Here is a 55,855-nt window from a genome sequence, read left to right as displayed (position 1 = left end):
TGACCTGACCGAAACCCGCCATCTGCAGGATCAACTGGCCCGTCATGAGCGTCTGTCGTCGCTGGGGCGCATGGTCGCTTCGTTGGCTCATCAGATACGCACACCGTTGTCCGCCGCGCTGCTGTATGCCAGTCACTTGACCGAGCAAGAGCTGCCGGTCGCTACCCGGCAGCGCTTTGCCGGGCGTCTCAAGGAGCGCCTGCACGAACTGGAACACCAGGTGCGCGACATGTTGGTCTTCGCCCGTGGCGAGTTGCCGCTGACCGACCGCGTGACCCCCGGTCAACTGATGCAATCGTTGCAAGCGGCGGCGCTGACCCACGTGCAGGATCTGCCGATCCGCTGGCAGTGCGACAGTCACTCGGGGGAGTTGCTGTGCAATCGCGACACCCTGGTCGGTGCGATCCTCAATCTGATCGAGAACGCCATCCAGGCCAGTGCCGGTCAATTGCGCCTCAAGATTCACCTCTACACCCGCGGCAACAACCTGCGCCTGTGCGTCAGTGACAGTGGCAGCGGTATCGACGCCGCCGTTCTGGCGCGATTGGGCGAACCCTTTTTTACCACCAAGAGCACCGGTACAGGTCTTGGCCTGACCGTGGTCAAGGCCGTGGCGCGTGCTCATCGGGGCGAATTGCAGCTGCGCTCGCGGCTCGGTCGCGGCACCTGCGCGCAGGTCATCCTGCCGTTGTTCAGCAGCGCTCAAGGCGCGGAGTGACGCCGATGGGTATCAAGGTTCTGCTGGTCGAGGACGACCGCGCTTTGCGCGAGGCACTGGCTGATACGCTGCTGCTCGCGGGGCATGATTACAAGGCGGTGGGGTCGGCAGAGGAGGCGTTGCTTGCCGTCGGCGGCGAGGTCTTCAGCCTGGTGATCAGTGACGTCAATATGCCGGGCATGGACGGCCACCAGTTGCTTGGCATGCTGCGAGCGCGGCAGCCGCAGTTGCCGGTGTTGCTGATGACGGCTCACGGTGCGGTCGAGCGCGCGGTCGATGCGATGCGCCAGGGGGCGGCGGACTATCTGGTCAAGCCATTCGAGCCCAAGGCGTTGCTCGATCTGGTGGGGCGTCATGCCCTGGGCAGTCTCGGCCTGACCGAGGGCGAAGGGCCGGTAGCGTTCGAGCCGGCGAGCGCGCAGTTACTCGAGTTGGCGGCGCGGGTCGCACGCAGCGATTCCACGGTGTTGATCTCGGGCGAGTCGGGTACGGGCAAGGAAGTGCTGGCGCGTTATATTCATCAGCATTCTCATCGAGCCAATCAGCCGTTCATCGCGATCAACTGCGCAGCGATTCCGGACAACATGCTCGAAGCGACGTTGTTCGGTCACGAGAAGGGTTCCTTCACCGGCGCCATTGCCGCGCAAGCCGGCAAGTTCGAGCAGGCCGACGGCGGCACCATTTTGCTCGATGAAATTTCCGAAATGCCCCTGGGGCTCCAGGCCAAATTACTGCGTGTGCTGCAAGAGCGCGAGGTCGAAAGGGTTGGTGCGCGCAAACCGATCACGCTGGATATTCGCGTGGTCGCCACCACCAATCGCGACCTGGCGGGTGAAGTGGCGGCGGGGCGTTTCCGCGAGGACCTCTATTATCGCCTGTCGGTGTTTCCCCTGGCCTGGCGCCCGTTGCGCGAGCGTACCGCCGACATCCTGCCGCTGGCCGGGCGTCTGCTGGCCAGGCACGTCAATAAAATGAAGCATTCGCCTGCCAGGTTGTCGCCCGAAGCTCAGGCGTGCCTGATCGGTTATCCATGGCCGGGTAACGTTCGTGAGCTGGACAACGCGATTCAGCGTGCGCTGATTCTGCAGCAGGGTGGCTTGATCCAGCCGCAGGATTTCTGCCTCGCCGGGCCGGTGGCTTGCGCGCCACTGCGTGCGTTGGCGCAGGCGCCGGTACGCCCCGTGGAAGTCGAGTCCGAGTCGGTCGGTGCGCTGGGCGATGACCTGCGTCGCCGTGAATTCCAGATGATCATCGATACCTTGCGCGCCGAGCGCGGTCGTCGCAAAGAGGCGGCCGAGCGCCTGGGTATCAGCCCGCGAACCCTGCGCTACAAGCTGGCGCAGATGCGCGATGCCGGCATGGATGTGGAAGCGTATTTGTTCGCCACCTGATGCGTCATGCCGCAACGCAATCCCTGTAGGAGCTGGCTTGCCAGCGAATCGATGGTTGTAGTGACGCAGCCTTCGCTGGCAAGCCAGCTCCTACAGAGAATTGCGTGGAGTCCGGGAAGAGCTGGCACCCTTGTTGCTAACACCTCATTACCCGCCGAGTGAGTGTCAAAAAATTGCGGGTCGTCAAAGAGAGAGACCATGAGCCAAGGTATTGAATTCAATCGGTTGATGCTCGACATGCGCGCCATGCAAATGGATGCCATGTCTGCGCCGAAATCGACGGCCGTCCCTGAAGTGGCGGGCAGCAGCTTTTCCGACATGCTCGGCCAGGCCGTCAATAAAGTGAACGACACGCAACAGGCTTCCACTCAGTTGGCCAGCGCCTTCGAAATCGGCAAAAGCGGCGTCGACCTCACAGACGTGATGATTTCCTCGCAGAAGGCCAGTGTGTCATTCCAGGCATTGACCCAGGTGCGCAACAAGCTGGTTCAGGCTTACCAAGACATCATGCAGATGCCTGTTTAAAGGACGAGATTGAGTCATGGCAGAAGCAGTCGCCGATAACGTTCCGGCCAAGGCCACTCCAATAGACGGCAAGCCGCCGCTGTTCGGGTTGTCCTTCCTGGAAAACCTCTCCGAGATGACCATGTTGCGTCAGGTGGGCCTGTTGGTCGGCCTGGCGGCGAGCGTGGCGATTGGTTTTGCCGTGGTGTTGTGGTCCCAGCAACCGGACTACCGGCCTCTGTACGGCAGCCTTGCCGGCATGGACGCCAAGCAGGTCATGGAAACCCTGGCCTCCGCCGATATCCCGTACACCGTCGAACCCAATTCCGGTGCCTTGCTGGTCAAGGCCGATGACCTGTCCCGCGCGCGGCTCAAGCTTGCGGCCGCTGGTGTCACTCCCAGCGATGGCAATATCGGTTTTGAAATCCTCGACAAGGAGCAGGGACTGGGCACCAGCCAGTTCATGGAAGCGACCCGCTATCGTCGCGGCCTCGAAGGCGAACTGGCCCGGACCATTTCCAGCCTGAACAACGTCAAGGGTGCCCGCGTGCACCTGGCGATCCCGAAAAGTTCGGTGTTCGTACGCGACGAGCGCAAGCCGAGCGCTTCGGTTCTGGTTGAGCTCTATTCCGGTCGCTCCCTCGAACCCGGCCAGGTCGTGGCCATCATCAACCTGGTGGCGACCAGCGTTCCCGAACTCAGCAAGTCGCAGATCACCGTCGTCGACCAAAAGGGCACCCTGCTCTCGGATCAGGCGGAAAACTCCGAACTGACCATGGCCGGCAAGCAATTCGACTACAGCCGTCGCATGGAAAGCATGCTCACCCAGCGCGTGCACAATATCCTGCAGCCGGTGCTGGGCAACGACCGTTACAAGGCCGAAGTCTCGGCCGACGTGGATTTCAGTGCGGTCGAGTCGACTTCCGAGCAATTCAACCCGGATCAACCGGCGTTGCGCAGCGAGCAGTCGGTCAACGAGCAGCGTACCGCCAGCAACGGCCCGCAAGGTGTGCCGGGTGCCTTGAGCAACCAGCCGCCGTCGCCGGCCTCCGCTCCGCAAACCACCGGTGGTGCCACCGCGTCGGCCGGCATGGTGCAGCCAGGCCAGCCGCTGATCGACGCCAACGGCCAGCAAATCATGGACCCGGCCACCGGTCAGCCAATGCTCGCACCGTACCCGGCGGACAAGCGTTCACAATCGACCAGGAACTTCGAACTCGACCGTTCCATCAGCCACACCAAGCAGCAGCAGGGCCGATTGAATCGCCTGTCGGTGTCGGTGGTGGTCGATGATCAGGTCAAGATCAATCCGGCCAACGGCGAAACCACCCGTGCGCCCTGGAGCGCCGATGAATTGGCGCGCTTCACTCGCCTGGTGCAGGACGCGGTCGGCTTCGATGCCAGCCGTGGTGACAGCGTCAGCGTGATCAACATGCCGTTCTCCGCCGAGCGCGGTGAAGTGATTGCCGATATTGCGTTCTATTCCCAGCCGTGGTTCTGGGACATCGTCAAGCAAGTGCTGGGTGTGCTGTTCATTCTGGTGCTGGTGTTCGGTGTGCTGCGTCCGGTGCTCAACAACATCACCGGGGGCGGCAAGGGCAAGCAGCTGGCCGATATCGGCAGCGACGTCGAGTTGGGCGGCATGGGCGGTCTGGATGGCGAGTTGGCCAACGACCGTGTCAGCCTCGGCGGTCCGCAAAGCATCCTGCTGCCGAGCCCGAGCGAAGGCTATGACGCTCAGTTGAACGCAATCAAGAGTCTGGTGGCAGAAGATCCGGGTCGTGTGGCCCAGGTCGTGAAAGAGTGGATTAACGCAGATGAGTGATAACCGAGCCGTTGCCGCCAAACTGTCCAAGGTCGACAAGGCCGCAATCCTGTTGTTGTCCCTGGGCTCCACCGACGCTGCCCAGGTGCTGCGCCACATGGGCCCCAAAGAGGTTCAGCGCGTGGGCGTGGCCATGGCCCAGATGGGTAATGTGCACCGCGAGCAGGTCGAGCAGGTGATGAGCGAGTTCGTCGATATCGTCGGCGACCAGACCAGCCTGGGCGTCGGCTCCGACGACTATGTGCGCAAGATGCTCACCCAGGCCCTGGGCGAAGACAAGGCCAACGGCCTGATCGATCGCATCCTGCTCGGTGGCAACACCAGCGGCCTCGACAGCCTGAAGTGGATGGAGCCGCGCGCCGTCGCCGACGTGATCCGTTATGAGCACCCGCAGATCCAGGCAATCGTGGTGGCGTACCTCGATCCGGACCAGGCCGGTGAAGTGCTCGGCAACTTCGACCACAAGGTGCGACTGGACATCATTCTGCGGGTTTCCTCGCTGAACACCGTACAGCCAGCGGCCCTGAAGGAACTCAACCAGATTCTCGAGAAGCAGTTCTCCGGCAACTCGAACGCCTCGCGCACCACCCTGGGTGGCATCAAGCGCGCAGCGGACATCATGAACTTCCTCGACAGCTCCATTGAAGGCCAGCTCATGGACTCGATCCGCGAAGTCGACGAAGACCTGTCCGGCCAGATCGAAGACCTCATGTTCGTCTTCAACAACCTGGCCGATGTCGACGACCGCGGGATCCAGGCGCTGCTCCGCGAGGTGTCCTCCGACGTGCTGGTGCTGGCCCTCAAGGGGTCGGACGAAGGCGTCAAGGAGAAGATCTTCAAGAACATGTCCAAGCGTGCGGCCGAACTGTTGCGCGACGATCTGGAAGCCAAGGGCCCGGTGCGCGTCAGCGACGTGGAAACCGCGCAGAAGGAAATCCTCACCATCGCCCGCCGTATGGCCGAAGCCGGAGAAATCGTTCTCGGCGGCAAGGGCGGCGAGGAAATGATCTAACACCATGGTCAAGAATGATGATGCACCCACTGACCTGATCCGGGCCAGGGATGTCGGTGGCTTCGAGTCCTGGGCGCTGCCCAGTTTCGACCCGCCGGAACCCGAGCCGGAACCAACGCCGGAACCCGAACCGCCGGAAATGGAGGAAGTGCCGCTGGAGGAAGTCCAGCCGCTGACCCTCGAAGAGCTCGAAAGCATTCGCCAGGAAGCCTACAACGAAGGCTTTGCGGTGGGTGAGAAGGAAGGTTTCCACAGCACCACGCTCAAGGTCCGCCAGGAAGCCGAGGTGGTCCTGGCCGCCAAGATTGCAGCGCTGGAGCAATTGATGAGCCATCTGTTCGAGCCCATCGCCGAGCAGGACACCCAGATCGAAAAGTCCCTGGTCGACCTCGTGCAACACATCACCAGACAGGTGATCCAGCGCGAACTGGCCATCGACTCGACACAGATCGAACACGTGATGCGCGAGGCGCTCAAGCTGTTGCCGCTGGGCGTGGGCAATGTGCGGCTGTACATCAATCCGCAGGATTTCGAACAGGTCAAAGCCCTTCGCGAACGCCATGAAGAAACCTGGCGCATCGTCGAGGACGAGTCGTTGTTGCCCGGCGGTTGCCGGGTCGAGACAGAACACAGCCGCATCGACGCCACAGTCGAAACCCGTGTCGCGCAGGTGATGGACAAGCTGTTCGACCAGTTGCACGAACAGTCCTTGCACCCGGCCGCACCGGACTTGAGCCTGGAACTGCCGGTCGACAGCAAGCCCGCTGCCGCGCCAGAAGCGGATGTGCCTGATGCGCCTTGAGCGCACCAGCTTCGCCAGGCGCCTGGGCAGTTACGCCGAGGCGACTACGCTTGCCGGCGCGCCGATCCTTGAGGGCCGCTTGCTGCGCATGGTCGGCCTGACCCTCGAAGCCGAAGGTCTGCGCGCCGCCATGGGCAGTCGCTGCATGGTCATCAACGACGACAGCTATCACCCCGTGCAGGTCGAAGCCGAAGTGATGGGTTTCTCCGGCAGTAAAGTCTTTCTGATGCCGGTCGGCAGCGTCGCTGGCATCGCACCCGGTGCCCGCGTAGTTCCCTTGTCCGATACCGGGCGTTTGCCGATGGGCATGAGCATGCTCGGGCGGGTGCTGGATGGCGCCGGCCGTGCACTGGACGGCAAGGGCGGGATGAAGGCCGAAGACTGGGTGCCAATGGATGGCCCGACCATCAACCCGCTCAAGCGCGAACCGATCAGTGAACCGCTGGACGTGGGCATCCGTTGCATCAACGGCATGTTGACGGTCGGGCGCGGCCAGCGGCTGGGCCTGTTTGCCGGTACCGGTGTCGGTAAATCGGTGTTGCTGGGGATGATGACGCGCTTCACCGAGGCCGACATCATCGTCGTCGGGCTGATCGGTGAGCGAGGCCGTGAAGTTAAAGAGTTCATCGAGCACATCCTCGGTGAAGAGGGGCTCAAGCGTTCAGTGGTGGTGGCGTCCCCGGCGGACGATGCGCCGCTGATGCGTCTGCGCGCGGCGATGTATTGCACGCGCATCGCCGAGTATTTCCGCGACAAGGGCAAGAATGTCCTGTTGCTGATGGACTCCCTGACCCGTTTTGCCCAGGCCCAACGGGAAATCGCCCTGGCCATCGGCGAGCCGCCAGCGACCAAGGGCTATCCGCCGTCGGTATTCGCCAAGCTGCCGAAACTGGTGGAGCGGGCCGGTAATGCGGAGAAGGGCGGTGGTTCGATCACCGCGTTCTACACCGTGCTGTCCGAAGGCGATGACCAACAGGACCCGATTGCCGACTCGGCACGGGGCGTGCTCGACGGGCACATCGTGCTGTCCCGGCGCCTGGCCGAGGAAGGGCATTACCCGGCCATTGATATCGAGGCGTCCATCAGCCGGGTGATGCCGGCGGTGGTGTCGCCGGAACACATGGCCCGTGCGCAGTATTTCAAGCAGTTGTGGTCGCGTTATCAGCAGAGCCGCGACCTGATCAGCGTCGGTGCCTACGTCGCTGGCGGTGACCGCGAGACCGATCTGGCGATTTCCTTGCAGCCGCAATTGGTCAAATACCTGCGTCAGGGTCTCAACGACAGCATCAGCCTGGGTGAAAGCGAAGCGTATCTCGCCTCGATCTTCGCGCCCGCGGCGGGCGGTTAAGCGATCATGGCCCTGAGTCGGGCAGGAAGGCTGGCGCCGGTGGTGGAAATGGCCGAAAAGGCCGAGAAAACCGCGGTCCAGCGCCTGGGGCACTTTCAGGGGCAAGTGCGTTTGGCACAAAGCAAACTCGCCGACCTTGAAGCCTTCCGTCTCGACTATCAGGAACAATGGATCGTACGCGGCAGCGGCGGCGTCTCGGGCCAATGGCTGCTGGGCTATCAGGGCTTTCTCGCGCAATTGGGCACGGCCATCGACCAGCAGCGGCAAAGCCTGGCCTGGCATCAGAACAACCTGAACAAGGCTCGGGAAACCTGGCAGCAGGCGTTTGCCCGGGTCGAAGGTTTGCGCAAATTGGTCGAACGCTATGCCGATGAGGCGCGACGGCTGGAGGACAAGCGCGAGCAGAAGCTGCTGGATGAGTTGTCCCAGCGCTTGCCGCGTCAGGATCCGTATTAGAAGATCGCATCCTGCGGCAGCTCCTACAGGGGATTGCATTCTCATGTAGGAGCTGCCGCAGGCTGCGATCTTTTGATCTTGCTCCTATTCCCACCAAGTGCTAAACCTTCTACACGTACGTTCTCCAAAGACAAGGAAGCCATTGAATGCCAGTCGTTGCCGAAGTGTCCCCTGATGGGCAAAAGTTGACGATATCAGTCAAAGGACGATTCGATTTCGCCAAGCATCAGGAATTTCGTGAGTCCTACGAAGATAAACAGCTATCGGCGGTTGTGGTCGACCTGAAAGAGGCCACTTACCTCGACAGCTCTGCGTTGGGCATGCTGCTGTTGCTGCGCGATCACGCCGGCGGCGACGACTCCGATGTGCGCGTCGTCAACAGCAATACCGACGTGCGCAAAATCCTCGCCATCTCCAACTTCGACAAGCTGTTCGACATCAGTTGATTGCCATGCAGCCGCTGAAGATCCTGATTGCCGAGGACAGCGCCGCCGATCGCCTGTTGCTGTCGAGCATCCTGCGCCGCCTGGGGCACGACGTGCTGACTGCGGCCAACGGTGCCGAAGCGGTCGACACGTTTCGCCAGCAGCAACCACACCTGGTATTGATGGACGCGATGATGCCGGTGATGGACGGCTTCGAGGCGGCCCGGCAAATCAAGGCCCTGGCCGGGGAAACCCTGGTGCCGATCATCTTCCTCACCTCGTTGTCCGAAAGCGAAGCCCTGGCCCGTTGCCTGGAAGTCGGCGGTGACGACTTTCTGGCGAAGCCGTACAACCAGGTGATTCTCGCCGCCAAGATCAAGGCGATGGATCGCTTGCGGCGCTTGCAGGACACCGTGCTGCAACAGCGTGACCAGATTGCCCGGCACCACGACTACCTGCTCAACGAACAGCGCGTGGCCAAGGCCGTTTTCGACAAGGTGGCGCACTCCGGCTGCCTGAATGCCGCTGCGAATATCCGTTATCTGCAATCGCCCTATGCGCTGTTCAACGGCGATCTGTTGCTGGCCGCGTTCACCCCGGCCGGCGACATGCACGTGCTGCTGGGCGACTTTACCGGCCACGGTCTGCCGGCGGCGGTGGGCGCCATGCCCCTGGCCGAAGTCTTCTACGGAATGACCGCCAAGGGCTATGGCCTGGCGGAAACCCTGCGCGAGATGAATGCCAAGCTCAAGCGCATTCTGCCGGTGGACATGTTCTGCTGTGCCACGTTGCTGTGCCTGAGTTTTCAGCGTCGTTCAGTGGAGGTCTGGAACGGCGGCATGCCCGACGGTTATCTGCATTGCATTGCCAGTGGCGAGCGAACGCCTCTGCCGGCGCGGCACCTGCCTTTGGGGGTGCTGAGTCCGGAGTCCTTCGATGAGCGTACCGAGGTGTTTCCCATGGTGCTCGGGGATCGCGTGTTTCTCCTGTCTGATGGGGTGATCGACACCTGCGACGCCAATGATCAGTTGTTTGGCGTGCAGCGATTGCAGCAGGTGTTCGCCGCCAATCGCCAGCCGGATGTGCTGTTCGAAGAGATCGAGCATGCGCTGCGACAGTTTGGCGGTGAAGCGCGCGACGATGTCAGCATGGTCGAAATCAGCCTGCTGGAGCCGGCGCAGATCACGCCGCCGGCGTTGGTCTACTCCGACAGCGGCCAGTCGTGCCCGCTGGACTGGTCGGTGAGTTTCGAGTTTCGCGCCGCCACACTGAAGCGTTTCAACCCCTTGCCCTATCTGTTGCAATTGCTGCTTGAGGTGCATGGTCTGCGGGGCCAGAGCGGTGCGCTCTACAGTGTGCTGGCGGAACTCTATTCCAATGCGCTGGAGCATGGCGTGCTGGGGCTGGACTCGAGCCTCAAGCGCGATGCATCGGGTTTTGCGCGTTATTATCAGCAGCGTAATACCCGTCTGGACGAACTCCAGGAAGGCTATGTACGGTTGCATTTGCAGGTGACGCCAACAGACGACGGCGGTTGCCTGACCATTCACATCGAAGACAGCGGCAAGGGTTTCGATGTCGAGCGGGTGATGAAAAGACCTGTGGATGACATCCGCCTGTCGGGACGTGGAGTCAGTCTGATCCGCCAGTTGGGGCGTAATGCCCGCTGGACCGACGATGGTCGAAGTGCACGTGTGGAGTTTATCTGGAAGGCTGCGCAGTAATCCGCGCATTCTTGATCAAGGAGTGAGCAAATGAACGACAAAAACGACAAACATGTGGATCGCGGCGTGCTGAGTGCATTGCAGGAAGTGATGGAAGAGGGCTATGCGGATTTGCTGGATATCTTTCTTGCGGACTCCGAAGAGCGCATTAACGTCTTGCGAACGACTGACAGTACTGCACTGCTCGTTGCAACCGCCCATAGCTTCAAGGGCAGCAGCAGCAATATGGGTGCAGTCAGGCTGACCGAGCTCTGCCATCAACTTGAACAGCGGGCCAAAGATTTGCCATGTGCCGCCGTTCAGGAACTGGTCGGCGAAATCGACCGCGAATTCGCCGCTATCCGGCCTCTGTACGAAGCTGAACGACAGCGTTGCCCAGCGAAAATCTGAGCATGCGCTGCATTTTGTCTCCTTCGAGTGAAACTGGCTCGACCTTTGCACTTAACTCGTCCAACTGTACTTACGAGCCCCGTGCAGCGGAGACTGTTTCATGCCCGTTACCCCCAATATTCTGCTTCAGGCCTCCAGGCAGGCCAAGATTCAAGCGGCCTGCGCCAATCCTCCGGCGCTGACCGCTGAGCCTGGGGACAAGGCCGCAAGCTTCGCTCATGTCTATGCCAATCAGGCCCAGAACAAGCCCAATGCGTCGGCGGATGCCTCGGTCAAGCCGAGTCGCGAAAAAAGCTCCGATGTCGCAGGAGAAAAAGACGCTGGCGACGACAAGTCTGCCGCCGGGGAGCTGGTGGTTGCCGATGGCGGCAAATCCTTGCCTTCCGATACGCCGGTGCAGGCTGACGACAAGACCGCCGACAATGAGGCGTCAGATGTCGACCGTGCTCCGGTCGTCGATACCGCACCGCTCGATCCGGCGCTTGATCCCTCACTGCTGCAAGCCATACAGCCAGTAGCGCCTGCGTCGGCACCGACAACGCCTGCCGTGGCCGATGCGGCGCAGCCAGCGGCTGAAGCGCCGGTTGCGGCGGCGATCATGGCGACAAACGCTCCAGCGCCGACCGGCACTGACGGCGATTTCGATCCCGAGACCGATCCGCTCGACGCCTTGCCAGCGGTGCGCCTGGCAATGGAGCAGAGCGGTCACGTATCGGCTTCCAGCCAGGCGCAGCCCAAGACTGCACCGACACAGACTCAAGCCCAGGCTGACGGTGAGCTGACATCGGCGCAAAACTTTGCCGCCGGCATGGCGACCCTGCTGGATGTTCAGGCCGACAAGAACAGCACCGATCAAGGCGACGACAAGGCTTTCAGCGGGTTGCTCGATGACGGCCTGAAGGATCTCAAGTCCGCCAGCAGCGACACCCGTGTCGATGATTTCGCCAACCGTCTGGCCGCGCTGACCCAGGCGGCCACACCGAAGACCGCCAATGCCTTGCCGGTGAACCAGCCGATCGCCATGCATCAGAGCGGGTGGACCGAAGAGGTGGTGAACCGGGTCATGTACCTGTCCAGCGCTAATCTCAAGGCGGCGGACATCCAGTTGCAGCCCGCTGAACTCGGGCGTCTGGACATTCGGGTGAATATGGTTCCCGATCAACAGACCCAGGTTACGTTCATGAGTGCGCATCCGGGTGTCCGTGAGGCGCTGGATGGCCAGGTCCATCGCTTGCGCGATATGTTCGCGCAACAGGGCATGGGGCAGGTCGATGTCAACGTTTCGGACCAGTCCCGTGGTTCGCAGCAAGGGCAGGAACAGGCCCGGCAAAGCCAGAGCGGGCGGACCAATGCCAGCGGCGGTCGCCTCGATTCAATGGATGACGACGTGGCCCCGGGCGTCGCTGAAGTGGCTGCCAATACCACCCGCGTGATCGGCTCCAGTGTGGTCGATTACTACGCCTGATCAAAGCCATCACTCCAATCGTTCCCATGGCATGGGAACGAACCCTCTGTAGGAGCGAGCCTGCTCGCGATGGAGTTAAACGATGACGAGGGCCATCTGAATAAACGCGGCGCTCTCACGTCTTTCGCGAGCAGGCTCGCTCCTACATGGCATAACACTTGCTCTTGCCTTGCCGTGCGACTGTGAAAACCCGAATAGTGACGGATTATTGGCATGGCGAAGAGCGACGCAGCAGTAAAAGACCCCGCAACCAAAGGCAAACTCAAGCTGATTATCGTGATCGTGGTGGCCCTGCTGCTGGCGATCGGTGTGTCCGTGGGGGCGACCTGGTACTTCATGCACAGCGCTCAGAGCAAGCCTGCCGCCGTGGTGGAAACCGTTGCCATCGGCAAACAGCCAGCGATTTTCGAGTCGATGGCGCCGGCTTTCGTCGCCAACTTCAACCTGAACGGTCGCCAGCGCTACATGCAAGTGAGCATCACCATGCTCGCGCGCAACCAGGCAGACCTGGATGCGCTCAAGGTCCACATGCCGGTGATCCGCAATAACCTGGTCATGCTGTTTTCCGGGCAGGACTTCGCGACCCTCGCCTCGCCGGTCGGACAGGAAATGCTGCGGCAGAAAGCCACCGCCAGCGTCCAGGAAGTGGCGCAGAAAGAGCTCGGCAAAGTGGTGATCGAACAGTTGCTTTTCACTAATTTCGTACTGCAGTAGGAACACGACATGGCCGTGCAGGACCTGCTGTCCCAGGATGAGATCGACGCGCTGTTGCATGGCGTCGACGATGGTCTGGTACAGACCGAAAACGCTGCCGAACCCGGCACCGTCAAAAGCTATGACCTGACCAGCCAGGATCGCATCGTCCGTGGACGCATGCCGACCCTGGAAATGATCAACGAGCGTTTTGCCCGCTATACCCGCATCAGCATGTTCAACATGCTGCGTCGCTCGGCGGACGTGGCGGTCGGCGGCGTGCAGGTGATGAAGTTCGGCGAATACGTGCACTCGCTGTATGTGCCGACCAGTCTCAACCTGGTCAAGATCAAACCCCTGCGCGGCACCGCGCTGTTCATCCTCGACGCCAAGCTGGTGTTCAAGCTGGTGGACAACTTCTTCGGCGGTGACGGCCGGCACGCCAAGATCGAAGGGCGTGAATTCACCCCGACCGAACTGCGTGTGGTGCGCATGGTGCTGGAGCAGGCGTTCGTCGATTTGAAGGAAGCCTGGCAGGCGATCATGGAAGTCAACTTCGAGTACATCAACTCGGAAGTGAACCCGGCCATGGCCAACATCGTCGGCCCGAGCGAGGCCATTGTGGTGTCGACCTTCCACATCGAACTCGATGGCGGTGGCGGCGACCTGCACGTGACCATGCCGTACTCGATGATCGAGCCGGTGCGCGAAATGCTCGACGCCGGCTTCCAGTCGGACCTCGACGACCAGGACGAGCGCTGGGTCAACGCCCTGCGCCAGGACGTGCTGGACGTCGACGTGCCGATCGGTGCCACGGTGGCCCGTCGTCAGTTGCGCCTGCGCGACATCCTGCACATGCAACCGGGGGATGTGATCCCGGTCGAGATGCCGGAAGAAATGATCATGCGCGCCAACGGCGTGCCGGCCTTCAAGGTCAAGATGGGCTCGCACAAGGGCAACCTGGCGTTGCAAGTGATCGAGCCGATCGAGCGCCGTTGACCGGCGCTCGTACCCATTCGCGATTAACCGAATTCTGAATTTTTGCTCGCCGAGGACACTGACAATATGAACATGCAGGACGATCAGGCACTGGCCGATGAATGGGCTGCGGCCCTGGAAGAAACCGGCGATGCCGGGCAGGCCGACATCGACGCTTTGCTGGCCGCTGACTCCGGCAGCTCCGCGTCCAACCGCCTGCCAATGGAAGAGTTCGGCAGCGTGCCGAAAAACAACGACCCGGTCAGCCTCGAAGGCCCGAACCTGGACGTGATCCTCGATATCCCGGTGTCGATTTCCATGGAAGTGGGCAGCACCGACATCAACATCCGCAACCTGCTGCAACTGAACCAGGGTTCGGTGATCGAGCTCGATCGCCTGGCTGGCGAGCCGCTGGACGTGCTGGTCAACGGCACGCTCATCGCCCACGGCGAAGTGGTGGTGGTCAACGAGAAGTTCGGCATCCGCCTGACGGACGTGATCAGCCCAAGCGAACGCATCAAGAAGCTGCGCTGAGTGAAAAAGGTTCTGGGAGCTTTGCTGGGATCGCTGCTGGTGATGCCGTTCAGCGTGCTGGCGGCCGAACCGGTCGCAACGGCGACCACGGCTGCTGCGCCGGCGGTGAGCAGTGGTGTGGCTGGGCAACTGACGCAACTGGTGTTCGGCTTGCTGCTGGTGCTGGGGCTGATCTTTCTCCTCGCCTGGTTGCTGCGTCGGGTCCAGCAGGCCGGTCCGGCCGGCAAGGGGCAGGTGATCGAGATTGTCGGCTCCCGCGCGCTGGGGCCGCGCGACCGGCTGATGCTGGTGCAGGTCGGCAACGAGCAGATTCTGCTCGGCCTGAGCCCAGGCAACATTGCTGCGCTGCATGTGCTCAAGGAGCCGGTGCAAGTGCCGAGTACCGAGAAGCCGACGCCGGAATTTGCCCAGCGCCTGTTGGAGATGCTGGGTAAAGATCAGAAGGATAAGAAGTAATGGGTGCGCTACGCATCGTCTTGACGCTGGCCCTGATGCTGGCCGCGCCACTGGCATTCGGCGCCGATCCGCTGTCGATCCCGGCCATCACCCTGGGCACCAATGCGCAGGGGGCGCAGGAGTACTCGGTCAGCCTGCAAATCCTGCTGATCATGACCGCGCTGAGCTTTATCCCGGCGTTTGTCATGCTGATGACCAGTTTCACCCGGATCATCATTGTCTTCTCGATCCTGCGCCAGGCCCTGGGCTTGCAGCAGACACCGTCGAATCAGATCCTTACCGGCATGGCGCTGTTCCTGACCCTGTTCATCATGGCGCCAGTATTCGACCGGGTGAACCAGGACGCCTTGCAGCCGTATCTGGCGGAAAAACTGACGGCCCAGGATGCGGTCGCCAAGGCGCAGGTGCCGATCAAGAACTTCATGCTCGCCCAGACCCGCACCAGCGATCTGGAGCTGTTCATGCGCCTGTCCAAGCGCACTGACATCGCGACGCCGGATCAGGCGCCGCTGACCATCCTGGTACCGGCCTTCGTGACCTCCGAGCTGAAAACGGCGTTCCAGATCGGCTTCATGATCTTCATTCCGTTCCTGATCATCGACCTGGTCGTGGCCAGTGTGTTGATGGCCATGGGGATGATGATGCTCTCGCCGCTGATCATTTCCCTGCCGTTCAAGATCATGTTGTTCGTGCTGGTGGATGGCTGGGCGCTGATCATCGGCACGCTGGCCAGCAGCTTCGGCGGTGTCTCGCCATGACGCCAGAAGTCGCAGTCGACATCTTTCGCGAAGCACTGTGGCTGACCACCATGATGGTGGCGATCCTGGTGATTCCAAGTTTGCTGGTGGGCTTGCTGGTGGCGATGTTCCAGGCAGCCACCCAGATCAACGAACAGACCCTGAGCTTCCTGCCGCGCCTGCTGGTGATGCTGGTGACGCTGATCGTCGGCGGTCCATGGATGGTGCAGACCTTCATGGATTACATCCTGCAGTTGTACGGCAGCATTCCTCAGGTCATCGGCTAAACCATGTCACTGCTTGCGCTGACCGATACGCAGATCAGCACTTGGGTGGCGACGTTCATGTTGCCGCTGTTTCGCGTCGGCTCCTTGCTGATGGTCATGCCGGTGTTCGGCACGACCTTGCTGCCGCGGCGCATTCGCCTGTATTTCGCCTTGGCCATTACCGTGGTCATCGCGCCGGGCCTGCCGCCGATGCCGCCGGTGAATGCCCTGGATCTGAGCGGGCTGTTGCTGATTGCCGAGCAGATTCTCATCGGTGCGGTGATGGGCTTCTCCTTGCAGCTGTTCTTTCAGGCCTTTGTGGTGGCCGGGCAGATCGTCGCCATCCAGATGGGCATGGGCTTCGCCTCCATGATCGACCCGGCCAACGGCGTATCGACGGCGGTGATCGGGCAGTTTTTCACCATGCTGGTGACGCTGCTGTTCCTGTCCATGAACGGTCATCTGGTGGTGTTCGAGATCCTCACCGAGAGTTTCACCACGTTGCCGGTGGGTGGCGGCTTGATGGTCAATCACTACTGGGAACTGGCCGGCAAGCTCGGCTGGGTGCTCGGTTCGGCGTTGTTGCTGGTGCTGCCGGCGATCACCGCGCTGCTGGTGGTCAACATCGCGTTTGGCGTCATGACCCGGGCGGCGCCGCAACTCAATATTTTCTCGGTCGGCTTCCCGCTGATCCTGGTGCTTGGGCTGTTCATCGTCTGGGTCGGGCTGGCGGACATTCTCAACCAGTATCAACCGCTGGCCTCCGAGGCCTTGCAGTTATTACGCGAAATGGCGCGGGCGAGCTGAGTCATGGCTGAGAGCGAAAGCGGTCAGGACAAAACAGAAGACCCCACGGAGAAGCGCAAGCAGGACTCCCGTGAAAAGGGTGAGGTAGCCCGGTCCAAGGAACTCAACACCCTGGCGATCATGCTGGTCGGTGCCTCGGCGCTGCTGATTTTTGGCGGCGCCATGGCGCAGGACATGATGGAGCTGATGCGCATCAATTTCTCGCTGCCGCGGGAAGTGATTCTGGATCAGCGCTCCATGGCCACCTACCTGATGCGCTCGGGGCAAATTGCCCTGTGGTCGATCCAGCCCGTGATGATCACCTTGGTGCTGGCCGCCATCATCGGTCCGATTTCCCTGGGTGGCTGGCTGTTCGCGGCGAGTTCCATGGCGCCCAAATTCAGCCGCTTGAACCCCGGTCCCGGCCTCAAGCGCATGTTCTCGACCAAGTCGCTGATCGAACTGCTCAAGGCTTTGGCCAAGTTCATCATCATCCTGTTCGTGGCGCTGGCGGTGTTGTCATCGGACATCGATGACCTGCTGCGCATCGCCCATGAGCCCTTGGACAGGGCGATCATTCACAGCCTGCAAGTGGTGGGCTGGAGCACCTTGTGGATGGCGTGCGGGCTGATCCTGATCGCTGTGGTGGATGTGCCGGTGCAGCTCTGGGAAAGCCACAAGAAACTGCTGATGACCAAGCAGGAAGTGCGTGACGAGCACAAGGATCAAGAGGGGCGGCCGGAGGTCAAGCAGCGGATTCGACAGCTGCAGCGCGAGATGTCCCAGCGCCGGATGATGGCCGCCATTCCCGAGGCTGACGTGGTCATCACCAACCCGACGCACTACGCCGTGGCCCTCAAGTACGACCCGGAAAAGGGTAATGCGCCGGTACTGCTGGCCAAGGGCAGCGACTTCCTGGCCCTGAAGATCCGTGAGATCGCGGCGGCCAACGAGATCCTGCTGCTGGAGTCGCCGGCGCTGGCGCGCTCGATCTACTACTCCACCGAGCTTGAGCAGGAAATTCCCGGCGGGCTGTACCTGGCGGTCGCGCAGGTGCTGGCTTACGTTTATCAGATTCGACAGTACCGGGCGGGCAAGGGCAAGCGACCGGATCCGCTCAAGGATGACCTGCCGATTCCGCCGGATCTGCGCCGCGACTCCTGATTTCGCGTTGTCTCTGCCGACCTCTTCGCTGGCAAGCCAGCTCCTACAGGTTTGGCGATAACCCTGTAGGAGCTGGCTTGCCAGCGAAGAGGCCCGTCCAGGCAATCGAATTGCGCAATGAAACTCTCTATCCCAATCCCTTGCAAAAGTTGGAAAGCTTCTTGCAGTAGCCGCTCTGCGCCTGCTTCGGGCGTCAAAAGTTTGCTTTAAAGGAACGGGGAAAATCGGTGGATCGCTCTCAGTTAATCAACAGTGCCCGCAGCAACATTGCCGACCTCAGTCGAGGCAATCTGGGCGTGCCGCTGTTGTTGCTGGTCATGCTGGCGATGATGATGTTGCCGGTGCCGCCGTTCCTGCTGGACGTGTTCTTCACCTTCAACATTGCCCTGTCCATCGTCGTGCTGCTGGTGTGCGTCTACGCCTTGCGGCCGCTGGATTTCGCGGTGTTCCCGACCATTCTGCTGGTGGCGACGCTGTTGCGCCTGGCGTTGAACGTGGCCTCCACGCGGGTGGTGATGCTCCACGGTCAGGACGGTCATGCGGCGGCCGGCAAGGTGATCCAGGCGTTCGGCGAGGTGGTGATCGGCGGTAACTACGTGGTCGGTATCGTGGTCTTCGCGATCTTGATGATCATCAACTTCGTCGTGGTGACCAAGGGCGCGGGGCGGATTTCCGAGGTGAGCGCGCGTTTCACCCTCGATGCGATGCCCGGCAAGCAAATGGCGATCGACGCCGACCTCAACGCCGGCCTGATCGATCAGGCCCAGGCCAAAGCCCGCCGTTCGGAAGTGGCCCAGGAAGCCGAGTTCTACGGCTCCATGGACGGTGCCAGCAAATTCGTCCGTGGTGACGCCATCGCCGGCCTGTTGATCCTGTTCATCAACCTGATCGGCGGCATGGCGGTCGGTATCTTCCAGCACAACATGAACTTCGCCGACGCCGGCAAGGTGTATGCGCTGTTGACCATCGGTGACGGTTTGGTGGCGCAATTGCCATCACTGCTGTTATCGACAGCCGCCGCGATCATGGTGACCCGTGCTTCCGGTTCGGAAGACATGGGCAAGCAAATCAATCGCCAGATGTTCGCCTCGCCCAAGGCGCTGGCGGTGGCGGCAGGCTTGATGGCGGTCATGGGCCTGGTGCCCGGCATGCCGCACTTCTCGTTCCTGAGCATGGCGGCCCTGGCGGCCGGTGGCGCTTACCTGTTCTGGAAAAAGCAGAACGTCGCCAAGGTGCAGGCCCTGCAAGAGGTCAAGCGCCAGCAGGAGTTGCTGCCGTCGCCTGCCCGCGCCCAGGAAACCAAGGAGCTTGGCTGGGATGACGTGACGCCCATCGACATGATCGGCCTTGAAGTGGGTTATCGCCTGATTCCGCTGGTGGACCGCAACCAGGGTGGCCAGTTGCTTGCGCGGATCAAGGGGGTGCGCAAGAAGCTGTCCCAGGACCTGGGCTTCCTGATGCCGACCGTGCATATCCGCGACAACCTCGACCTGGCGCCCAGTGCCTATCGCCTGACCCTCATGGGGGTAATCCTGGCCGAAGCAGAGATTTACCCGGATCGCGAACTGGCGATCAACCCGGGACAGGTCTACGGCACGCTCAACGGCATTACCGCCAAAGATCCGGCTTTCGGTCTGGAGGCGGTCTGGATTGAAATCAGCCAGCGCGCCCAGGCGCAATCCCTCGGTTATACGGTGGTCGATGCCAGTACCGTAGTGGCTACCCACTTGAACCAGATTCTCTACAAGCATTCCAGTGAACTGATCGGTCACGAAGAAGTGCAGCAGCTCATGCAATTGCTGGGCAAAAGCTCGCCGAAACTGGCCGAGGAGCTGGTGCCGGGCGTGGTTTCGCTGTCGCAGCTGCTCAAGGTGCTGCAAGCGCTGTTGGCCGAACAAGTGCCGGTGCGCGATATCCGCAGCATTGCCGAGGCCATCGCCAACAATGCCGCCAAGAGTCAAGATACCGCCGCGCTGGTGGCTGCCGTGCGTGTTGGCGTATCCCGTGCAATCGTGCAAAGCATTGTAGGCACTGAGTCGGAGCTGCCAGTCATCACGCTGGAGCCAAGGTTGGAACAGATATTGCTCAATAGTCTGCAAAAGGCCGGGCAAGGCTCGGAAGAGGGCGTTCTGCTGGAGCCAAGCATGGCTGAGAAGCTGCAACGTTCGTTGATCGACGCAGCGCAGCGCCAGGAGATGCAAGGTCAGCCGGTGATTCTGCTGGTGGCCGGTCCGGTTCGCGCGATGCTCTCGCGATTCGGCCGGCTCGCAGTCCCGGGTTTGCACGTGTTGGCTTACCAGGAAATCCCTGACAACAAGCAAGTGACCATCGTTGCGACAGTAGGGCCCAACGGCTGAGGTAGTGGTTTATGCAAGTTAAGCGTTTTTTCGCCGCCGATATGCGTCAGGCCATGAAGCTGGTTCGCGATGAGCTGGGCGCTGATGCCGCCATCATTGGCAACCGCCGGATCGCCGGGGGTGTCGAGCTGACGGCAGCGCTGGATTACAAGTTGTCGGCGCTGGCGCCGCGGGTTCCGAACATGGAACTCGAAGACGAGCTGCGCAAGACTCAGTCGCGGATCGTCACTGCCCAAGCCGAACTGAGCCTGCGTGGCGTCGGCGAGAGCGATAATGCGACCAATCGCCAGTTGTTCGCCGGCTTGCCGCTCACCGCAGCCGAGCCGTTGATCGAGCCGACCTACGCCGAACCCCGTCGCCCCGCACCGGCCGCTGCACCAGCCTCCACTGGCGTGGACCCGCGCGCGTTCGACTCGATGCGTTTCGAACTCAACAGCCTGCGCGAACTCATGGAAGTCCAGCTGGGCTCCCTGGCCTGGAATCAGCTACAGGGCAGCCGTCCGGACCAGGCCAACCTCTGGCGTCGCCTGCAACGCATTGGCCTGTCAGGCCCGCTGTCGCGCGACCTGCTGGCGCTGATCAGCGAAATCGAAGAACCTCGTCAGGCCTGGCGCATGTTGCTGGCGCACCTGGCGCGCATGATCGTTACCCCCGAAGTCGAGCCGCTGGAGGAGGGCGGTGTGATCGCCATGGTCGGCCCTGCCGGCATGGGCAAGACCACCACCCTGGCCAAGCTGGCGGCCCGTTACGTGCTCAAGTACGGCGCGCAGAACATTGCGCTGGTGAGCATGGACAGCTTCCGCATCGGTGCCCAGGAGCAGCTCAAGACCCTGGGGCGCATTCTCAATGTGTCGGTGACCCACGTCGATCCGGGCCAGTCCCTGGTGCAGGCGCTGGAACCCTTGCTGCGCAAGCGCGTGGTGCTGATCGATACCGCCGGCCTGCAGGCCAGCGATCCGGCCCTGCGCATGCAACTCGAAAGCCTGGCCGGTCGCGGCATTCGCTCAAAAAATTATCTGGTCCTGGCAACCACCAGCCAGAAACAGGTTCTAACCGCCGCCTATCATAGTTACAAGCGTTGCGGGCTCGCGGGCTGCATCCTGACTAAACTGGATGAAACGGCTAGTCTGGGCGAGGTGTTGAGCCTGGCCGTCAGTCATGAGCTGCCGGTGGCCTACCTGACCGATGGCCCGCGGATTCCGGATGATCTCCATCTGCCGCGCCGTCATCAGTTGGTCAGTCGCGCCGTCAGCGTGCAAATGCAGGAAGAACCCAGCGAAGAAGCCATGGCTGACATGTTCGCTGATATTTACCACAGCCAAACCAAGCAGGTTGGCTAAGGTAGTAATGAACAGTTTTTGTACCTACATCGATGGTCTGCCATGCATTGTTCCGTTTGTGAACGCGCAGCCAGTAATGTGGCCTCCGTCTATGCAAGACAAGGTAAAGAAATAACATGGGCAGCATGCATCCCGTACAGGTGATCGCGGTGACCGGCGGCAAAGGTGGCGTCGGGAAAACTAATGTGTCAGTGAACTTGTCCCTGGCTCTGGCTGAGCTTGGCCGGCGCGTCATGCTGTTGGACGCCGACCTGGGGCTGGCGAACGTCGACGTTCTGCTGGGCCTGACACCCAAACGTACCCTGGCCGACGTGATCGAGGGCCGCTGCGAACTGCGCGATGTACTGCTGCAGGGACCCGGCGGCATCCGTATCGTTCCGGCCGCATCCGGCACTCAGAGCATGGTGCATCTGAGCCCCGCGCAACACGCCGGCCTGATCCAGGCCTTCAGCGATATCGGCGACAACCTCGACGTATTGGTGATCGATACCGCGGCGGGCATTGGTGACTCGGTAGTCAGTTTCGTTCGCGCAGCCCAGGAAGTGCTGCTGGTGGTGTGCGACGAGCCGACCTCGATCACTGACGCCTACGCATTGATCAAATTGCTTAACCGTGACTACGGCATGAACCGCTTCCGCGTCCTGGCCAACATGGCCCAGAGCCCGCAGGAAGGGCGCAACCTGTTCGCCAAGTTGACCAAGGTCACGGATCGCTTCCTCGACGTCGCCCTGCAATACGTCGGCGCTGTGCCTTACGACGAAAGCGTGCGCAAGGCCGTGCAAAAGCAGCGCGCTGTCTACGAGGCGTTCCCGCGTTCCAAGTGCTCGCTGGCATTCAAGGCGATCGCACAGAAGGTCGATACCTGGCCGCTGCCTGCCAACCCGCGCGGGCACCTGGAGTTTTTCGTAGAGCGCCTCGTGCAGCAGACAGCAGGACCGGTTCTATGACAGCAAGCGGTTACAACCTCTACAAAAAATCGGCGCGTGATGCGCAGTACGAGCTGATCGAGCGTTACGCGCCGCTGGTTAAACGCATTGCCTACCACTTGTTGGCGCGCCTGCCGGCCAGTGTCCAGGTCGAAGACCTGATCCAGGCCGGGATGATCGGCCTGCTTGAGGTGTCGACCAAATATGACGCCAGCAAAGGCGCCAGTTTCGAGACGTACGCGGGCATTCGAATCCGCGGCGCCATGCTCGATGAGGTGCGCAAGGGGGACTGGGCGCCACGTTCGGTTCACCGCAATACGCGCATGGTCAGCGACGCCATTCGCTCGATTGAAGCGAAAACCGGCCGTGACGCTAAAGATCACGAAGTTGCGGCCGAACTCCAATTGAGTCTCGACGATTACTACGGGATTTTGAACGACACCCTGGGCAGCCGGCTGTTCAGTTTCGACGATCTGTTGCAGGACGGCGAACACGAAGGTCTGCACGAGGATGGCGCGAGTGCTCATATCGAGCCGTCACGCGATCTGGAAGATGAACGCTTCCAGGCTGCGCTGGCGGAGGCGATTGCCAATTTGCCGGAGCGTGAGCGACTGGTGTTGGCGCTGTACTACGACGAAGAGTTGAACCTCAAGGAAATCGGTGAGGTCCTGGGGGTCAGCGAATCTCGGGTCAGCCAGTTACACAGCCAGTGCGCGGCCCGTTTGCGGGGGCGTTTGGGGGAGTGGCGAGCGCGCTGAAGGCAGTGTGGGGGACACTGCGAACGAGGCCGGTGTGGTGTTGAACTGCGCCGGTCGCGATCTGTTGTGCTCCAGACAGTCATTGAGTGCTTTGCCGGATTGATTGAAATGGCGCGTCCAGGTGCTGGGCGCGTTTAAGACTGCTTGGAGGTCGAATTGGACAAGAACATGAAAATCCTCATCGTTGATGACTTCTCAACGATGCGGCGGATCATCAAGAACCTGCTGCGTGACCTTGGGTTCACCAACACCGTCGAGGCCGACGATGGCACTACCGCCATTCCGGTGCTCAACAGCGGAAGCATCGACTTTCTGGTAACGGACTGGAACATGCCTGGCATGACCGGTATCGATCTGCTGCGCCACGTGCGTGCCGATGAAAAGCTCAAGCACCTGCCGGTGCTGATGGTGACCGCTGAAGCCAAGCGCGAGCAGATCATCGAAGCGGCCCAGGCCGGCGTTAACGGCTATGTGGTCAAACCCTTCACGGCCCAGGCGTTGAAAGAAAAAATCGAGAAGATTTTCGAACGCATCGGTTGATGAGTGCGCCACGGGGGAGCTATGGGCAATAACGAAACTTCATTGGGCGACTTTGAGTCGACCCTGAAAAAACACGCCGTCGAATTGGTCGCGAGCCTTGAAAAAGGCAAGTTCGGCGACGCGGTGCAATTGATCCATGAGCTCAACCAGACCCGTGACCGCGGCCTGTATCAGGAAGTGGGCAAGCTCACTCGCGAACTGCATAGCGCGATCGTCAATTTCCAGATTGACCCGCACATGCCGCAAGCCGAAGAAGTGTCCCAGATCACCGACGCCACTGAGCGTCTGGGCTATGTGGTCAAGCTGACCGAGGCTGCGGCCAACCGCACCATGGACCTGGTGGAAAGTGCCACGCCGCTGGTCAATGGCCTGGCGGATGAAGCCCAGGCCTTGAGCACGGACTGGGGACGCTTCATGCGTCGCGAAGTCGGCGCCGAAGAGTTTCGTGAACTGGCCCGCCGGGTCGACGGCTTCCTGGTGCGCAGCGGCACGTATAATCGCGCGGTGTCGGGCAACCTCAACGACATCCTGCTCGCCCAGGATTACCAGGACCTCACGGGGCAAGTGATCAAGCGAGTGACCCAGCTGGTCACCGAAGTCGAAAGCAACCTGCTCAAGCTCGTGCTGATGGCCAGTCAGGTAGACCGCTTTGCGGGCATCGAACATGACCGTGAAGCGATGCTTGCTGAAAAAGATCCACAAAAACATCTCTCTCAGGGTGAAGGTCCGCAGATTCATGCCGATAAAAGAGAAGACGTTGTGTCCGGTCAGGACGATGTGGACGATTTGCTATCCAGCCTGGGATTCTAAATTTTAGAATTTTAGGTTTTTTGGGTTTTTAGACCTGTAGGAGCACCCCCTTAATGAGCTTCGGCGCCGATGAAGAGATCCTTCAGGATTTCCTGGTTGAGGCCGGCGAGATTCTAGAGCAACTGTCCGAGCAACTGGTCGAGCTGGAAAGCCGTCCGGATGATGCGGATTTGCTCAATGCAATTTTTCGCGGTTTTCACACTGTAAAAGGGGGCGCCGGCTTCCTCCAGCTCAACGAGCTGGTGGAGTGCTGCCATATCGCCGAGAACGTGTTCGACATCCTGCGCAAGGGTGAGCGTCGCGTCGACTCGGAACTGATGGACGTGGTTCTCGAAGCGCTGGACGCGGTGAACAGCATGTTCAGCGAAGTCCGCGAACGCAGCCCGATCACGGCTGCGACACCTGAACTGCTCGCGGCGCTGGCCCGTCTGGCCGAGCCGCAATCGGCTGACGAGGTGGCTGCTGCACCTGTCGCCGCCGTGGTCGAAGCGTCTGTGGCTGAAAGCGAATCGGGCGATATCACCGACAATGAATTCGAACAACTGCTGGACTCGCTGAACGCCGTCAAGGCCCAGGCCGAGGCGCCGGCGGCTGTTTCTGCGCCGGTCAGCGATGAAATCACCGACGCCGAGTTCGAGTCGTTGCTCGATCAACTGCACGGCAAGGGCCAGTTCGCCGTTGACGCGGTGGTCCCGGCGCCAGCTGCGCCAGAGGCCCCGAAAGCGGCCGGCGACAGCTCCGATATTACTGACGACGAATTCGAAGCACTGCTCGACCAACTGCACGGCAAGGGTAACTTCGCTGTCGATGCGCTGGAGTCGGCCATTGCTTCCGTACCGGCTGCTGCCGCGCCAACCGCTGCAGCGGCCGGCAGCGATCTGATCAGCGATCACGAATTTGAATCGCTGCTCGATGAGTTGCACGGCAAAGGCAAGTTCAGCGAAGTCGGCAAGGCGACGGTTGCCAGCGGATCGAACACGTCCGTTGCCGCGCCGGCCGCGAAGGCTGCGGCACCGAAACCGGTGGCCAAGGCACCCGAGCCAAAAGCCGAAACGCCGGCTGCTGCCGCTGCACCTGCTGCCGCCCGCGCCCCGGCCGCTCCACCGGCGGAAAAGCCGGCCAGTGAAGCCGAGACCACCGTGCGCGTCGATACCGCGCGTCTCGACGAGATCATGAACATGGTCGGCGAGTTGGTGCTGGTGCGTAACCGCCTGGTCCGCCTGGGCCTCAACAGCGGCGACGAAGCCATGTCCAAGGCCGTGTCGAACCTCGACGTGGTCACGGCCGACCTGCAAACCGCGGTCATGAAGACCCGGATGCAGCCGATCAAGAAAGTCTTCGGGCGTTTCCCGCGCCTGGTTCGCGACCTGGCTCGCCAGCTCAAGAAAGAGATCAACCTGGAGTTGGTCGGCGAAGAAACCGACCTCGACAAGAACCTCGTCGAGGCCCTGGCCGATCCGTTGGTCCACTTGGTGCGCAACGCAGTCGACCACGGCATCGAATCGCCGGAAGAACGCGAAGCCTCGGGCAAGGCTCGTGGCGGCAAGGTCATCCTGGCGGCCGAGCAGGAAGGCGATCACATCCTGCTGTCGATTTCCGATGACGGCAAAGGCATGGACCCGAACGTCCTGCGTTCAATCGCGGTCAAGCGCGGTGTGATGGACAAGGATGCGGCGGACCGCCTGAGCGACACCGAATGCTACAACCTGATCTTCGCCCCGGGTTTCTCGACCAAGACCGAGATCTCCGACGTATCGGGTCGCGGTGTGGGCATGGACGTGGTGAAAACCAAGATTTCCCAGCTCAACGGCTCGATCAACATCTACTCGACCAAGGGCCAGGGTTCGAAGATCGTCATCAAGGTGCCGCTGACCCTGGCGATCATGCCGACGCTGATGGTCATGCTCGGCAACCAGGCATTCGCGTTCCCGCTGGTGAACGTCAACGAGATCTTCCACCTCGACCTGTCGACCACCAACGTTGTGGACGGCCAGGAAGTGGTGATCGTGCGGGACAAGGCACTGCCATTGTTCTATCTCAAACGCTGGCTGGTCAGCTCCGCCGCTCACGAAGAGCAGCGCGAAGGCCATGTGGTGATCCTTTCGGTGGGCACGCAGCGGATCGGCTTTGTCGTCGATCAACTGGTGGGCCAGGAAGAAGTGGTCATCAAGCCATTGGGCAAAATGCTCCAGGGAACGCCGGGCATGTCCGGCGCCACCATCACCGGTGACGGCCGCATCGCGCTGATTCTCGATGTTCCGAGCATGCTCAAGCGTTACGCCACACGGCGTATTTGATTCTGGTGGAGCGGGGCGCCTGGCCTCGCTCCATCTAATGGAGTGTTTATGGCAGTCAAAGTCCTGGTGGTGGACGATTCGGGGTTTTTCCGCCGCCGCGTCTCGGAAATTCTTTCAGCGGATTCCAATATCCAGGTCGTCGGCACGGCGACCAACGGCAAAGAGGCGATCGATCAGGCGCTGGCCCTCAAGCCCGACGTGATCACCATGGACTACGAGATGCCGATGATGGACGGCATCACCGCTGTGCGGCACATCATGCAACGCTCCCCGACCCCGGTCTTGATGTTCTCCTCGCTGACCCACGAAGGCGCCCGCGTCACCCTCGATGCGCTGGATGCCGGCGCGGTGGACTTCCTGCCGAAAAATTTCGAAGACATCTCGCGCAACCCCGAGAAGGTCAAGCAACTGCTGTGCGAGAAGATCCTCAGCATTGCGCGCAGCAATCGTCGAGTCAGCGCCTACAGCGCTCCGACGCCTGTCGCTGCACCAGCCCCGACGCCTGCGCCTTCCAGCGTTGGCAGTTTTGGCAGCAGCGCGCCCGTGCGTCCGGCACCGGCACCGATCCCTGCGCGTACGCATGCGGCCACTGCGTCGTCGCCCGCGCCGAAACGCAAAGCCTACAAACTGGTGGCCATCGGTACGTCCACCGGCGGCCCGGTTGCGCTGCAACGGGTGTTGACCCAATTGCCGGCCAGCTTCCCGGCCCCGATCGTGCTGGTCCAACACATGCCGGCCGCCTTCACCAAGGCCTTCGCCGAGCGCCTGGACAAGCTCTGCCGCATCAGCGTCAAGGAAGCCGAGGATGGCGACATCCTGCGGCCGGGCCTGGCGCTGCTGGCGCCGGGTGGCAAGCAGATGATGATCGACGGCCGTGGCGCGGTGAGAATCCTCCCGGGTGACGAGCGTCTGAATTACAAGCCGTGCGTGGACATCACCTTCGGTTCGGCAGCCAAGTCCTACGGCGACAAAGTTCTGGCGGTGGTCCTGACCGGCATGGGCGCCGACGGCCGTGAAGGCGCGCGCCTGCTCAAGCAGGGCGGCAGTTCGATCTGGGCACAGGACGAAGCCAGTTGCGTGATCTACGGCATGCCGATGGCCATCGTCAAGGCTGAACTCGCCGACGCGGTGTACAGCCTCGACGACATTGGCAAGCACCTGGTCGAGGCCTGCATCTGATGGATGTTCTAAGCCTGATCGGCATCATCATGGCCTTCGTCGCCATCATCGGCGGCAACTACCTTGAAGGCGGTCATCTCGGCGCCCTGGCCAACGGCCCGGCAGCGCTGATCGTGCTCGGCGGCACCATTGGCGCCGCGCTGCTGCAATCGCCGATGAGCGCCTTCAAGCGCGCCATGCAGATCCTTGCCTGGATCCTGTTCCCGCCCCGTGTCGACCTGGCCGGTGGCATCGACCGCGTGGTGAACTGGAGCCTGACCGCCCGCAAGGAAGGCCTGCTGGGCCTTGAAGGTATCGCCGACGCCGAGCCCGACAACTACGCGCGCAAAGGCCTGCAACTGCTGGTTGACGGTGCCGAGCCGGAGGCGATCCGCAGCATTCTGGAAGTGGATTTCTACACCCAGGAAAGCCGCGATGTCGAAGCGGCCAAGGTCTTCGAAAGCATGGGCGGCTATGCGCCGACCATCGGCATCATCGGTGCGGTGATGGGCTTGATTCACGTCATGGGCAACCTGGGCGATCCGTCGCAACTGGGTAACGGCATCGCCGTGGCCTTCGTCGCCACCATCTACGGCGTGGCCAGTGCCAACCTGGTGCTGCTGCCGATCGCCGCCAAACTCAAATCCATCGCGCTGCGCCAGTCGCGTTATCGCGAAATGCTGTTGGAAGGGCTGCTGTCGATCGCCGAAGGTGAAAACCCTCGCTCCATTGAGTTGAAGCTTCAGGGCTTCATGGATTGATGGGGGTAGCAGGGCCTGCTCACAGTAAATGATGGAGCGCGCAGCGCCCTGCGAGCCGCAAGACTAGGCACGAGGAGAGAGGTTTGGTTGCTTCAAATGAACGACGAGTAACGACGTATTGCGGCTCGCAGGGCGCTGCCCTCCGGGTTGGCGCTGTGATTGCGCCAGGCTGCGTTGCGCGACTTGAGAAGGGAGAAGCCATTCTCGGCGTCACGCGCCTTGCCTGGCACAATCACAGCGCCAACGCGCTGCATCATTTACTGTGAGCAGGCCCTGACTATGGCACGTCGTCGCCAGCATGAAGAACACGTCAACCACGAACGCTGGCTGGTGTCCTACGCCGACTTCATCACCTTGCTGTTCGCCTTTTTCGTGGTGATGTACTCGATCTCTTCGATCAACGAAGGCAAGTACAAGGTCATTTCCGAAGCGCTGATCGGCGTCTTCACCGATTCCGATCGTTCGCTCAAGCCGATCCCGATCGGGGATGAGCGGCCGAAGACCGTGACCCCGGCCAAGCCGCTGGTCAAGGACAGTGACCTGGTCGATGCCGGTGTCGCCGGCGCCAGCGATCCGCTCAAAAGCATCGCCGACGACATCAGTGCGGCGTTCGGTGACCTGATCAGCTCCAACCAGATGACCGTGCGCGGCAACGAGTTGTGGGTCGAGATCGAGCTCAATTCCAGCCTGTTGTTCGGCAGCGGCGACGCCATGCCCAGCAACATCGCGTTCAACATCATCGACAAGGTTGCGGCGATCCTGAAGCCATTCGACAACCCGATTCATGTCGAAGGCTTCACCGACGACCAACCGATCCGCACCGCGCAGTACCCGACCAACTGGGAACTGTCTTCGGCCCGCTCGGCCAGCATCGTGCGCATGCTGGCGATGCAGGGGGTGAACCCCGGTCGCCTGGCGTCGGTGGGCTACGGCGAGTTTCAGCCGATGGCCAACAATGCCACCGCTGAAGGCCGCGCCCGCAACCGTCGCGTGGTGCTGGTGGTGTCGCGCAACCTCGATGTGCGCCGCAGCCTGACCGGCACCGGAACCGCCCATGCGCAACCGGATGCCGCATTGAAGCGTGCTGGCACACAAACTGCACCGACCCCGGTCAAGTCGCCGGTACGAGAGAGCGCCGTCAATTCTCCGTCACCCGCATTAACACGATGAGCTATTTCTCGGTCGATCCATTCGGCCGGGAGGAACAATCCGAATGAGAGTCTGGGCAGTCGCCAATCAAAAGGGTGGTGTCGGTAAAACCACTTCCTCCATCGCTTTAGCCGGTTTACTGGCGGAGGCGGGCAAGCGCGTGGTCGTGGTCGATCTCGACCCCCACGGCTCGATGACCAGCTACTTCGGCTACGATCCCGACGCCCTGGAGCACAGCAGCTACAACCTGTTCCTGCACAAGGGCAACGTGCCGCAAGGCCTGCCGGGTCAACTGCTGCTGTCGACCAGCGACGAACGCATCTCCCTGTTGCCCTCCAGCACCGCGCTGGCCACCCTTGAGCGCCAGTCGCCGGGGCAGAGTGGTTTGGGCCTGGTGATTGCCAAGAGCCTGGCGCAACTGTGGCAGGACTTCGATTACGCGGTGATCGACAGCCCGCCCTTGCTCGGCGTGCTGATGGTCAATGCCTTGGCGGCGAGCCAGCAATTGGTGATCCCGGTGCAGACCGAACACCTGGCGGTCAAGGGCCTTGAGCGCATGGTCAACACCCTGGCGATGATCAACCGCTCGCGCAAACAGGCGTTGCCGTTCACCATCGTACCGACGCTGTTTGACCGAAGGACCCAGGCGTCCCTCGGCACGTTGCGCGTGCTGCGCGACAAATTCCCCGACGAAATCTGGCAAGGCTACATCCCGGTGGACACGCGCCTGCGCGATGCCAGTCGGGCCGGTCTAACGCCTTCGCAATTCGACGGCAAGAGCCGTGGCGTTCTCGCTTACCGTGCGTTGCTCAAGCATCTGCTGGCGGCACAACTTGTTCCGCAGGTGGCGTGACATGAGCCCAATTCCTGTAGGAGCTGCCGCAGGCTGCGATCTTTTGATCTTGCTTGGCGGCACCCTTGATATCGCTAAAAGATCGCAGCCTGCGGCAGCTCCTACAGGGGGATGCCGATGAATCGGCCATTGAAGCTCTCATCGCGCCCGCAACTGGCGTTGCAGTCGTATCTGGACAACCTGCTGCAAGAAGCAACCGAGGACATGGCGCCGGAGATCGAGGCGCTGGCCGAGGTTGTCGAAACGGTGAATGTCATCGAAGAGCAAGCCGTGCTGGACGAGTTCCAGGCCGCCGTGCTCGAAGAGCAGGCCCGGGATGCACAGAACACCGCGCCGTTGGTTACGCCGGTAGCACCGGTGGCCAAGGCTCAGGTTGCCTTGGCCGAAGCGCTGGAGCCCGTTCTGGCAGCGGTGTCGACCCTTGCACCGCTGTTGCAAACCCTGGTGGTTCCAACCATTGAAGAGCCTGCAGCGCCGGTGACGCTGGTTATCGAGGTGCCTCAGGCGCTGGTGCCTCCCGTCGTCGAAGTGCATCTGCCGTCAAGCAATACGCCGCCACCGGTGGAAACCGATGGTCGTCCGTCCTGGGCTGCCGAACCCTTCGAATGCCTGCTGTTCGATGTCGCCGGTTTGACCCTGGCGGTGCCGCTGGTGTGCCTGGGTTCGATTTACTCCCTGGCCGGTCATGAACTGACGCCGTTGTTCGGTCAGCCGGAGTGGTTCCTCGGCATCTTGCCGAGTCAGTCGGGCAACCTGAAAGTGCTGGATACCGCACGTTGGGTCATGCCCGACCGTTACCGCGACGATTTCAAGCAGGGTCTGCAATACGTCATTTCCGTCCAGGGCTACGAGTGGGGGCTGGCGGTGCATCAGGTCAGCCGCTCGTTGCGCCTGGATCCGAACGAAATCAAGTGGCGCAGTCACCGTGGTCAACGGCCATGGCTGGCGGGCACGGTGATTGAACACATGTGTGCGTTGCTCGACGTTTCCGCGCTGGCCGAGTTGATCGCCAGCGGCGGCGCAAAGCACATGGACGGCCACAAGCCGACCCACAAAACTACATAACAGAACAACACCGCCAGGGCGGTTTCTTGAGGGGATCAGGGTATGAATGACAAGGCGACGGCGGCAAAGGGTTCCGAAGATCCGATCCTGCAATGGGTCACCTTCAAGCTGGACAACGAGACCTACGGCATCAACGTGATGCGCGTCCAGGAAGTCCTGCGTTACACCGAAATCGCCCCGGTCCCGGGTGCCCCGAGTTACGTGCTGGGCATCATCAACCTGCGCGGCAACGTTGTCACCGTGATCGACACCCGCCAGCGCTTCGGCCTGATGAATGCCGAGATCAGCGACAACACCCGTATCGTCATCATCGAAGCCGACAAGCAAGTGGTCGGGATCATGGTCGACAGCGTGGCCGAAGTGGTTTACCTGCGTCAGTCGGAAATCGAAACCGCGCCGAACGTGGGTAACGAAGAGTCCGCCAAGTTCATTCAAGGCGTGTGCAACAAGAACAACGAACTGCTCATCCTGGTCGAGCTCGACAAGATGATGAGCGAAGAAGAATGGTCGGAACTGGAGAGTATCTGATTGATTCTCGAGGTTGCGGTCATTGTCCTGTTCCTGTTCTGGGCAGGCACGCTGGCGATGTTCCTGGCGTACATTCGCGGTCAAAAGCAGATCGCCGCGCAACAGGCCAAGGGTGATGCGCAGCGAGATCAGCGCATCAAGGACCTGGGCAAGCGCGTCGACGATTACCAGAACGGCAACGTGCGCATGGGTGAAGACCTGCATGAGCTTCGCGCGACAGTCGCGCCATTGCCGGACAAACTCGCCCAGCTGGAACAGCGTGATCCTTCAAGCCTGTCGTTTGCCCAGGCAGCGCGGCTGGTCGGGATGGGCGCCAGCGTCGACGAACTGACTCAGTCCTGCGGCTTGACCCAGGCTGAGGCGGAGTTGATGAGTAAGCTTCACAAGAACTGAGTTTTGCGATCTGGCTGAAGTCGCTTTCGCTGGCAAGCCAGCTCCTACAGGTTCGCGCCGATACCGAACTGTAGGAGCTGGCTTGCCAGCGAAGGCATCCTCGAAATTTCAGTAGTCTTCCCCGCGATCCGACGCATTCCTCTCTATCCTCAGACGGGTACTACGCCGTCGTAGTCTCCTGCCTATAGCTTTTTCAGATCCCGCTATCTTGTGATCGCAACCCGCCATCAGTAGTTTGATCATCTTGTTCAAAATATGCAGTGCCAAGGAGGCTTATGATCGACATTTTGCGCGGTACACCGCTGTGGGTTTATGCGGTTTTTCTGATCTTGACTTATTACGGTGTCATTGCCAGCTTCAAGAATCACGTGTCGAAAAGGTCATTGCAGATCACACCAGTGATATTCGTGACCCTGTCCCTGGCTTCGCTGAATCTCTCCCAAGGTGTAGTCGTTCCACTCTCGGCCTATGTAATCGGGTTATTGGCGGGATGGTTGCTGGCACTGCGCTTTTTCTCGTACAGCAATGTGCAGCGCGAAGGGGAACATCTGGTTCTGCCTGGCACAATCAAGGTTCTGATGGTGTATTGGGGCTTCTTTGCATGGCGTTACTACCTTGGCTATCAGGCAGCGATGTATCCGGAACTGGCCAATGAATTGCCGATGACGGCAGGGTCGGCAATGGGGGCTGGCCTTATCAATGGATTGATTATTGGTCGCAGTCTCAAGCTTTTGCGCATTTTCAGGTCTGATGACGTGACGCCGGCAGAGTTGATGAGTAAGTTGCACAAAAACTGAATAGATCAAAAGATCGCAGATTCAATAATCATCCCCGCGTTCGGTGACATCCTTCTCCACCCTCGGAGCATCCGGATTCTGCCCCTCGGGAAACTTGCCCTTCAGATTCCGGGCAAACGCAATGATCTCGGCAATCGTGAGATAAAGTTCCTGCGGAATGCTGTCCCCCAACTCCATCCGCGCCAACAGCTTCACCAGCTCGGCGTTTTCGTAGATTGGCACTTCATAATCGCGGGCAATCTTCAGAATTTCTTCCGCCAGTTCCTCATCACCTTTGGCCGTGAGGGTAGGAGCATGGCTGCCGTCGTATTTGAGAGCGATGGCCTGGCGTGGGGCGTTGGGGTTTTTCATGCGGTTTCGTCGACCCAGCGTTGTTCGAGGCGGGTTTGCGGGCCTTGGGGTGGCGTGCCGAGGTGGCAATCGAGGTCGCCGACGTTCAGGCCGGCGGAGAGTAAGCGGTCACGCAGCCCGCTCAGGTTGCTTTCGATCAGGCTGGCGGTGTAAGGCCGTTCTGCCCAGAGCTGGCTGGAGAGGCTGCCCTTGATCAGTTGCGCCTGAATTTGCAGCGGCCCCAAAGGCTCCATGGCGAAGGCCAGTTCCACACGCCACAGCTGTTGTTTGGGCTCGCGTTCTTCGCGGCGCTCCTTTGGCTGTTCTTTTTCGGGCGCATCTTCGCGCTGGAACTTGACCTGCAATGGCACGATGTCCTGCAGATTGCGCATCGGGATTTCCAGTTGCCAGGTACTCATCAGCCGTCCGTCGGCGGTTACACCGGTTTGTTCCAGGCTCGACAGTTGATGGCTTTGCAGGCGTGAAACTGCGGCGGCGGCCAGGTGCAGCAGGTGTTCGAGGTCGTTTTCCGCGTCGGCGCTTTGCAACAGGCGTTCGGGCAGCGGGAAACCGGTCGGTGATGGTTTGGCACTGACCTGACCGAGCATGCCCAGGGCGTTGCGGACAAAATTCGGCATGGCCTGGGCCAGGGTATTGGCGGCGATGATCGCGCCGAGGCTGGTGTTGGCCGGCAACCCCTGACTCAATTGCGCAACCAGTTTCAGCAGGTCACCTTTCATGTCCGGTGCGAGTGTCGGGTTTTGCCCGGTCAGCAGTTTGCTTTCGAGAAACACACCGCTGCTGGCCAGGGCCTGGACCAGGCCCTTGGGGGTGCTCAATTGTTGAACATCCGGCAGGCCGGCGAGGAGCCTGCTCGCGGCGCTACGCAGCTCAACGGATGTCTGGTCCGAAGCCGGCAGGTTTTGCAGGAGCTTGAGCAAGCCATCCAGCGAACCCTGGCGGCTTTGCTGGTCGACCAGTTGCCGGGTCACCGCCAGTTGTTCCTGACGGCTGCTCAGCGGTACGAACTTCAAGGTCTGGGCGTCCTGCACCTGCGCGCTCAACAAAGTGCCGATGCGCAAGGGTTGCGGACTGTCGATGCTCAGGGTGCTGCCACTCAGTGCAGTATTGAGCAGGCTGACCATTGAGCGAAACACCATGGGCTGGCCGGGCACCTGCGGCAACACCTGCGAGGTCAGCACTTTGCCCTGCAGCAGGGTACCAACGGGCAGTTGCGCGGTATCGAGGCGGGTGAGGGTGGCGACGCTGGAGGCGATGGCCTGTTGCACCGTCACGGCCAGGTTGCCGGCCGAGGGTTGGGTGACGACCAGCGTGGTGCCCTGGGCCAGCGGTTGATTGCTGGTGGTCTGGACCGTGGTCTGGCGGCCGCTGTCGAGGGTGACCTTGAGCAGCATCTGGAACGTCTGGTCCGCCTGCTTGAGCGACAACACTTCGGCCTGGGCGGTTTGACCGACGCTGATCAGCCCCTCCATCGGTGTCAGCAATTTGAGCAGCTCGCCGCTGACCACCGGCGGGCGCGAAGTCGCCGGGAGGGCTTGCGGTAGCGGGAGGATGTTCATTTCGCCTGTCATACGCGGTCACAACCTGAGGAAAATCCACTCTTTGGAGTAAGGGCTGGCATGTATAATGCCGCGCCGTTGTATCCAAAAATGGCGAAAATTTTGCAATTGTTTGACGCAGCTCTCTAGAACAAGACGTCATTGCATCTATGCTGCATCTCTTTAACGGCCGCGCCAGTGCCGACTTGAACCGTATAAGGCCCGTGAACCCTTGACCAGTCCTGTCCTGCAAACCGTTGCCCTTGCCTGTGAGCGAGACCTTCGGCTGCTCTTCGAAAATCTCGATTTGCGACTGGCCAGTGGCGAAATGGTACAAATCAGCGGCCCCAACGGCAGTGGCAAGACCAGCCTGCTTCGCCTGCTCTCGGGGCTGATGCAGCCGACCGCCGGTCAAGTGCTGCTCAACGGCCAGCCGCTGAACGAGCAACGCGGCGAACTGGCGCGCAACCTGCTGTGGATCGGCCACGCGGCCGGGATCAAGGATTTGCTGACGCCGGAAGAGAACCTGAGCTGGCTGTGTGCCTTGCACCATCCGGCGACCCATGAGGCGATCTGGCAGGCGCTGGCCGCGGTCGGGCTGCGCGGATTCGAGGATGTTCCCTGTCATACCTTGTCTGCTGGCCAGCAGCGCCGTGTCGCCTTGGCACGTCTATATCTGGACAGTCCGCCGCTGTGGATCCTCGATGAGCCCTTTACCGCCCTCGACAAGCAGGGCGTGGCACAGCTTGAATCTCATCTGGCCGGCCACTGCGAACGTGGCGGCATGGTGGTGTTGACCACTCATCACACGCTGAGCCGGATGCCGGCCGGTTATCGCGACATCGATCTGGGGAGCTGGGCCGTATGAGTGTTTTCGGCCTGTTGGTCGCCCGCGAGGCTCGTCTGCTGTTCCGCCGTCCGGCGGAACTGGCCAATCCGCTGGTGTTCTTTGCCATCGTCGTTTCCCTGTTCCCGCTGGCGGTCGGTCCCGAGTCTCAATTGTTGCAAACCTTGTCTCCGGGGCTGGTCTGGGTCGCGGCACTTTTATCGGTTCTGCTCTCGCTGGACGGGCTTTTCCGCAGTGATTTCGAAGACGGATCCCTTGAACAGTGGGTCCTTTCGCCGCACCCCCTGGCTCTTCTGGTTTTGGCCAAGGTGCTGGCACACTGGGCTTTTTCCGGCTTGGCACTGGTTTTGCTCGCGCCCTTGCTGGCGCTGATGCTCGGTTTGCCTGCCGCCTGTCTGCCGGTGTTGCTGCTTTCGTTGTTGCTCGGTACACCGGTACTGAGCCTGCTCGGTGCGGTGGGCGCGGCGCTGACGGTGGGCTTGAAGCGCGGTGGCCTATTGCTGGCACTGCTGATTCTGCCGCTGTACATCCCGGTATTGATCCTTGGCAGTGGCGCCTTGCAGGCTGCCTTGCAGGGGATGCCGGCGACCGGTTATCTGTTGTGGCTTGGTAGCCTGACCGCCCTGGCGATAACCCTGACACCTTTTGCAATAGCTGCTGGCCTGAAGATCAGCGTCGGCGAATAATGAGGTCTGGTCATTTTTTGATCAGTAAAGACCCAAGCTCTTCATAGCAAAGAGCAACCGTGATGGAAACAGTATGAACTGGACGTGGTTTCACAAGCTCGGCTCGCCCAAATGGTTTTACGGCATCAGCGGCAAAATGTTGCCCTGGCTGAGCGTCGCGGCGTTGCTGCTGATCAGTGTTGGCGTGGTCTGGGGCCTGGCCTTCGCGCCGCCGGACTATCAGCAGGGCAACAGCTTTCGCATCATCTATATCCACGTCCCGGCCGCCATGCTGGCGCAGTCCATCTACGTGATGCTGGCCGTGTGCGGTATCGTCGGCCTCGTGTGGAAGATGAAACTGGCCGACGTCGCCTTGCAATGCGCGGCGCCTATCGGCGCGTGGATGACCGCGGTGGCGCTGGTCACCGGGGCGATCTGGGGCAAACCGACCTGGGGCTCGTGGTGGGTCTGGGATGCACGCCTTACGTCTATGCTTATCCTGCTGTTCCTGTACTTCGGTCTCATTGCGCTGGGCAACGCCATCAGCAATCGTGACAGCGCGGCCAAGGCCTGCGCGGTGCTGGCGATTGTCGGTGTGATCAACATCCCGATCATCAAATACTCGGTGGAGTGGTGGAACACCCTGCACCAGGGCGCGACCTTCACCCTCACCGAAAAACCGGCGATGCCTGCCGAGATGTGGCTGCCATTGCTGCTGACGGCGCTGGGTTTCTACTGTTTCTTCGGCGCGGTCCTGTTGCTGCGCATGCGCCTTGAAGTGCTCAAGCGCGAAGCCCGGGCCAGTTGGGTCAAAGCCGAAGTGGAAAACAGCCTGGAGGTCGCTCGATGAGTTTTGCTTCATTCGGCGACTTCATCGCCATGGGTCATCATGGCCTGTATGTCTGGTCAGCCTATGGCATCTGCCTGGCGGTGTTGGTCCTCAACGTGGCGGCGCCGATCCTGGCCCGCAAGCGGTATCTGCAACAAGAGGCGCGTCGTTTGCGCCGGGAGAACGGCAAGTGAATCCGCTGCGCAAAAAGCGTCTTATCATCATTTTCGCGATCCTGGTCGGGGTCGGCGCTGCCGTCGGCCTGGCCCTGAGCGCCCTGCAGCAGAACATCAATCTGTTCTACACACCGACCCAGATCGCCAACGGTGAAGCCCCACAAGACACGCGCATTCGTGCCGGCGGCATGGTCGAGAAGGGCTCGCTGGAGCGTTCCAGTGATTCCCTGGACGTGAAGTTCGTCGTCACCGACTTCAACAAATCCGTGACCATCACTTATCGCGGCATCCTGCCGGACCTGTTCCGCGAAGGGCAGGGCATCGTCGCTCTGGGCAAGCTCAATGCCGATGGCGTGGTGGTGGCCGATGAAGTGCTGGCCAAGCACGATGAGAAGTACATGCCGCCGGAAGTGACCAAGGCGTTGAAAGACAGCGGTCAATCGGCTCCAACGCCCGCGAAGGAGGGTTGATCCATGACATCCGGCATCTTTATTCCCGAGCTTGGCCACCTGGCGATGATCCTGGCCCTGTGCTTCGCCCTGGCTCAGGCCGTGGTGCCGCTGTTCGGTGCCTGGCGCGGTGACCGCCTGTGGATGAGCCTGGCCCAGCCGGCCGCCTGGGGGCAATTCACCTTTCTGCTGTTCGCCTTCGGTTGCCTGACCTACGCCTTCATGGTCGATGACTTCTCCGTGGCCTACGTGGCCAACAACTCCAACAGCGCGTTGCCGTGGTACTACAAGTTCAGCGCCGTGTGGGGTGCCCACGAAGGTTCCTTGTTGTTGTGGGCCTTGATTCTCGGCGGCTGGACCTTCGCGGTGTCGGTATTCTCCCGGCAGTTGCCACAGGTCATGCTGGCCCGCGTGCTGGCGGTGATGGGCATGATCAGCACCGGTTTCCTGCTGTTCCTTATCATGACCTCCAACCCGTTCAAGCGCATCCTGCCGCAAGTGCCCAGCGACGGTGCCGACCTCAACCCCTTGCTGCAAGACATCGGCCTGATCGTTCACCCGCCGATGCTGTACATGGGCTACGTCGGTTTCTCGGTGGCCTTCGCCTTCGCCATCGCCGCGCTGATGGGCGGTCGCCTGGATGCCGCGTGGGCGCGTTGGTCGCGTCCGTGGACCATTGTTGCCTGGGCGTTCCTCGGCATCGGCATCACCCTCGGTTCTTGGTGGGCGTACTACGAGCTCGGCTGGGGCGGCTGGTGGTTCTGGGACCCGGTGGAAAACGCCTCGTTCATGCCATGGCTGGTGGGCACTGCACTGATTCACTCGTTGGCGGTCACGGAAAAGCGTGGCGTGTTCAAGAGCTGGACCGTGTTGTTGGCCATCGCCGCATTCTCCTTGAGTCTGCTCGGTACTTTCCTCGTGCGTTCCGGCGTGCTGACCTCGGTGCACGCCTTTGCCTCCGATCCGGAGCGCGGGGTGTTCATCCTGATTTTCCTGCTGTTCGTGGTCGGTGGTTCGTTGACGCTGTTCGCCCTGCGCGCGCCGGTGGTCAAGAGCCAGGTCGGCTTCAACCTCTGGTCCCGGGAAACCTTGCTGCTGGGCAACAACCTGGTGCTGGTGGTCGCGGCCTCGATGATCCTGCTCGGTACCTTGTACCCGCTGATTCTGGACGCCATGACCGGCGCCAAGCTGTCCGTCGGCCCGCCGTACTTCAACGCGCTGTTCATTCCGTTGATGGCGTTGCTGATGATGGTGATGGCGGTCGGCGTGATCGTGCGCTGGAAAGACACCCCGGTGAAATGGCTGGTGAGCATGCTCACCCCGGTCTTGCTCGGCAGCGCCGCGCTGGCAGTAGTGGCCGGCGTCGCCTACGGCGATTTCAACTGGGCGGTGCTCGCAACCTTCATGCTCGCTGCCTGGGTGCTGTTGGCCGGTGTGCGAGACATCTTCGACAAGACCCGCCACAAAGGCCTGATCAAGGGCCTGCCGACCCTGACCCGCAGTTACTGGGGCATGCAGGTTGCGCACCTGGGCATCGCCGTGTGTGCGCTGGGTGTCGTGCTGTCGAGCCAGAACAGTGCCGAGCGTGACCTGCGTCTGGCGCCGGGCGAGTCCATGGACCTGGCCGGTTATCACTTCATCTTCGAAGGTGCCAAGCACTTCGAAGGCCCGAACTTCACGTCCGACAAGGGCACCGTCCGGGTGATCCGCAACGGCAAGGAAGTCAGCGTGCTGCACCCGGAAAAACGCCTGTACACCGTGCAGAACTCGGTGATGACCGAAGCGGGCATCGACGCCGGATTCACCCGCGACCTCTACGTCGCCCTCGGTGAACCCTTGGGTAACGGCGCCTGGGCTGTGCGCGTGCACGTCAAACCGTTTGTGCGCTGGATCTGGTTCGGTGGTTTGCTGACAGGTTTCGGTGGATTGCTGGCGGCGCTGGATCGGCGTTATCGGGTCAAGGTCAAAAGCCGCGTGCGCGAAGCACTGGGCATGTCGGGAGCCACTGCATGAAGCGTTGGTTGATGTTGTTGCCACTGGCGATTTTTCTGGTGGTTGCTGTATTCCTTTACCGTGGGTTGTACCTGGATCCGGCCGAGCTGCCTTCGGCCATGATCAACAAGCCGTTCCCGGAGTTTTCCCTGCCGACGGTGCAGGGCGACAAGGCCCTGACCAAGGCTGACATTCTGGGCAAACCGGCGCTGGTCAACGTCTGGGGCACCTGGTGCATTTCCTGCCGGGTCGAGCACCCGGTGTTGAACAAGCTGGCCCAGCAGGGCGTGGTCATCTACGGCATCAACTACAAGGACACCAACGCCGATGCCTTGAAGTGGCTGACGGACTTCCACAATCCGTATGTACTGGACATTCGTGACGACGAAGGCTCGCTGGGCCTGAACCTCGGCGTGTACGGCGCGCCGGAAACCTTCTTCATCGACGCCAGGGGCATCATCCGTGACAAGTTCGTCGGCGTGATCGACGAACAGGTCTGGCGCGAAAAACTGGCGGCCAAGTACCAGGCCTTGGTCGACGAGGCCAAGCCATGAAGCGCTGGATTGCTGCCGTTGTCCTGGGCTTGAGCCTGGCGGGCGTGGCCCACGCGGCCATCGACACTTACGAGTTCGCCAAGGAAGGTGACCGCGAACGTTTCCGCGAGCTGACCAAGGAGCTGCGTTGCCCCAAGTGCCAGAATCAGGACATCGCCGATTCCAACGCACCGATTGCCGCCGACCTGCGCAAAGAGATTTTCCGCATGCTGGGCGAGGGCAAGGACAACCAGCAGATCATCGACTTCATGGTCGATCGCTACGGTGATTTCGTCCGCTACAAACCGGCCCTGAATGCCAAGACCGCTTTGCTCTGGTTCGGCCCCGCCGGTCTGTTGCTGGGCGGTGTCGTGATCATCGCGGTGATCGTCCGCCGTCGTCGCGTGCAACGCGCCGGCACCTCGGGCTCGCTGTCTGCCGAGGAGCGCTCGCGCCTCGACCACCTGTTGGATAAAACCAAGAATGATTGATTTCTGGCTCGCTGCAGGTCTGCTGCTTCTGGTGGCCCTGAGTTTTCTGTTGATCCCGGTGCTGCGCAGCCGTCGCGCCCAGCGCGAAGAGGATCGTACCGCCCTGAACGTCGCGCTTTTTCAGGAACGCGTGGCTGAGTTGCAGACTCAGCAGGAAGAGGGCGTGCTCGATGCGGCGCAAATGGACGCCGGTCGCGCGGAAGCTGCCCGTGAGTTGCTGGCGGACACCGAAGGCGCTGAAGCGCCGCAGGTCTCGCGCCTAGGCAAACCCTTGCCATTGCTGGCGGCCGTTCTGGTGCCGGTGCTGGGCCTGGGGCTGTACATGCATTACGGCGCCAGCGACAAGGTTGAGCTGACCCGCGAGTTCGCCCAGGCGCCGCAGACGATGGAAGAGATGACCAAACGCCTGGAGCGCGCGGTTGCCGCACAACCGGATTCCGCCGAAGGCATGTACTTCCTCGGTCGCACCTACATGGCTCAGGATCGCCCGGCGGACGCGGCGAAGATGTTCGAACGCACGGTGAACCTGGCCGGTCGTCAGCCCGAGCTGCTCGGCCAATGGGCCCAGGCCCAGTACTTCGCCGATGACAAGAAGTGGTCGGACAAGGTCCAGGCCCTGACCGACGAAGCGCTCAAGACCGATCCGAAAGAAGTCACCAGCCTTGGCCTGCTCGGTATTGCCGCGTTTGAAAGCGAGCGTTATCAGGACGCCATCGATTACTGGAATCGCCTGTTGGCGCAATTGCCGCCGCAAGACAAGTCCCGCGAGGCGCTGCAAGGCGGGATTGCCCGGGCCACGGAGAAACTGGTGGCCAGTGGCGGCAAGGTTGCGCAGGCACCGGCGGCCAAGGCCTCGGCGTTGCTCAAGGTCAGCGTCGATCTGGCAGCGGACCTCAAGACCAAGGTCCAGCCTGGTGACAGCGTGTTCATCTTCGCCCGTGCGATCTCCGGTCCTCCGGCCCCGCTGGCGGTCAAGCGCATGACGGTGGCCGACCTGCCGGTGACCGTCGAACTGGGCGATGCCGACGCGATGATGCCGCAATTGAAACTGTCGAACTTCCCTGAAGTCCAACTGGTTGCGCGCATTTCCCGCGCCGGCAAACCGACCGCCGGCGAATGGATCGGTCGCAGCCAGCCCCTGGCCAGCAGCACCACCGCGCCGCAAACACTGACCATCGACAGCCCGGACAAATAACAGGAAAACGCAATCATGACCGCATTCGCTCGTATCACCCTGCTCAGCGTCGTTATGGGGTTAAGCGCTTGTGCGGTCCAGCAACCACCGGAACAACAGGCACCACCACCGTTCCCGCCGTCGCAGCCCAGCCCTACGCCATCGACTTCGCCTGTACCGAGCAAGCCGAGCATCCCGGCCAAACCCTCCAAGCCGTTGCCACGCACTTCTGCGAGCTTCGCGCCACCACCTGGGGGCAACAGCCATTGGGATCCGAAGCTTGGGGTCTATGTGCTCGATGATCAGCCCAATACCTTTTATCGCCAGCGTACCTATTACCGTTGGGATAACGGCTGGAGCCGGTCGATCAGTCCGAAGGGGCCGTGGGAGGAGACGGATATTCACGGTGTACCGGGTGGCCTGGGGCGGCAATTCGGGCAGTAACGCACTAAGGCGACTTTCGGGTCGCCTTTTTTGTGCCTGCTGAATAATCCGGTTCAACCCCCAATCCCTGTAGGAGCTGGCTTGCCAGCGAAGGCGGCCTGACAGCCGGCCTGTCTTTTGTTGACTGTGTACATATCCGTTTCTGCGGTAACGGCGGCTTATGGTTTCGCCCTTACGGCGAGTCCCTTTTGGCAAACGCCGGAGTGCCGGCCCAGCCCAAAGGAACCAAAAGGTCTCGCCCCGAACGTCCGGCCCCTCGCTAAGGCTCGGGGTTCCTTCGCTCCGGTATTCATCCGGGGGCATTGCCCTCCGGTCGGCTTCGCTTCGACCTACATGCAATGAGTTCGACTGCGTCGAACGGCGCTGCGCGCCAATCCCCGGATGAGCACCTCCACTCAGCCTCCCGAGGGGGCGGGTGGATCAAGATCAAGAGCTGCAGGCGAGCTAACGCTCGGCCTGTTGAGTGGTGAGGAGCGTGGGTGTACGCCGGTCTGCCTTTGCTCTTCTGTAGGCGCGACGGTGCGGCGATCCGACTTGCTCGCGATGACGGCCTGCCAGCCGACCTGGTTTCGCGGATGTATCAATCCGTAGGAGCTGCCGAAGGCTGCGATCTTTTGATCTTGTTTGTAAAAAATAAGGCCAAAAGATCGCAGCCTCGTTGCACTCGACAGCTCCTACAGGGAAACACGCACGCATCAGAACCAGGCCGGCCGGTAAGGCCGCCTCGGGCGCTGTTGCGGTGTACGCCCCCTCGTGAGGCCGAATGTCAGGGGCAAGAGCCCTTGGTTACTTGGGGCTTTTCCAAGTGACCCGCCGTAAGGGCGGAACCAATAGTGGCCATTACCGCTAAAACGGATATGTACACAATCAAAACAGATGCGCCCAACACATAGTCATCGCGGGCAAGCCACCTTCCCACAGCCTCCGACGCCGAACTGACCCGAGCCGAACACCGCCTGCACCTGCGCCGCGAGCTGTGCCACCCGGACATTTTCAGCGTGTTCCGCGATCGGGTGGAGAACCCGCTGGTGCAGTTGGTGTCGGTGATGGACCACTCGCCGGGACAGCGCCAGTTAGTACTGGAATCCAAGTACCGTGAGTGCTACATCAGCAAGTACCACCTGACCACGACTCAGATGGACGAACTCATCACGCTGCGGCATGACCATCGCCGAGTTCCCGACGACCGTCGAGGCGTGGTTACCGGGAGCGCGGCATGAATGTATTGATGGGCACACCGAACATCGTGCGCGGCGAGTCGCACTCGGGTAACGTGGCCGCCGCAGATCTGACCGCAGAGGGTCTGCCGGTGGTCCAGCAAGTATGGCGACAAGCAACGAGGGTGTTTTGATGTCAGGCAGGTTGATCTATCTCATCGGGCCTTCAGGTTCGGGCAAGGACAGCCTGCTGGATGCTGCACGAACACGGTTGGCCGATCGCGGCTGCCGCATTGTGCGGCGGGTCATCACTCGCTCGGCCGAAGCCGTGGGCGAAGCGGCGCTGGGTGTCAGTGCGCAGCAGTTCGCCGATATGGAGGCCCAGGGCGCATTTGCCTTGAGCTGGCACGCCAATGGGTTGTCCTATGGCATCCCGCGGGAAATCGACGATTGGCTGGCCGCCGGGCAGGACGTGCTGGTCAATGGCTCGCGGGGGCATTTGCAGAACACGCGTTCGCGCTATCCGAACGTGTTAGTGCTGTTGTTGACTGTGGATCAAGCAGTACTGCGCCATCGCTTGCTGGAGCGTGGGCGAGAATCGCTGGTCGAAATCGATCAGCGCCTGGCACGCAATGCCCGATTCAGCGAGCAACTGCTGGCGCAAGACCCGACCGTGCACCTGCTTGACAACTCCGGACAACTTGAGCAAACGGTCGAACGTTTGCTGGCCTGCTTTGACGAGCAACCTCCATGTGTCTGACATTGCCGGGAACGAACGACGAGGAATTACCTTCATAGGCGGTCAATGCAGGAGTTGGCACAGCCTGCGATCCTTGATCTTGATTGAGCTGCCTGTCAGGCCAACAACCCCTGCATATACTCCACAAACGCCCGAGCCTTGGCGCTGGCCATTCTCCCCGTGGGGAACATCGCCCACAGATCCAGGTTCGGCAATGCCCAGTCCTTCATCACTTCCCGGACCGAGCCGTCGGCCAGTTCCGGCGCGAACATCCATTGCGAGGCCATGGTCAGGCCTTGATGAGCCAGCACGGCTTCACGCAGGCCTTCAGCGGCATTGACGCGGATCCGGCCGCTGATGATCACAGATTGCTCTTCGCCGGCCTTGTTGAATTGCCAATTGGCGCCGCTGCCAAGGCTGTAGACGATTGCCTGATGCTTGCACAGGTCGGCGGGGCTGGTGGGTTCGCCGTGTTTTTCGAAGTAGGCGGGAGTGCCCAGTACCATGCGCCGGCATTCGGCGATCTTGCTGGCGGTCAGGCCAGAGTCGCTCAAGGCGCCCATGCGCAGGGCGATATCGACGCCTTCTTCCACCAGGTTGACGTTGCGATCGTCGAGCATCAGGTCGATGTTCAGCGCCGGGTGTTGCTCCAGGAAGGGGCCCAGGTGCGCAACGATGTGCAGCCGGCCGAAGGTGACCGCCGCGCAGATGCGCAGGTTGCCGGTCAGCCCGCTGGCCGCACCGCGCGCGGCGTTATCGGCCTCGTCGGCTTCTTCGATGGCGCGCTTGGCCCGTTAGAAAAAGGCCTGCCCGGCCTCGGTGGGCGTCAGGCCCCGGGTCGAACGCAGCAATAGCCGCACCGCCAGCCGCGATTCAAGTTGCGCGATGGTTTTCGACACGGCCGGCTGGCCGATCTTCAGGCGCCGGGCGGCAGCGGAAAACGAGCCGGTTTCCACCACGTAGACGAAGGTTTCCATTGCGCCGAGGCGGTCCATCGGAAGTCCTTGTAGAGATCAATTGTGGGAGCGAGCCTGCTCGCCCCCACAATTGATGAATGGTGTCAGTGCGAACCGCGAATTGTATCCAGCATCGCCTCAGGCTCGGGACGCTGAGTGTAATCCGGGTTGACCTCGGCGTAACGGATCACACCATCTCGGCCGGTCACATAACGCCCCGGCATGGACAGCATCACACTCTGTAAAACAACCGAGCGTCGTACTGCGAGATTTTGTGCTTGAGTAAAGATAACTCTAGGGTTACCTTTTATTGGGCCGGAGCAAGGAGGCTGGTGGTGCAGAGCAGGCTATTGATCAAGGAATTGATGGAGGCAGGTTGGACTTTGGACAGGGTCACTGGCAGTCATCACATCTTCACTCACCGATACAACCCATACACGATCCCCGTCCCCCATCCGAAAAAGGATTTGCCGACCGGGACGGTCAAGAGCATCAGGAGGCGCGCCGGGCTGTACTGCCCGCCAGCCAGTTACGCAGGAGATCCATAATGCAATATCCAATCTGTATCGAATGGGGCGATGAGCACACCGCCATCGGTATTCAGATCCCCGATATTCCTGGCGCGGTAACCGCCGGGGATACCTTTGAAGATGCCTATAACGCTGCTGTCGAAATTGCCCACGTCATGCTGCAAGAGATCGCGGCAGATGGAGAGACGATTCCAATGCCGACTTCAGCAGCGGTGCATCGTGGTAATCCGGAGTTCGCCGACATGGGCTGGGGAATGCTCGAGCTAGATATTTCGCCGTATATGGGCAAGACCGAGAAGGTCAATGTCACGCTACCCGGCTACGTGATCCAACGCATCGATCGGTATGTGCGTGAGCACAATGTAAAAAGCCGCTCGTCCTTCCTGGCGGATGCGGCGATGGAGAAGCTGGTTCGGCAGTGAGTGGCAGCAATCGCGAGCAAGCTCGCTCCCACAAGGTTAGCGAATAACCTGTAGAAGCGGGCTTGCTCCGGGCGGCGATCCGACGAAGCTTTTAGCGATCTATGCCGTCGCTAACGAAGCCTTCTGCGAAACACTCAAAAACCGCAACAACGCCAGCAACGGAAATGCGCTGCCGACGATCACGATCCACAACCAGCCGCCCTGTTCGTACACCGCGCTGGCCACCGAAGAGCCGAAGGCGCCGCCGATGAAGATACTGGTCATGTACAGCGCATTCAGGCGGCTGCGGCTTTTGCCGTCGAGGGCGTACACCGCACGCTGGCCGAGGACCATGTTCATCTGCACGCAGAAGTCGAGCACCACACCGGTCACAGCCAGGCCGATGACGCTCCAGGCCGGATGGATAAACGCCGGCAGAAAACTCAGGCTGGCGAACAGCAGGGCGAGCAACGATGCGATGCGGGTGTGACCGGCATCGGCCAGGCGTCCGGCGATAGGGGCGGCAATGGCGCCGATGGCGCCCACCAGCGCGAAAATCGCGATCTCGCTTTGCGACAAACCATGGTTGCGCGCCAGCTCCAACGGCACTGCGGTCCAGAACAGGCTGAAGGTGGCAAACATGCACCCCTGGTAAAACGCACGCTGGCGCAGCACCGGTTGTTTGCGCAACAGCGTCCACAGCGAGCCCAGCAATTGGCCATAGGAAGCACTGTGATCAGGTTCACGCTTGGGAATGGTCACTGCCAGCACGATGCTGATGGCTGCCATCAAGACGGCGGCAATCACAAACATCGCCCGCCAGCCGAAGTGGTCGGCCACCACGCTGGACACCGGCCGGGCCAGCAGAATACCGAGCAACAAACCGCCCATGATCCCGCCCACCACACGGCCACGGGTTTCTTCCGGCGCCAGGTGCGCGGCCAGCGGAATCAGGATCTGCACCGAAACCGAACTGAACCCCACCAACAGCGAAATCAGCAAAAACACATTCGGCTGATCGGTGAACGCCGCGCCCAGCAGGCTGCCGATTGCCACCAGCGTGGTGATGATCATCAACCGGCGGTTCTCCAGCAAATCCCCCAGTGGTACCAGGAAAAACAGCCCCAGCGCATAGCCGATCTGAGTCAGGGAAACGATCAGGCTGGCCAAGGTGTTGGTCAGGCCGATGTCCGGCGCGATCAGGCCGATGATCGGCTGCGCGTAGTAGATGTTGGCGACAATAGCGCCGCAGCAGAAGGCGAACAGCAGCACCATCCCTGGGGTCATTGTCGCAGTGCCGTGGGGCACCTGGGTCGCTGGGTTCATAACGGGTCTCGCTGTACGGAAAGGAATGCGCGCAGGCTAATGGGCTGACTGAAACGGCGGAAGTGAGATTGGTGTGATAGCAATCATTCCATTGCGGAATGACTGACGGACGTGTGTGTCGAAGTGCCTTGCATCAGAACATCGAGGGTAGATGATACATTCACTTACATCCTGTTCGATAGCGTGCTTATGTTCTCACTCCACGTCCCGTCACCGGAGGGCCTCTCCATGTATGTGAAGTTTCGTCAGCTGATTCGCTGGGTTTCAGTCGTCTCCTTGATCAGTGTATTCAACGCTGGCCTGGCCCAGGCCGAAGACGCACCGGGCACGCGCATCGGTGTGCGCGGCGAGATCACCGGCGTCAGTCCGGACGTTCTGAAAGTCCACGCCAACAGCGGCGACAACGTGGTGATCAATTTGACCAAGGACACCAAGGTCCGCGCCGTGACCTTGGCCAACATCGAAGACATCAAGCCCGGCAGCTACATCGGCTCTGCGGCCATTCCCCAGGAGGATGGCACCCTCAAGGCCCTTGAAGTTCATGTTTTCCCGCCGGAGCTGGCCGGCAGTGGCGACGGTCATCGGCCCTTCGATCTGGTCAAAGGCAGCAGCATGACCAACGGCAGCGTTGGCGACCTGGTGGTGAGCAACGGTCGAGTGCTGACCGTCAATTACAAGGGCGGCCAACAGAAGATTCTGGTGCCGGAGGACGTACCCATCGTCAACCTGGTGCCGGCCGATCGCAGCCTGTTGAAGGTGGGCGTGAAGATCGTGACCTTTGTCACGCAGGGCGCTGATGGCACGCTCACCGCTCAATCCATCTCGGCGGGCAAGGACGGCGTGACGCCGCCGATGTAGCAGGAGGTCGCAGAACCTGTGGGAGCGAGCAAGCTCGCTCCCACAATGGATTTGCAGTGAATTCTGATCCGTACAAAAAAGGCGACCTGCACCAGTCGCCTTTTTCGTTATCGTCCGGTCATCACTGACCGCTGTAGATCTGGTCGAAAACCCCGCCATCATTGAAGTGGGTCTTCTGCACGGTGCGCCAGTCGCCGAAGGTCTTCTCCACCGACAGGAAGTCCACTTTCGGGAAGCGGTCGGTGTACTTGGCCAGCACGGCCGGGTCGCGCGGGCGCAGGTAGTTCGCCGCGGCAATCTCCTGGCCTTCCGGTGACCACAGGTACTTCAGGTATTCCTCGGCCGCCGCACGGGTGCCTTTCTTGTCGACGGTCTTGTCGACCACCGACACCGGTGGCTCGGCTTCGGCGGAAACGCTTGGGTAGATGACTTCGAACTGATCACGGCCGAACTCGCGGGCGATCATTTCCGCTTCGTTCTCGAAGGTCACCAGCACGTCGCCGATCTGGTTGGTCATGAAGGTGGTGGTGGCGGCACGGCCGCCGGTGTCGAGTACTGGCGCTTGCTTGAACAGCTTGCCGACGAAGTCTTTGGCCTTGTTCTCGTCACCGCCGTTTTTCAGCACGTAGCCCCAGGCCGAGAGGTAGGTGTAGCGGCCGTTGCCGGAGGTTTTCGGGTTCGGGACGATGACCTGAACGCCGTCCTTGAGCAGGTCCGGCCAGTCTTTCAGGGCTTTCGGGTTGCCCTTGCGCACGATGAATACGGTGGCCGAAGTGAAGGGCGCGCTGTTGTTGGGCAGGCGCGTGACCCAGTTGTCCGGGACCAGTTTGCCGTTGTCCGCCAGGGCGTTGATGTCGGTGGCCATGTTCATGGTGATGACATCGGCCGGCAGGCCGTCGATCACCGAGCGTGCCTGTTTGCTGGAGCCGCCGAAGGACATTTGCAGGATGATGTTTTCGTTGTGCTCGGCTTGCCAGTGTTTCTGGAACGCAGTGTTGTAGTCCTTGTAGAAATCTCGCATCACGTCGTAGGAAACGTTGAGCAGCGTCGGTGCAGCCTGGGCGATGTTGCCCAGGGCCAGGCCAGCGGCGAGAAGTGAGGCGCCAAAGAGTTTTTTCACTGCGCATTCCCTGTTCTATGTAGGAGCTGCCGGAGGCTTCGATCTTTTGACTTTGATTTTCAAGATCCAAAGATCGCAGCCTACGGGTTATTTATTAGTTATCAATGAGGTGTCGACTATAGCCGGGCTCGTATAGTCCTTTAAAGATTAAAAAGCTCTTTACTTATTCCAGTTTTTTGAACAATGCATTGCCACAACGGGAACAGAACGAGGCTTCCTGTTCGTGGCTGTCTTTCGCACACACCGGGCAGTCGTGCTGTAACTGGCCGCCACGCATGGCCGTGGCCAGTTCGGCGGTGAAGATCCCGGTGGGCACGGCGATGATCGAGTAACCGGTGATCATCACCATCGACGAGATGACCTGGCCCAGTGCGGTCCTGGGCACGATGTCGCCATAACCGACTGTGGTCAGGGTGACGATCGCCCAGTAGATGCCCTTGGGAATGCTGGTGAAGCCACTTTGCGGGCCTTCGACCACGTACATCAGGGTGCCGAACACTATCACCAGCGTGCAGACGCTGAGCAGGAACACGAGGATTTTCTGCTTGCTGCCGCGCAAGGCATCGAGCAGGTAATGGGCTTGCTTGAGGTACGGACCGAGCTTGAGCACGCGGAAGATCCGCAGCATCCGGATCACCCGGATGATCAGCAGGTACTGGGCATCGCTGTAGTACAGCGCGAGGATGCCGGGCACGATGGCCAGCAGGTCCACAAGCCCATAGAAACTGAACGCGTAGTGCAGCGGTTTGGGCGAGCAGTACAGGCGCAGGATGTACTCGCCGAGGAAGATGATCGTGAAGCCCCACTCGATGTACGCAAGCACGCTGGCGTAGTTCTGGTGGACGTCATCGATGCTGTCCAGGATCACCACCACCAGGCTGGCGAGGATGATCAGCAGCAATGTGGAGTCGAAGCGTCGACCGGCAACGGTGTCGGTTTGGAAAATAATCACGTACAGGCGATTACGCCACGTGTCGTTGCTGTTCATGCACATCGCCTTGGCCGCAAATCAGCGCAGCCTAGGTTGATTCTCCCCGGGAGCGCAAGACGCGCTTTCGACCGTGGCTTTGCCGAGCATTTGCACAACGCTGCGAATCAGCCAGCCGGCAAGAATGAACGGCGCGGTCAGCGTGGGCAGGCCGATGGCAGCAAACACCGGCGTCAGCAACAGTGCCAGGCCGATGCCAAGCAGCGGCAGCCACGGTTGGCGACGCTGCGAGCTGAAGGCGAGGGCGGCCAGCACGGCGTTATAGCCACCGAGGCCGAGCAGTGCGGTATAGAAGTCGTGGTTCAGCAGGCTCCAGCCCATGCCCGCGACAGACGCCAACAACGCCCAGCAGAATGCGCGGCGATCAGCGATCAGCAAACCGGCGGCAATCATCGCACCGGCCAGCGGATGACCGAGGAACATCACCTGGCCGAGGCCTTTGAGTGGTGCGGCGAGCATGTTCAGGGTGCTGACTTCGATCAGGTGCGGCTCTGTCGAGGGCGTGGCGAAGCACAGCAGCAACCAGCCCAGCCCGACGAAGGGGGCGGTGTAGGCAGGCAGGCATTGGCTGAACCGGACGCGCTTGAGCCACTGCTGGGTGATCATCGCGCTCAGGCCACCGGCGGCCAGAATCAGTGGCGGCATCATCGCCGACCAGGGGAAATACAGGCTCAGTAACAATCCGAGCAGGACGCCGTTGTAGCTGAACAACCCGGCCTGACGATCAGCCTTGGCATAATTGCGGCGTTGCGCGGTGAGCAGCCCGGCGACACCACCGAGCAAGGCGCCGCCGAGCAAGGCGGGGGTCGTGAACAAAATGGCCAGGACGCACAGCAGGCCGCACAGCGGGTTGCGCTGGAGAAAGATCTGGCTGAAGCCGTTGAGCAAGGCTTCGGCCCAGTCGGGGCAGTGGGTGTTGAAATGGTTGGCAGGCATGGCAGTTCTGAAAGTCAGTGGGACCGAGTTGCCTGTTTCGCTGGCAAGTCGGATCGCCGCATCGCAGCTCCTACAGAAATACGCTGTCTCTGTAGGAGCCGGCTTGCCGGCGAAGAGGCCGGTATGGGCGCTAGATCAATGTCTCGATACGCAAAGAGTTAGTCGATCCCGGCTGCCCAAACGGCACACCGGCGGTGATCAGTAACGTGTCGCCACGCTGTGCCATGCCCTGGGCCTGCGCGATCTCCAGTGCCGTCGAGCAGACTTCATCGACCTGACGCAGGCGATCGTTGACCACCGAGTGCACACCCCACGCCACGCTCAGGCGACGGGCGGTTTGCAGGTTCGGTGTCAGGTTGAGGATCGGCACCGTCGGCCGCTCCCGCGCCGCGCGCAGGCTCGACGCGCCGGACTCGCTGTAATTGACCAGCACCGCCACCGGCAGCACGTTGCTGATGCGGCGAATGGCGCAGCTGATCGCGTCGGAAACGGTCGCCTCGGCTTTCGGTCGGCTGACGTCGAGTTGAGTCTGATAGTCCGGACCGTTTTCCACCTGGCGGATGATCTTGCTCATCATCTGCACGGCTTCGAGCGGGTATTCGCCGGACGCGGTTTCCGCCGACAGCATCACCGCGTCCGCACCTTCAGCCACCGCGTTGGCCACATCGGTGACTTCGGCGCGGGTTGGCGCCGGTGAGAAGCGCATCGACTCGAGCATCTGCGTCGCCACCACCACCGGTTTGCCGAGCTGGCGGCAGGTGCTGATGATGTTCTTCTGGATCTGCGGCACGCTTTCGGCCGGCACTTCCACGCCCAAGTCACCCCGGGCGACCATGATCGCGTCGCTCAGTTCGGCGATCTCGCGCAGTTGTTCGACGGCCGAGGGCTTCTCGATCTTGGCCATCAGGAACGCCTTGTCGCCGATCAGGGAGCGGGCTTCGCGGATGTCGTCGGGACGTTGCACGAACGACAGCGCCACCCAGTCCACACCCAGTTCCAGGCCGAAGGTCAAGTCGCGGCGATCCTTGGCGGTCAGCGGGCTCAGGTCGAGCACCGCTTGCGGCACGTTCACGCCTTTGCGGTCAGACAGTTCGCCACCATTGAGCACGGTGGTGTCGATGGCGTCGGCGTACTTGGTCACTACCCGCAGGCGCAATTTGCCGTCGTCCAGCAGCAGGTCCATGCCTGGCTCCAGTGCGGCGATGATTTCCGGGTGCGGCAGGTTGACCCGGCGCTCATCACCCGGCGTGGCATCGAGGTCCAGGCGCAAGGCCTGGCCGCGCACCAGTTGCACCTTGCCTTCGGCAAACTTGCCGACCCGCAGTTTCGGGCCTTGCAGGTCCATCAGAATGCCCAATGGATAATTGAGCTGGCGCTCGACTTCACGGATCCACTGAAAACGCTGGGCGTGGTCGGCGTGATCACCATGGCTGAAGTTCAGGCGGAAGATGTTGACCCCGGCCAGCACCAGCTCACGGATGGCGTCGATGCCATCGGTGGCCGGGCCGAGTGTGGCGAGGATTTTGACCTTTTTATCAGGCGTCATGTTTAGTGCTCTCAAGGATCAGAATGGCGCGGAAGTCGTTGACGTTGGTACGGGTCGGCTCGGTGACGATCAGGGCGTCCAGCGCCTCGAAGTAGCCGTAGCCGTTGTTGTTGTCCAACTCGTCACTGGCGCTCAGGCCCTTTGCCGCAGCACGGGCGTAGCTGTCCGGGGTCATGATCGCGCCGGCGTTGTCTTCGGAGCCGTCAATGCCGTCGGTGTCACCGGCCAGCGCGTAGACGCCGGGCAGGCCCTTGAGGCTGTCGGTCAGGCTCAGCAGGAACTCGGCGTTGCGCCCGCCACGGCCATTGCCGCGCACGGTCACGGTGGTTTCACCGCCCGAGAGAATCACGCAGGGCGCCGCCAGCGGCTGACCGTGCAGGACGATCTGCCGCGCGATGCCGGCGTGGACTTTCGCCACCTCGCGGGATTCGCCTTCGAGGTCGCCGAGGATCAGCGGGCTGAACCCGGCCTGACGGCATTTCACCGCCGCCGCTTCAAGGGATTGCTGCGGGCGGGCAATCAACTGGAAATGACTGCGTGCCAGGCTCGGGTCACCGGGTTTGACGGTTTCCGATTCGGGGCTTTGCAGCCAGTTGCGTACCGAGGCCGGAACCTCGATGGCGTAGCGTTTGAGGATCGCCAGGGCTTCGGCCGACGTGCTCGGGTCGGCTACGGTAGGGCCGGAGGCGATGACCGTGGCGAGGTCGCCCGGCACATCGGAAATCGCATAGGTGTAGACCGTGGCCGGCCAGCAGGCTTTGCCCAGGCGGCCACCCTTGATCGCCGAGAGGTGCTTGCGCACGCAGTTCATCTCGCCGATGGTCGCGCCGGACTTGAGCAGGGCTTTGTTGATCGACTGCTTGTCGGCCAGGGTGATGCCTTCGGCGGGCAGTGCCAGCAGGGCAGAGCCACCGCCGGAGAGCAGGAAGATCACGCGGTCGTTTTCGCTCAGGTCGCTGACCAGTTCCAGCACACGCTTGGCCACGGCCAGGCCAGCAGCGTCCGGCACCGGATGCGCGGCTTCGACCACTTCGATTTTTTCGCAAGGTGCGCCGTGACCGTAACGGGTCACCACCAGGCCAGAGACTTCACCCTGCCAGCAGCGCTCGACCACTTGGGCCATGGCAGCGGCGGCTTTGCCGGCACCGATGACGATCACGCGACCGCTGCGGTCGGCAGGCAAATGGGCTTCGAGGACTTGTTGCGGATGCGCCGCGTCGATGGCTGTGGCAAACAGCTCGCGCAGCAATTGTTGCGGATCGACCGACATGGCGGGCTCCCGGAATTCTTGTTATTGGGGGGAACGCAACCTGCGGCAACTCTGGATCGGTTACCCATTTGGTGGGATGAACCGGATCCTGTAGGAGCTGCCGCAGGCTGCGATCTTGTTGCGGATAACGCGGTGTGCGTGTGGACGAAAGATCAAAAGATCGCAGCCTTCGGCAGCTCCTACTTGCGAATCGAGAAGTTCGCCATGTGTTCCAGGCCCTTGATCAGCGCCGAGTGGTCCCAGTTGCTGCCACCGATGGCCGCGCAGGTGCTGAACACTTGCTGGGTGTTGGCGGTGTTCGGCAGGTTGATGTTCAGCTCCTTGGCGCCTTGCAGGGCCAGGTTCAGGTCCTTCTGGTGCAGGCTGATGCGGAAGCCTGGATCGAAGGTGCCTTTGATCATGCGCTCGCCGTGCACTTCGAGGATCTTCGAGGACGCGAAACCGCCCATCAGCGCTTCACGCACCTTGGCCGGATCGGCACCGTTTTTCGAAGCGAACAGCAGGGCTTCAGCCACGGCCTGGATGTTCAGGGCCACGATGATCTGGTTGGCCACTTTGGCGGTTTGACCGTCGCCGTTGCCACCGACCAGGGTGATGTTCTTGCCCATGGCCTGGAACAGCGGCAGGGCGCGTTCGAAGGCGTCGGCATCGCCGCCGACCATGATGCTCAGGGTCGCCGCCTTGGCGCCGACTTCACCGCCGGACACCGGGGCGTCGAGGTATTGCGCGCCTTTTTCGTTGATCTTCGCGGCGAAAGCCTTGGTGGCGGTCGGCGAGATCGAGCTCATATCGATCACCACTTTGCCTTTGCCAACACCGGCGGCAATGCCATCGGCGCGGAACAGCACGTCATCGACCTGCGGGGTATCCGGCACCATGACGATGATGAACTCGGCTTCCTGGGCGACTTCCTTCGGGTTCGCCAGGGCAACGGCGCCAGCGGCGACCAGGTCGGCAGGGGCGGCGTCGTGGTGTGCCGACAGGAACAGGCTGTGACCGGCTTTCTGCAGGTTCAACGCCATTGGGTGGCCCATGATGCCGGTGCCGATAAATCCGATTTTAGCCATGAGAAAATCCTCTCTTGTATTTATGTGGTCCCTGTAGGAGCTGCCGCAGGCTGCGATCTGCGATCT

General features: G+C 61.2%; 60 protein-coding genes and 2 pseudogenes (1 of these 62 cut by a window edge). 50 read left to right on the top strand and 12 right to left on the bottom strand.

Going from position 1 to position 55,855, the window contains the following annotated elements:
- The 29 genes from AC1DWG_RS22555 to AC1DWG_RS22415 all read left to right on the top strand — a co-directional run.
- Positions 1-718, top strand: the 3' portion of a protein-coding gene (locus AC1DWG_RS22555) for a sensor histidine kinase (protein WP_477762610.1). The gene continues 476 nt to the left of window position 1, outside the view; only the last 718 of its 1,194 coding nucleotides appear in the window; the start codon falls outside the window, past its left edge; its stop codon occupies positions 716-718.
- A 5-nt stretch (positions 719-723) separates the two neighbouring features.
- Positions 724-2,109 carry a sigma-54-dependent transcriptional regulator gene (locus AC1DWG_RS22550; protein ID WP_477762521.1) on the top strand — a complete coding sequence of 462 codons (1,386 nt, stop codon included), beginning with the start codon at positions 724-726 and terminating at the stop codon, positions 2,107-2,109.
- A 198-nt stretch (positions 2,110-2,307) separates the two neighbouring features.
- Positions 2,308-2,634 (top strand): flagellar hook-basal body complex protein FliE, encoded by a 327-nt coding sequence (gene fliE, locus AC1DWG_RS22545; RefSeq protein WP_008021337.1) that lies wholly within the window; start codon positions 2,308-2,310, stop codon positions 2,632-2,634.
- Between the two features lie 16 nt (positions 2,635-2,650).
- Positions 2,651-4,438: a flagellar basal-body MS-ring/collar protein FliF gene (gene fliF, locus AC1DWG_RS22540; protein WP_477788373.1), complete on the top strand. Its 1,788-nt coding sequence runs from the start codon at positions 2,651-2,653 to the stop codon at positions 4,436-4,438.
- On the top strand, positions 4,431-5,450 hold the full coding sequence (gene fliG, locus AC1DWG_RS22535; protein WP_007983391.1) for a flagellar motor switch protein FliG: 1,020 nt from the start codon (positions 4,431-4,433) through the stop codon (positions 5,448-5,450). Before fliF ends, fliG begins: the two co-directional genes overlap by 8 nt.
- A gap of 4 nt (positions 5,451-5,454) precedes the next feature.
- Positions 5,455-6,252 (top strand): flagellar assembly protein FliH, encoded by a 798-nt coding sequence (fliH, locus tag AC1DWG_RS22530; protein ID WP_477788372.1) that lies wholly within the window; start codon positions 5,455-5,457, stop codon positions 6,250-6,252.
- Complete coding sequence (gene fliI / locus AC1DWG_RS22525) at positions 6,242-7,600, top strand: flagellar protein export ATPase FliI (RefSeq protein ID WP_223461365.1); 1,359 nt, start codon at positions 6,242-6,244, stop codon at positions 7,598-7,600. The genes fliH and fliI overlap by 11 nt, the downstream gene beginning before the upstream one ends.
- A gap of 6 nt (positions 7,601-7,606) precedes the next feature.
- Positions 7,607-8,056 (top strand): flagellar export protein FliJ, encoded by a 450-nt coding sequence (gene fliJ, locus AC1DWG_RS22520; RefSeq protein ID WP_477762518.1) that lies wholly within the window; start codon positions 7,607-7,609, stop codon positions 8,054-8,056.
- A gap of 146 nt (positions 8,057-8,202) precedes the next feature.
- Positions 8,203-8,502, top strand: coding sequence for an STAS domain-containing protein (locus tag AC1DWG_RS22515; protein WP_477762517.1), 300 nt, complete (start codon positions 8,203-8,205; stop codon positions 8,500-8,502).
- 5 nt (positions 8,503-8,507) lie between these two features.
- Positions 8,508-10,205, top strand: a complete 1,698-nt coding sequence (locus AC1DWG_RS22510) for an ATP-binding SpoIIE family protein phosphatase (RefSeq protein WP_477788371.1) — start codon at positions 8,508-8,510, stop codon at positions 10,203-10,205.
- A gap of 30 nt (positions 10,206-10,235) precedes the next feature.
- Positions 10,236-10,595, top strand: a complete 360-nt coding sequence (locus AC1DWG_RS22505) for an Hpt domain-containing protein (protein WP_477762515.1) — start codon at positions 10,236-10,238, stop codon at positions 10,593-10,595.
- A gap of 100 nt (positions 10,596-10,695) precedes the next feature.
- Positions 10,696-12,060, top strand: a complete 1,365-nt coding sequence (locus tag AC1DWG_RS22500; protein WP_477788370.1) for a flagellar hook-length control protein FliK — start codon at positions 10,696-10,698, stop codon at positions 12,058-12,060.
- A 213-nt stretch (positions 12,061-12,273) separates the two neighbouring features.
- On the top strand, positions 12,274-12,774 hold the full coding sequence (fliL, locus tag AC1DWG_RS22495; RefSeq protein WP_477788369.1) for a flagellar basal body-associated protein FliL: 501 nt from the start codon (positions 12,274-12,276) through the stop codon (positions 12,772-12,774).
- Between the two features lie 9 nt (positions 12,775-12,783).
- Positions 12,784-13,752, top strand: a complete 969-nt coding sequence (gene fliM / locus AC1DWG_RS22490) for a flagellar motor switch protein FliM (RefSeq protein WP_057398369.1) — start codon at positions 12,784-12,786, stop codon at positions 13,750-13,752.
- 66 nt (positions 13,753-13,818) lie between these two features.
- Entirely contained in the window at positions 13,819-14,265 is a 447-nt protein-coding gene (gene fliN / locus AC1DWG_RS22485; protein WP_477752420.1) for a flagellar motor switch protein FliN, read from the top strand.
- Complete coding sequence (fliO, locus tag AC1DWG_RS22480) at positions 14,266-14,721, top strand: flagellar biosynthetic protein FliO (RefSeq protein ID WP_477788368.1); 456 nt, start codon at positions 14,266-14,268, stop codon at positions 14,719-14,721.
- A complete protein-coding gene (fliP, locus tag AC1DWG_RS22475; protein WP_429487482.1) occupies positions 14,721-15,479 on the top strand; it encodes a flagellar type III secretion system pore protein FliP in 759 nt (252 codons plus the stop codon). Before fliO ends, fliP begins: the two co-directional genes overlap by 1 nt.
- Entirely contained in the window at positions 15,476-15,745 is a 270-nt protein-coding gene (gene fliQ / locus AC1DWG_RS22470) for a flagellar biosynthesis protein FliQ (protein WP_007983364.1), read from the top strand. Before fliP ends, fliQ begins: the two co-directional genes overlap by 4 nt.
- Positions 15,746-15,748: 3 nt before the next feature.
- Positions 15,749-16,531 carry a flagellar biosynthetic protein FliR gene (fliR, locus tag AC1DWG_RS22465; protein WP_108218653.1) on the top strand — a complete coding sequence of 261 codons (783 nt, stop codon included), beginning with the start codon at positions 15,749-15,751 and terminating at the stop codon, positions 16,529-16,531.
- 3 nt (positions 16,532-16,534) lie between these two features.
- On the top strand, positions 16,535-17,674 hold the full coding sequence (gene flhB / locus AC1DWG_RS22460; protein ID WP_477752422.1) for a flagellar biosynthesis protein FlhB: 1,140 nt from the start codon (positions 16,535-16,537) through the stop codon (positions 17,672-17,674).
- Positions 17,675-17,901: 227 nt separating this feature from the next.
- A complete protein-coding gene (flhA, locus tag AC1DWG_RS22455) occupies positions 17,902-20,031 on the top strand; it encodes a flagellar biosynthesis protein FlhA (protein ID WP_477752423.1) in 2,130 nt (709 codons plus the stop codon).
- 11 nt (positions 20,032-20,042) lie between these two features.
- Positions 20,043-21,371 carry a flagellar biosynthesis protein FlhF gene (flhF, locus tag AC1DWG_RS22450; protein ID WP_477762511.1) on the top strand — a complete coding sequence of 443 codons (1,329 nt, stop codon included), beginning with the start codon at positions 20,043-20,045 and terminating at the stop codon, positions 21,369-21,371.
- A 116-nt stretch (positions 21,372-21,487) separates the two neighbouring features.
- A complete protein-coding gene (fleN, locus tag AC1DWG_RS22445) occupies positions 21,488-22,318 on the top strand; it encodes a flagellar synthesis regulator FleN (RefSeq protein WP_008001746.1) in 831 nt (276 codons plus the stop codon).
- Complete coding sequence (fliA, locus tag AC1DWG_RS22440) at positions 22,315-23,055, top strand: RNA polymerase sigma factor FliA (RefSeq protein WP_223461391.1); 741 nt, start codon at positions 22,315-22,317, stop codon at positions 23,053-23,055. The genes fleN and fliA overlap by 4 nt, the downstream gene beginning before the upstream one ends.
- Positions 23,056-23,223: 168 nt before the next feature.
- Positions 23,224-23,595: a chemotaxis response regulator CheY gene (locus AC1DWG_RS22435; protein ID WP_003183998.1), complete on the top strand. Its 372-nt coding sequence runs from the start codon at positions 23,224-23,226 to the stop codon at positions 23,593-23,595.
- A gap of 21 nt (positions 23,596-23,616) precedes the next feature.
- Positions 23,617-24,405 carry a protein phosphatase CheZ gene (locus AC1DWG_RS22430; RefSeq protein WP_477762510.1) on the top strand — a complete coding sequence of 263 codons (789 nt, stop codon included), beginning with the start codon at positions 23,617-23,619 and terminating at the stop codon, positions 24,403-24,405.
- A gap of 53 nt (positions 24,406-24,458) precedes the next feature.
- Entirely contained in the window at positions 24,459-26,702 is a 2,244-nt protein-coding gene (locus AC1DWG_RS22425; protein WP_477788367.1) for a chemotaxis protein CheA, read from the top strand.
- A 48-nt stretch (positions 26,703-26,750) separates the two neighbouring features.
- Entirely contained in the window at positions 26,751-27,881 is a 1,131-nt protein-coding gene (locus tag AC1DWG_RS22420) for a protein-glutamate methylesterase/protein-glutamine glutaminase (RefSeq protein ID WP_477762508.1), read from the top strand.
- Positions 27,881-28,621, top strand: coding sequence for a flagellar motor protein (locus AC1DWG_RS22415; RefSeq protein WP_085716992.1), 741 nt, complete (start codon positions 27,881-27,883; stop codon positions 28,619-28,621). The genes AC1DWG_RS22420 and AC1DWG_RS22415 overlap by 1 nt, the downstream gene beginning before the upstream one ends.
- Before the next feature lie 92 nt (positions 28,622-28,713).
- Here the strand turns inward: AC1DWG_RS22415 and AC1DWG_RS22410 are convergent, their stop codons facing one another.
- A complete protein-coding gene (locus AC1DWG_RS22410) occupies positions 28,714-28,878 on the bottom strand; it encodes a hypothetical protein (RefSeq protein ID WP_477788366.1) in 165 nt (54 codons plus the stop codon).
- A gap of 22 nt (positions 28,879-28,900) precedes the next feature.
- Here AC1DWG_RS22410 and motD point away from each other — a divergent pair, with 22 nt between their 5' ends.
- The 6 genes from motD to AC1DWG_RS22380 all read left to right on the top strand — a co-directional run bounded on the left by motD (position 28,901) and on the right by AC1DWG_RS22380 (position 33,406).
- Positions 28,901-29,791: a flagellar motor protein MotD gene (gene motD / locus AC1DWG_RS22405; protein ID WP_477759852.1), complete on the top strand. Its 891-nt coding sequence runs from the start codon at positions 28,901-28,903 to the stop codon at positions 29,789-29,791.
- A gap of 43 nt (positions 29,792-29,834) precedes the next feature.
- On the top strand, positions 29,835-30,623 hold the full coding sequence (locus AC1DWG_RS22400; protein ID WP_477762507.1) for a ParA family protein: 789 nt from the start codon (positions 29,835-29,837) through the stop codon (positions 30,621-30,623).
- 117 nt (positions 30,624-30,740) lie between these two features.
- A complete protein-coding gene (locus AC1DWG_RS22395; RefSeq protein WP_477762506.1) occupies positions 30,741-31,688 on the top strand; it encodes a CheW domain-containing protein in 948 nt (315 codons plus the stop codon).
- Positions 31,689-31,730: 42 nt separating this feature from the next.
- On the top strand, positions 31,731-32,216 hold the full coding sequence (locus AC1DWG_RS22390; protein WP_007980742.1) for a chemotaxis protein CheW: 486 nt from the start codon (positions 31,731-31,733) through the stop codon (positions 32,214-32,216).
- Positions 32,217-32,609, top strand: coding sequence for a DUF2802 domain-containing protein (locus AC1DWG_RS22385; RefSeq protein ID WP_477762505.1), 393 nt, complete (start codon positions 32,217-32,219; stop codon positions 32,607-32,609).
- Between the two features lie 275 nt (positions 32,610-32,884).
- Positions 32,885-33,406, top strand: a complete 522-nt coding sequence (locus AC1DWG_RS22380; protein ID WP_477762504.1) for a hypothetical protein — start codon at positions 32,885-32,887, stop codon at positions 33,404-33,406.
- Between the two features lie 21 nt (positions 33,407-33,427).
- On the opposite strand, the gene AC1DWG_RS22375 is transcribed toward AC1DWG_RS22380, so the two are convergent.
- Positions 33,428-33,757 (bottom strand): EscU/YscU/HrcU family type III secretion system export apparatus switch protein, encoded by a 330-nt coding sequence (locus AC1DWG_RS22375; RefSeq protein WP_477788365.1) that lies wholly within the window; start codon positions 33,755-33,757, stop codon positions 33,428-33,430.
- Positions 33,754-35,328 carry a flagellar hook-length control protein FliK gene (gene fliK, locus AC1DWG_RS22370; RefSeq protein WP_477788364.1) on the bottom strand — a complete coding sequence of 525 codons (1,575 nt, stop codon included), beginning with the start codon at positions 35,326-35,328 and terminating at the stop codon, positions 33,754-33,756. Before fliK ends, AC1DWG_RS22375 begins: the two co-directional genes overlap by 4 nt.
- A gap of 199 nt (positions 35,329-35,527) precedes the next feature.
- Here fliK and ccmA point away from each other — a divergent pair, with 199 nt between their 5' ends.
- From ccmA to phnN, 12 genes and pseudogenes are all read left to right on the top strand, one after another.
- The gene (gene ccmA, locus AC1DWG_RS22365) at positions 35,528-36,163 is read left to right on the top strand and encodes a cytochrome c biogenesis heme-transporting ATPase CcmA (protein WP_150724488.1); all 636 of its coding nucleotides are present in this window, start codon (positions 35,528-35,530) and stop codon (positions 36,161-36,163) included.
- The gene (ccmB, locus tag AC1DWG_RS22360; RefSeq protein ID WP_007980754.1) at positions 36,160-36,828 is read left to right on the top strand and encodes a heme exporter protein CcmB; all 669 of its coding nucleotides are present in this window, start codon (positions 36,160-36,162) and stop codon (positions 36,826-36,828) included. The genes ccmA and ccmB overlap by 4 nt, the downstream gene beginning before the upstream one ends.
- A 73-nt stretch (positions 36,829-36,901) precedes the next feature.
- A complete protein-coding gene (locus AC1DWG_RS22355; RefSeq protein ID WP_007980756.1) occupies positions 36,902-37,657 on the top strand; it encodes a heme ABC transporter permease in 756 nt (251 codons plus the stop codon).
- A complete protein-coding gene (gene ccmD, locus AC1DWG_RS22350) occupies positions 37,654-37,830 on the top strand; it encodes a heme exporter protein CcmD (protein WP_092271396.1) in 177 nt (58 codons plus the stop codon). The genes AC1DWG_RS22355 and ccmD overlap by 4 nt, the downstream gene beginning before the upstream one ends.
- Entirely contained in the window at positions 37,827-38,282 is a 456-nt protein-coding gene (ccmE, locus tag AC1DWG_RS22345) for a cytochrome c maturation protein CcmE (protein WP_477752437.1), read from the top strand. The genes ccmD and ccmE overlap by 4 nt, the downstream gene beginning before the upstream one ends.
- 3 nt (positions 38,283-38,285) lie before the next feature.
- The gene (locus AC1DWG_RS22340; RefSeq protein WP_477759854.1) at positions 38,286-40,274 is read left to right on the top strand and encodes a heme lyase CcmF/NrfE family subunit; all 1,989 of its coding nucleotides are present in this window, start codon (positions 38,286-38,288) and stop codon (positions 40,272-40,274) included.
- On the top strand, positions 40,271-40,807 hold the full coding sequence (locus tag AC1DWG_RS22335; protein ID WP_477762501.1) for a DsbE family thiol:disulfide interchange protein: 537 nt from the start codon (positions 40,271-40,273) through the stop codon (positions 40,805-40,807). Before AC1DWG_RS22340 ends, AC1DWG_RS22335 begins: the two co-directional genes overlap by 4 nt.
- The gene (locus AC1DWG_RS22330) at positions 40,804-41,277 is read left to right on the top strand and encodes a cytochrome c-type biogenesis protein (RefSeq protein WP_477762500.1); all 474 of its coding nucleotides are present in this window, start codon (positions 40,804-40,806) and stop codon (positions 41,275-41,277) included. The genes AC1DWG_RS22335 and AC1DWG_RS22330 overlap by 4 nt, the downstream gene beginning before the upstream one ends.
- Complete coding sequence (gene ccmI, locus AC1DWG_RS22325; protein ID WP_477762499.1) at positions 41,270-42,472, top strand: c-type cytochrome biogenesis protein CcmI; 1,203 nt, start codon at positions 41,270-41,272, stop codon at positions 42,470-42,472. The genes AC1DWG_RS22330 and ccmI overlap by 8 nt, the downstream gene beginning before the upstream one ends.
- A gap of 15 nt (positions 42,473-42,487) precedes the next feature.
- Positions 42,488-42,895 (top strand): hypothetical protein, encoded by a 408-nt coding sequence (locus AC1DWG_RS22320; protein WP_477752442.1) that lies wholly within the window; start codon positions 42,488-42,490, stop codon positions 42,893-42,895.
- Between the two features lie 920 nt (positions 42,896-43,815).
- Positions 43,816-44,201 (top strand): annotated as a pseudogene (locus tag AC1DWG_RS22315) (alpha-D-ribose 1-methylphosphonate 5-triphosphate diphosphatase); the annotation flags it as partial.
- Between the two features lie 44 nt (positions 44,202-44,245).
- The gene (phnN, locus tag AC1DWG_RS22310; protein ID WP_477762498.1) at positions 44,246-44,812 is read left to right on the top strand and encodes a phosphonate metabolism protein/1,5-bisphosphokinase (PRPP-forming) PhnN; all 567 of its coding nucleotides are present in this window, start codon (positions 44,246-44,248) and stop codon (positions 44,810-44,812) included.
- 95 nt (positions 44,813-44,907) lie between these two features.
- On the opposite strand, the pseudogene AC1DWG_RS22305 reads toward phnN, so the two are convergent.
- Together AC1DWG_RS22305 and AC1DWG_RS22300 are read right to left on the bottom strand one after the other, a co-directional pair.
- Positions 44,908-45,786 (bottom strand): annotated as a pseudogene (locus AC1DWG_RS22305) (LysR family transcriptional regulator).
- A 65-nt stretch (positions 45,787-45,851) separates the two neighbouring features.
- Positions 45,852-45,980, bottom strand: a complete 129-nt coding sequence (locus AC1DWG_RS22300; RefSeq protein WP_477762497.1) for a hypothetical protein — start codon at positions 45,978-45,980, stop codon at positions 45,852-45,854.
- A 102-nt stretch (positions 45,981-46,082) separates the two neighbouring features.
- Here AC1DWG_RS22300 and AC1DWG_RS22295 point away from each other — a divergent pair, with 102 nt between their 5' ends.
- Positions 46,083-46,295: a type II toxin-antitoxin system HicA family toxin gene (locus AC1DWG_RS22295; protein ID WP_477788400.1), complete on the top strand. Its 213-nt coding sequence runs from the start codon at positions 46,083-46,085 to the stop codon at positions 46,293-46,295.
- On the top strand, positions 46,295-46,699 hold the full coding sequence (locus AC1DWG_RS22290; RefSeq protein ID WP_477762496.1) for a type II toxin-antitoxin system HicB family antitoxin: 405 nt from the start codon (positions 46,295-46,297) through the stop codon (positions 46,697-46,699). The genes AC1DWG_RS22295 and AC1DWG_RS22290 overlap by 1 nt, the downstream gene beginning before the upstream one ends.
- A gap of 99 nt (positions 46,700-46,798) precedes the next feature.
- On the opposite strand, the gene AC1DWG_RS22285 is transcribed toward AC1DWG_RS22290, so the two are convergent.
- Complete coding sequence (locus AC1DWG_RS22285; protein ID WP_477762495.1) at positions 46,799-48,004, bottom strand: MFS transporter; 1,206 nt, start codon at positions 48,002-48,004, stop codon at positions 46,799-46,801.
- Positions 48,005-48,232: 228 nt separating this feature from the next.
- Here AC1DWG_RS22285 and AC1DWG_RS22280 point away from each other — a divergent pair, with 228 nt between their 5' ends.
- Positions 48,233-48,862 (top strand): hypothetical protein, encoded by a 630-nt coding sequence (locus tag AC1DWG_RS22280; RefSeq protein ID WP_477762494.1) that lies wholly within the window; start codon positions 48,233-48,235, stop codon positions 48,860-48,862.
- Between the two features lie 121 nt (positions 48,863-48,983).
- On the opposite strand, the gene AC1DWG_RS22275 is transcribed toward AC1DWG_RS22280, so the two are convergent.
- The 6 genes from AC1DWG_RS22275 to AC1DWG_RS22250 form a co-directional block, all read right to left on the bottom strand.
- On the bottom strand, positions 48,984-49,982 hold the full coding sequence (locus tag AC1DWG_RS22275) for a sulfate ABC transporter substrate-binding protein (RefSeq protein WP_223460723.1): 999 nt from the start codon (positions 49,980-49,982) through the stop codon (positions 48,984-48,986).
- Positions 49,983-50,145: 163 nt separating this feature from the next.
- Positions 50,146-50,970, bottom strand: a complete 825-nt coding sequence (locus AC1DWG_RS22270) for an ion transporter (protein WP_477754872.1) — start codon at positions 50,968-50,970, stop codon at positions 50,146-50,148.
- 21 nt (positions 50,971-50,991) lie between these two features.
- On the bottom strand, positions 50,992-51,906 hold the full coding sequence (locus AC1DWG_RS22265) for an urea transporter (protein WP_477788363.1): 915 nt from the start codon (positions 51,904-51,906) through the stop codon (positions 50,992-50,994).
- A gap of 130 nt (positions 51,907-52,036) precedes the next feature.
- On the bottom strand, positions 52,037-53,452 hold the full coding sequence (pyk, locus tag AC1DWG_RS22260) for a pyruvate kinase (protein WP_150716449.1): 1,416 nt from the start codon (positions 53,450-53,452) through the stop codon (positions 52,037-52,039).
- A complete protein-coding gene (locus tag AC1DWG_RS22255; protein WP_477762492.1) occupies positions 53,442-54,722 on the bottom strand; it encodes a glycerate kinase type-2 family protein in 1,281 nt (426 codons plus the stop codon). The genes pyk and AC1DWG_RS22255 overlap by 11 nt, the downstream gene beginning before the upstream one ends.
- Before the next feature lie 179 nt (positions 54,723-54,901).
- A complete protein-coding gene (locus AC1DWG_RS22250; protein ID WP_477762491.1) occupies positions 54,902-55,789 on the bottom strand; it encodes a 2-hydroxy-3-oxopropionate reductase in 888 nt (295 codons plus the stop codon).
- Positions 55,790-55,855: the final 66 nt, after the last annotated feature.

It is taken from the genome of Pseudomonas sp. P4_B3 (assembly GCF_056402295.1).
Note: the sequence above shows the minus strand (reverse complement) of the source record. Positions and strands in the feature narration are given on the sequence as shown.

Coding starts and splice junctions, on each gene's coding strand:
- AC1DWG_RS22375 (WP_477788365.1), bottom strand. CDS start 33,757: ATGAAAAACCCCAACGCCCCACGCCAGGCCATCGCTCTCAAATACGAC.
- AC1DWG_RS22320 (WP_477752442.1), top strand. CDS start 42,488: ATGACCGCATTCGCTCGTATCACCCTGCTCAGCGTCGTTATGGGGTTA.
- AC1DWG_RS22380 (WP_477762504.1), top strand. CDS start 32,885: ATGATCGACATTTTGCGCGGTACACCGCTGTGGGTTTATGCGGTTTTT.
- fliR (WP_108218653.1), top strand. CDS start 15,749: ATGTCACTGCTTGCGCTGACCGATACGCAGATCAGCACTTGGGTGGCG.
- fliP (WP_429487482.1), top strand. CDS start 14,721: ATGGGTGCGCTACGCATCGTCTTGACGCTGGCCCTGATGCTGGCCGCG.
- fliE (WP_008021337.1), top strand. CDS start 2,308: ATGAGCCAAGGTATTGAATTCAATCGGTTGATGCTCGACATGCGCGCC.
- AC1DWG_RS22280 (WP_477762494.1), top strand. CDS start 48,233: ATGTATGTGAAGTTTCGTCAGCTGATTCGCTGGGTTTCAGTCGTCTCC.
- AC1DWG_RS22410 (WP_477788366.1), bottom strand. CDS start 28,878: ATGATGCAGCGCGTTGGCGCTGTGATTGTGCCAGGCAAGGCGCGTGAC.
- ccmI (WP_477762499.1), top strand. CDS start 41,270: ATGATTGATTTCTGGCTCGCTGCAGGTCTGCTGCTTCTGGTGGCCCTG.
- motD (WP_477759852.1), top strand. CDS start 28,901: ATGGCACGTCGTCGCCAGCATGAAGAACACGTCAACCACGAACGCTGG.
- fliH (WP_477788372.1), top strand. CDS start 5,455: ATGGTCAAGAATGATGATGCACCCACTGACCTGATCCGGGCCAGGGAT.
- fliM (WP_057398369.1), top strand. CDS start 12,784: ATGGCCGTGCAGGACCTGCTGTCCCAGGATGAGATCGACGCGCTGTTG.
- AC1DWG_RS22550 (WP_477762521.1), top strand. CDS start 724: ATGGGTATCAAGGTTCTGCTGGTCGAGGACGACCGCGCTTTGCGCGAG.
- AC1DWG_RS22255 (WP_477762492.1), bottom strand. CDS start 54,722: ATGTCGGTCGATCCGCAACAATTGCTGCGCGAGCTGTTTGCCACAGCC.
- AC1DWG_RS22505 (WP_477762515.1), top strand. CDS start 10,236: ATGAACGACAAAAACGACAAACATGTGGATCGCGGCGTGCTGAGTGCA.
- AC1DWG_RS22265 (WP_477788363.1), bottom strand. CDS start 51,906: ATGCCTGCCAACCATTTCAACACCCACTGCCCCGACTGGGCCGAAGCC.
- AC1DWG_RS22415 (WP_085716992.1), top strand. CDS start 27,881: ATGGATGTTCTAAGCCTGATCGGCATCATCATGGCCTTCGTCGCCATC.
- AC1DWG_RS22515 (WP_477762517.1), top strand. CDS start 8,203: ATGCCAGTCGTTGCCGAAGTGTCCCCTGATGGGCAAAAGTTGACGATA.
- fliJ (WP_477762518.1), top strand. CDS start 7,607: ATGGCCCTGAGTCGGGCAGGAAGGCTGGCGCCGGTGGTGGAAATGGCC.
- AC1DWG_RS22510 (WP_477788371.1), top strand. CDS start 8,508: ATGCAGCCGCTGAAGATCCTGATTGCCGAGGACAGCGCCGCCGATCGC.
- fliF (WP_477788373.1), top strand. CDS start 2,651: ATGGCAGAAGCAGTCGCCGATAACGTTCCGGCCAAGGCCACTCCAATA.
- ccmD (WP_092271396.1), top strand. CDS start 37,654: ATGAGTTTTGCTTCATTCGGCGACTTCATCGCCATGGGTCATCATGGC.
- fliQ (WP_007983364.1), top strand. CDS start 15,476: ATGACGCCAGAAGTCGCAGTCGACATCTTTCGCGAAGCACTGTGGCTG.
- flhF (WP_477762511.1), top strand. CDS start 20,043: ATGCAAGTTAAGCGTTTTTTCGCCGCCGATATGCGTCAGGCCATGAAG.
- AC1DWG_RS22430 (WP_477762510.1), top strand. CDS start 23,617: ATGGGCAATAACGAAACTTCATTGGGCGACTTTGAGTCGACCCTGAAA.
- AC1DWG_RS22285 (WP_477762495.1), bottom strand. CDS start 48,004: ATGAACCCAGCGACCCAGGTGCCCCACGGCACTGCGACAATGACCCCA.
- fleN (WP_008001746.1), top strand. CDS start 21,488: ATGGGCAGCATGCATCCCGTACAGGTGATCGCGGTGACCGGCGGCAAA.
- fliL (WP_477788369.1), top strand. CDS start 12,274: ATGGCGAAGAGCGACGCAGCAGTAAAAGACCCCGCAACCAAAGGCAAA.
- AC1DWG_RS22425 (WP_477788367.1), top strand. CDS start 24,459: ATGAGCTTCGGCGCCGATGAAGAGATCCTTCAGGATTTCCTGGTTGAG.
- AC1DWG_RS22340 (WP_477759854.1), top strand. CDS start 38,286: ATGACATCCGGCATCTTTATTCCCGAGCTTGGCCACCTGGCGATGATC.
- AC1DWG_RS22300 (WP_477762497.1), bottom strand. CDS start 45,980: ATGCTGTCCATGCCGGGGCGTTATGTGACCGGCCGAGATGGTGTGATC.
- AC1DWG_RS22355 (WP_007980756.1), top strand. CDS start 36,902: ATGAACTGGACGTGGTTTCACAAGCTCGGCTCGCCCAAATGGTTTTAC.
- AC1DWG_RS22390 (WP_007980742.1), top strand. CDS start 31,731: ATGAATGACAAGGCGACGGCGGCAAAGGGTTCCGAAGATCCGATCCTG.
- flhB (WP_477752422.1), top strand. CDS start 16,535: ATGGCTGAGAGCGAAAGCGGTCAGGACAAAACAGAAGACCCCACGGAG.
- AC1DWG_RS22290 (WP_477762496.1), top strand. CDS start 46,295: ATGCAATATCCAATCTGTATCGAATGGGGCGATGAGCACACCGCCATC.
- AC1DWG_RS22435 (WP_003183998.1), top strand. CDS start 23,224: ATGAAAATCCTCATCGTTGATGACTTCTCAACGATGCGGCGGATCATC.
- AC1DWG_RS22420 (WP_477762508.1), top strand. CDS start 26,751: ATGGCAGTCAAAGTCCTGGTGGTGGACGATTCGGGGTTTTTCCGCCGC.
- fliI (WP_223461365.1), top strand. CDS start 6,242: ATGCGCCTTGAGCGCACCAGCTTCGCCAGGCGCCTGGGCAGTTACGCC.
- fliG (WP_007983391.1), top strand. CDS start 4,431: ATGAGTGATAACCGAGCCGTTGCCGCCAAACTGTCCAAGGTCGACAAG.
- ccmB (WP_007980754.1), top strand. CDS start 36,160: ATGAGTGTTTTCGGCCTGTTGGTCGCCCGCGAGGCTCGTCTGCTGTTC.
- AC1DWG_RS22270 (WP_477754872.1), bottom strand. CDS start 50,970: ATGAACAGCAACGACACGTGGCGTAATCGCCTGTACGTGATTATTTTC.
- fliN (WP_477752420.1), top strand. CDS start 13,819: ATGAACATGCAGGACGATCAGGCACTGGCCGATGAATGGGCTGCGGCC.
- AC1DWG_RS22250 (WP_477762491.1), bottom strand. CDS start 55,789: ATGGCTAAAATCGGATTTATCGGCACCGGCATCATGGGCCACCCAATG.
- AC1DWG_RS22330 (WP_477762500.1), top strand. CDS start 40,804: ATGAAGCGCTGGATTGCTGCCGTTGTCCTGGGCTTGAGCCTGGCGGGC.
- pyk (WP_150716449.1), bottom strand. CDS start 53,452: ATGACGCCTGATAAAAAGGTCAAAATCCTCGCCACACTCGGCCCGGCC.
- fliA (WP_223461391.1), top strand. CDS start 22,315: ATGACAGCAAGCGGTTACAACCTCTACAAAAAATCGGCGCGTGATGCG.
- AC1DWG_RS22400 (WP_477762507.1), top strand. CDS start 29,835: ATGAGAGTCTGGGCAGTCGCCAATCAAAAGGGTGGTGTCGGTAAAACC.
- phnN (WP_477762498.1), top strand. CDS start 44,246: ATGTCAGGCAGGTTGATCTATCTCATCGGGCCTTCAGGTTCGGGCAAG.
- AC1DWG_RS22335 (WP_477762501.1), top strand. CDS start 40,271: ATGAAGCGTTGGTTGATGTTGTTGCCACTGGCGATTTTTCTGGTGGTT.
- AC1DWG_RS22500 (WP_477788370.1), top strand. CDS start 10,696: ATGCCCGTTACCCCCAATATTCTGCTTCAGGCCTCCAGGCAGGCCAAG.
- AC1DWG_RS22395 (WP_477762506.1), top strand. CDS start 30,741: ATGAATCGGCCATTGAAGCTCTCATCGCGCCCGCAACTGGCGTTGCAG.
- fliK (WP_477788364.1), bottom strand. CDS start 35,328: ATGACAGGCGAAATGAACATCCTCCCGCTACCGCAAGCCCTCCCGGCG.